Annotated in this window: 49 protein-coding genes and 3 pseudogenes (2 of these 52 only partly in view); 27 read left to right on the forward strand and 25 right to left on the reverse strand. The window is 73.1% G+C overall.

The features are described 5' to 3' along the window. Positions 1-331, forward strand: partial view of a helix-turn-helix domain-containing protein gene (locus tag EMA17_RS44430; RefSeq protein WP_160161788.1) — the end only. It extends 500 nt beyond the left edge of the window; the window shows 331 of its 831 coding nt (coding positions 501-831); the start codon falls outside the window, past its left edge; its stop codon occupies positions 329-331. Further along, positions 315-509: a DUF397 domain-containing protein gene (locus tag EMA17_RS44435; protein WP_126642914.1), complete on the forward strand. Its 195-nt coding sequence runs from the start codon at positions 315-317 to the stop codon at positions 507-509. Before EMA17_RS44430 ends, EMA17_RS44435 begins: the two co-directional genes overlap by 17 nt. 116 nt (positions 510-625) lie before the next feature. On the opposite strand, the gene EMA17_RS44440 is transcribed toward EMA17_RS44435, so the two are convergent. Further along, positions 626-955 (reverse strand): putative quinol monooxygenase, encoded by a 330-nt coding sequence (locus tag EMA17_RS44440; protein ID WP_126642915.1) that lies wholly within the window; start codon positions 953-955, stop codon positions 626-628. 58 nt (positions 956-1,013) lie between these two features. On the opposite strand from EMA17_RS44440, the gene EMA17_RS44445 reads away from it, so the two are divergent. Both EMA17_RS44445 and EMA17_RS44450 read left to right on the forward strand, forming a co-directional pair. Then, positions 1,014-1,373, forward strand: coding sequence for a MerR family transcriptional regulator (locus EMA17_RS44445; protein ID WP_126642916.1), 360 nt, complete (start codon positions 1,014-1,016; stop codon positions 1,371-1,373). A gap of 265 nt (positions 1,374-1,638) precedes the next feature. Beyond that, a complete protein-coding gene (locus tag EMA17_RS44450; protein ID WP_126642917.1) occupies positions 1,639-2,052 on the forward strand; it encodes a hypothetical protein in 414 nt (137 codons plus the stop codon). A gap of 94 nt (positions 2,053-2,146) precedes the next feature. On the opposite strand, the gene soxR is transcribed toward EMA17_RS44450, so the two are convergent. Beyond that, positions 2,147-2,611: a redox-sensitive transcriptional activator SoxR gene (gene soxR, locus EMA17_RS44455; protein ID WP_126642918.1), complete on the reverse strand. Its 465-nt coding sequence runs from the start codon at positions 2,609-2,611 to the stop codon at positions 2,147-2,149. 91 nt (positions 2,612-2,702) lie between these two features. Between soxR and fdxA the strand changes: the two genes are divergently transcribed. Next, on the forward strand, positions 2,703-3,050 hold the full coding sequence (gene fdxA / locus EMA17_RS44460) for a ferredoxin (protein WP_126642919.1): 348 nt from the start codon (positions 2,703-2,705) through the stop codon (positions 3,048-3,050). Positions 3,051-3,098: 48 nt separating this feature from the next. On the opposite strand, the gene EMA17_RS54885 is transcribed toward fdxA, so the two are convergent. From EMA17_RS54885 to EMA17_RS44470, 3 genes and pseudogenes are all read right to left on the reverse strand, one after another. Beyond that, the gene (locus EMA17_RS54885; RefSeq protein ID WP_246127291.1) at positions 3,099-3,404 is read right to left on the reverse strand and encodes a hypothetical protein; all 306 of its coding nucleotides are present in this window, start codon (positions 3,402-3,404) and stop codon (positions 3,099-3,101) included. Between the two features lie 85 nt (positions 3,405-3,489). Then, positions 3,490-3,765, reverse strand: a pseudogene (locus EMA17_RS56225) (lasso peptide biosynthesis B2 protein); the annotation flags it as partial. 158 nt (positions 3,766-3,923) lie between these two features. After that, positions 3,924-4,667 (reverse strand): SDR family NAD(P)-dependent oxidoreductase, encoded by a 744-nt coding sequence (locus EMA17_RS44470; protein WP_126642920.1) that lies wholly within the window; start codon positions 4,665-4,667, stop codon positions 3,924-3,926. Between the two features lie 560 nt (positions 4,668-5,227). Between EMA17_RS44470 and EMA17_RS44475 the strand changes: the two genes are divergently transcribed. Then, positions 5,228-6,112, forward strand: a complete 885-nt coding sequence (locus tag EMA17_RS44475) for a LysR family transcriptional regulator (protein WP_160161790.1) — start codon at positions 5,228-5,230, stop codon at positions 6,110-6,112. Between the two features lie 18 nt (positions 6,113-6,130). Here the strand turns inward: EMA17_RS44475 and EMA17_RS44480 are convergent, their stop codons facing one another. Genes EMA17_RS44480 through EMA17_RS44510 form a run of 7 tightly spaced genes read right to left on the reverse strand, consistent with a single transcriptional unit; the run spans position 6,131 to position 23,773 of the window. Next, entirely contained in the window at positions 6,131-7,006 is an 876-nt protein-coding gene (locus EMA17_RS44480; RefSeq protein WP_126642922.1) for a hypothetical protein, read from the reverse strand. After that, complete coding sequence (locus EMA17_RS44485; protein WP_246127292.1) at positions 7,003-8,907, reverse strand: class I SAM-dependent methyltransferase; 1,905 nt, start codon at positions 8,905-8,907, stop codon at positions 7,003-7,005. Before EMA17_RS44485 ends, EMA17_RS44480 begins: the two co-directional genes overlap by 4 nt. Next, a complete protein-coding gene (locus EMA17_RS44490; RefSeq protein WP_170222357.1) occupies positions 8,901-10,064 on the reverse strand; it encodes a glycosyltransferase in 1,164 nt (387 codons plus the stop codon). The genes EMA17_RS44485 and EMA17_RS44490 overlap by 7 nt, the downstream gene beginning before the upstream one ends. Then, the gene (locus EMA17_RS44495) at positions 10,061-10,906 is read right to left on the reverse strand and encodes an alpha/beta fold hydrolase (RefSeq protein ID WP_126642923.1); all 846 of its coding nucleotides are present in this window, start codon (positions 10,904-10,906) and stop codon (positions 10,061-10,063) included. The genes EMA17_RS44490 and EMA17_RS44495 overlap by 4 nt, the downstream gene beginning before the upstream one ends. Continuing rightward, on the reverse strand, positions 10,903-11,217 hold the full coding sequence (locus EMA17_RS44500) for an acyl carrier protein (RefSeq protein WP_078975139.1): 315 nt from the start codon (positions 11,215-11,217) through the stop codon (positions 10,903-10,905). The genes EMA17_RS44495 and EMA17_RS44500 overlap by 4 nt, the downstream gene beginning before the upstream one ends. Further along, positions 11,214-15,743 carry a type I polyketide synthase gene (locus tag EMA17_RS44505; RefSeq protein WP_126642924.1) on the reverse strand — a complete coding sequence of 1,510 codons (4,530 nt, stop codon included), beginning with the start codon at positions 15,741-15,743 and terminating at the stop codon, positions 11,214-11,216. The genes EMA17_RS44500 and EMA17_RS44505 overlap by 4 nt, the downstream gene beginning before the upstream one ends. Continuing rightward, positions 15,740-23,773, reverse strand: a complete 8,034-nt coding sequence (locus EMA17_RS44510; RefSeq protein WP_246127293.1) for a type I polyketide synthase — start codon at positions 23,771-23,773, stop codon at positions 15,740-15,742. The genes EMA17_RS44505 and EMA17_RS44510 overlap by 4 nt, the downstream gene beginning before the upstream one ends. A 506-nt stretch (positions 23,774-24,279) precedes the next feature. Here EMA17_RS44510 and EMA17_RS44515 point away from each other — a divergent pair. Continuing rightward, positions 24,280-25,167: a LysR family transcriptional regulator gene (locus tag EMA17_RS44515; protein WP_281290616.1), complete on the forward strand. Its 888-nt coding sequence runs from the start codon at positions 24,280-24,282 to the stop codon at positions 25,165-25,167. 18 nt (positions 25,168-25,185) lie between these two features. Here EMA17_RS44515 and EMA17_RS44520 read toward each other — a convergent pair whose 3' ends face one another. Beyond that, positions 25,186-26,973, reverse strand: a complete 1,788-nt coding sequence (locus EMA17_RS44520) for a glycoside hydrolase family 35 protein (protein WP_126642926.1) — start codon at positions 26,971-26,973, stop codon at positions 25,186-25,188. 392 nt (positions 26,974-27,365) lie between these two features. Between EMA17_RS44520 and EMA17_RS44525 the strand changes: the two genes are divergently transcribed. The 4 genes from EMA17_RS44525 to EMA17_RS44540 all read left to right on the forward strand — a co-directional run bounded on the left by EMA17_RS44525 (position 27,366) and on the right by EMA17_RS44540 (position 31,559). Continuing rightward, entirely contained in the window at positions 27,366-28,730 is a 1,365-nt protein-coding gene (locus tag EMA17_RS44525) for an ABC transporter substrate-binding protein (RefSeq protein ID WP_126642927.1), read from the forward strand. A 186-nt stretch (positions 28,731-28,916) separates the two neighbouring features. Then, entirely contained in the window at positions 28,917-29,783 is an 867-nt protein-coding gene (locus EMA17_RS44530; RefSeq protein ID WP_078975127.1) for a carbohydrate ABC transporter permease, read from the forward strand. Further along, positions 29,780-30,694: a carbohydrate ABC transporter permease gene (locus EMA17_RS44535; RefSeq protein ID WP_246127294.1), complete on the forward strand. Its 915-nt coding sequence runs from the start codon at positions 29,780-29,782 to the stop codon at positions 30,692-30,694. Before EMA17_RS44530 ends, EMA17_RS44535 begins: the two co-directional genes overlap by 4 nt. 46 nt (positions 30,695-30,740) lie before the next feature. Beyond that, complete coding sequence (locus tag EMA17_RS44540; protein WP_126642928.1) at positions 30,741-31,559, forward strand: AraC family transcriptional regulator; 819 nt, start codon at positions 30,741-30,743, stop codon at positions 31,557-31,559. Positions 31,560-31,580: 21 nt separating this feature from the next. Here the strand turns inward: EMA17_RS44540 and EMA17_RS44545 are convergent, their stop codons facing one another. Continuing rightward, a complete protein-coding gene (locus EMA17_RS44545; RefSeq protein ID WP_126642929.1) occupies positions 31,581-32,810 on the reverse strand; it encodes a hypothetical protein in 1,230 nt (409 codons plus the stop codon). A gap of 224 nt (positions 32,811-33,034) precedes the next feature. On the opposite strand from EMA17_RS44545, the gene EMA17_RS44550 reads away from it, so the two are divergent. Then, positions 33,035-33,541: a DUF7144 family membrane protein gene (locus EMA17_RS44550; protein ID WP_126642930.1), complete on the forward strand. Its 507-nt coding sequence runs from the start codon at positions 33,035-33,037 to the stop codon at positions 33,539-33,541. A gap of 107 nt (positions 33,542-33,648) precedes the next feature. Here EMA17_RS44550 and EMA17_RS53175 read toward each other — a convergent pair whose 3' ends face one another. Continuing rightward, complete coding sequence (locus EMA17_RS53175; RefSeq protein ID WP_246127301.1) at positions 33,649-35,754, reverse strand: serine/threonine-protein kinase; 2,106 nt, start codon at positions 35,752-35,754, stop codon at positions 33,649-33,651. Between the two features lie 204 nt (positions 35,755-35,958). Here EMA17_RS53175 and EMA17_RS53180 point away from each other — a divergent pair, with 204 nt between their 5' ends. Beyond that, positions 35,959-36,699, forward strand: coding sequence for a rhomboid-like protein (locus EMA17_RS53180; protein ID WP_176605559.1), 741 nt, complete (start codon positions 35,959-35,961; stop codon positions 36,697-36,699). A gap of 29 nt (positions 36,700-36,728) precedes the next feature. On the opposite strand, the gene EMA17_RS44570 is transcribed toward EMA17_RS53180, so the two are convergent. Further along, a complete protein-coding gene (locus EMA17_RS44570) occupies positions 36,729-37,208 on the reverse strand; it encodes a hypothetical protein (protein ID WP_126642932.1) in 480 nt (159 codons plus the stop codon). A 335-nt stretch (positions 37,209-37,543) separates the two neighbouring features. On the opposite strand from EMA17_RS44570, the gene EMA17_RS44575 reads away from it, so the two are divergent. From EMA17_RS44575 to EMA17_RS44585, 3 genes are all read left to right on the forward strand, one after another. Next, on the forward strand, positions 37,544-37,747 hold the full coding sequence (locus tag EMA17_RS44575) for a cold-shock protein (RefSeq protein ID WP_020554660.1): 204 nt from the start codon (positions 37,544-37,546) through the stop codon (positions 37,745-37,747). Positions 37,748-38,126: 379 nt separating this feature from the next. Further along, the gene (locus EMA17_RS44580) at positions 38,127-39,695 is read left to right on the forward strand and encodes a DEAD/DEAH box helicase (protein WP_126642933.1); all 1,569 of its coding nucleotides are present in this window, start codon (positions 38,127-38,129) and stop codon (positions 39,693-39,695) included. 194 nt (positions 39,696-39,889) lie between these two features. Further along, entirely contained in the window at positions 39,890-41,128 is a 1,239-nt protein-coding gene (locus tag EMA17_RS44585; protein WP_246127295.1) for a L,D-transpeptidase, read from the forward strand. A 77-nt stretch (positions 41,129-41,205) separates the two neighbouring features. Here EMA17_RS44585 and EMA17_RS44590 read toward each other — a convergent pair whose 3' ends face one another. Further along, positions 41,206-42,003, reverse strand: a complete 798-nt coding sequence (locus EMA17_RS44590) for a hypothetical protein (protein WP_126642934.1) — start codon at positions 42,001-42,003, stop codon at positions 41,206-41,208. After that, complete coding sequence (locus EMA17_RS44595) at positions 42,000-42,542, reverse strand: RNA polymerase sigma factor (RefSeq protein WP_126642935.1); 543 nt, start codon at positions 42,540-42,542, stop codon at positions 42,000-42,002. The genes EMA17_RS44590 and EMA17_RS44595 overlap by 4 nt, the downstream gene beginning before the upstream one ends. 51 nt (positions 42,543-42,593) lie before the next feature. Here EMA17_RS44595 and EMA17_RS53630 point away from each other — a divergent pair, with 51 nt between their 5' ends. From EMA17_RS53630 to EMA17_RS44615, 4 genes are all read left to right on the forward strand, one after another. Then, positions 42,594-43,973: a serine/threonine-protein kinase gene (locus EMA17_RS53630; RefSeq protein ID WP_371863188.1), complete on the forward strand. Its 1,380-nt coding sequence runs from the start codon at positions 42,594-42,596 to the stop codon at positions 43,971-43,973. A 49-nt stretch (positions 43,974-44,022) separates the two neighbouring features. Next, positions 44,023-44,478: a tellurite resistance TerB family protein gene (locus EMA17_RS44605; RefSeq protein ID WP_126642936.1), complete on the forward strand. Its 456-nt coding sequence runs from the start codon at positions 44,023-44,025 to the stop codon at positions 44,476-44,478. 94 nt (positions 44,479-44,572) lie between these two features. Continuing rightward, positions 44,573-45,163, forward strand: coding sequence for a hypothetical protein (locus EMA17_RS44610; protein ID WP_126642937.1), 591 nt, complete (start codon positions 44,573-44,575; stop codon positions 45,161-45,163). Beyond that, the gene (locus tag EMA17_RS44615) at positions 45,160-46,329 is read left to right on the forward strand and encodes a PrsW family intramembrane metalloprotease (protein ID WP_126642938.1); all 1,170 of its coding nucleotides are present in this window, start codon (positions 45,160-45,162) and stop codon (positions 46,327-46,329) included. Before EMA17_RS44610 ends, EMA17_RS44615 begins: the two co-directional genes overlap by 4 nt. Before the next feature lie 247 nt (positions 46,330-46,576). On the opposite strand, the gene trxA is transcribed toward EMA17_RS44615, so the two are convergent. Next, complete coding sequence (gene trxA, locus EMA17_RS44620; protein ID WP_268812471.1) at positions 46,577-46,945, reverse strand: thioredoxin; 369 nt, start codon at positions 46,943-46,945, stop codon at positions 46,577-46,579. Positions 46,946-47,258: 313 nt separating this feature from the next. Between trxA and EMA17_RS44625 the strand changes: the two genes are divergently transcribed. Continuing rightward, positions 47,259-47,519, forward strand: a complete 261-nt coding sequence (locus tag EMA17_RS44625) for a hypothetical protein (RefSeq protein WP_078975104.1) — start codon at positions 47,259-47,261, stop codon at positions 47,517-47,519. Between the two features lie 93 nt (positions 47,520-47,612). On the opposite strand, the gene EMA17_RS44630 is transcribed toward EMA17_RS44625, so the two are convergent. From EMA17_RS44630 to EMA17_RS44640, 3 genes are all read right to left on the reverse strand, one after another. Next, positions 47,613-48,452, reverse strand: a complete 840-nt coding sequence (locus EMA17_RS44630; protein ID WP_126642939.1) for a DMT family transporter — start codon at positions 48,450-48,452, stop codon at positions 47,613-47,615. Positions 48,453-48,520: 68 nt separating this feature from the next. Further along, positions 48,521-49,333, reverse strand: coding sequence for a serine hydrolase domain-containing protein (locus EMA17_RS44635; RefSeq protein ID WP_126642940.1), 813 nt, complete (start codon positions 49,331-49,333; stop codon positions 48,521-48,523). A gap of 114 nt (positions 49,334-49,447) precedes the next feature. Continuing rightward, complete coding sequence (locus tag EMA17_RS44640; RefSeq protein ID WP_126642941.1) at positions 49,448-49,753, reverse strand: GNAT family N-acetyltransferase; 306 nt, start codon at positions 49,751-49,753, stop codon at positions 49,448-49,450. 221 nt (positions 49,754-49,974) lie between these two features. Here EMA17_RS44640 and EMA17_RS44645 point away from each other — a divergent pair, with 221 nt between their 5' ends. The 3 genes and pseudogenes from EMA17_RS44645 to EMA17_RS54895 all read left to right on the forward strand — a co-directional run. Then, positions 49,975-50,796 carry an SDR family NAD(P)-dependent oxidoreductase gene (locus EMA17_RS44645; protein ID WP_126642942.1) on the forward strand — a complete coding sequence of 274 codons (822 nt, stop codon included), beginning with the start codon at positions 49,975-49,977 and terminating at the stop codon, positions 50,794-50,796. A 251-nt stretch (positions 50,797-51,047) separates the two neighbouring features. Beyond that, a complete protein-coding gene (locus EMA17_RS44650; protein WP_160161792.1) occupies positions 51,048-51,686 on the forward strand; it encodes a restriction endonuclease in 639 nt (212 codons plus the stop codon). Positions 51,687-51,779: 93 nt separating this feature from the next. Then, positions 51,780-51,983: pseudogene (locus EMA17_RS54895) on the forward strand (PIN domain-containing protein); the annotation flags it as partial. A 49-nt stretch (positions 51,984-52,032) separates the two neighbouring features. On the opposite strand, the gene EMA17_RS44660 reads toward EMA17_RS54895, so the two are convergent. Beyond that, complete coding sequence (locus EMA17_RS44660) at positions 52,033-52,248, reverse strand: FmdB family zinc ribbon protein (RefSeq protein ID WP_126642962.1); 216 nt, start codon at positions 52,246-52,248, stop codon at positions 52,033-52,035. 216 nt (positions 52,249-52,464) lie between these two features. Further along, positions 52,465-52,851 (reverse strand): annotated as a pseudogene (locus EMA17_RS56230) (GNAT family N-acetyltransferase); the annotation flags it as partial. 111 nt (positions 52,852-52,962) lie between these two features. Here EMA17_RS56230 and EMA17_RS44670 point away from each other — a divergent pair. After that, entirely contained in the window at positions 52,963-53,676 is a 714-nt protein-coding gene (locus EMA17_RS44670) for an ArsR/SmtB family transcription factor (RefSeq protein ID WP_371863189.1), read from the forward strand. A 15-nt stretch (positions 53,677-53,691) separates the two neighbouring features. On the opposite strand, the gene EMA17_RS44675 is transcribed toward EMA17_RS44670, so the two are convergent. Then, complete coding sequence (locus EMA17_RS44675) at positions 53,692-54,012, reverse strand: antibiotic biosynthesis monooxygenase family protein (protein WP_126642945.1); 321 nt, start codon at positions 54,010-54,012, stop codon at positions 53,692-53,694. A 1,037-nt stretch (positions 54,013-55,049) separates the two neighbouring features. Between EMA17_RS44675 and adh the strand changes: the two genes are divergently transcribed. Beyond that, positions 55,050-56,567 carry an aldehyde dehydrogenase gene (gene adh, locus EMA17_RS44680; protein WP_126642946.1) on the forward strand — a complete coding sequence of 506 codons (1,518 nt, stop codon included), beginning with the start codon at positions 55,050-55,052 and terminating at the stop codon, positions 56,565-56,567. A gap of 34 nt (positions 56,568-56,601) precedes the next feature. After that, positions 56,602-56,947: the 5' portion of a DUF779 domain-containing protein gene (locus tag EMA17_RS44685; RefSeq protein WP_218043256.1), read on the forward strand. Its footprint extends 44 nt past the window's final position; only the first 346 of its 390 coding nucleotides appear in the window; the start codon lies at positions 56,602-56,604; its stop codon lies beyond the right edge, outside the window.

Consider the following 56,947-nt stretch of genomic DNA (forward strand, 5'->3'; position numbering starts at 1 on the left):
TCGACTCGCGAAGATGGACCCGGCCGTCGTCAAGGAACAGTTGGAGCACCTGATCGGCGTCGCGGAGCATTCGCACATCGTGCTTCAGGTGTTGCCCATCACTGCCACTGTGCACGCCGCCATGAACGGAAGCTTCCTACTGATGACGTTGCCCGAAGGCGAAGTTGGGTACATCGAGTCGGTAACCACCGGCCAATTGATCTCGGAAGCAAGTGGAGTCAGTGAAGTCGAACGACGTTACGATCTGGCCAAAGCCGACGCTTTGTCCCCTGGTCGGACAGTGAATCACTTGCGCAAACTCCTGGAGAATCCTGATGAGCACTGCATTTGACTCGGCCGTCGCGCCTTGGCGCAAGTCGAGCTTCAGTGGCAACAGCGGCAACTGCCTTGAAGTTGCCCCCGGTTTCGCGGGCGTGCCGGTTCGGGACTCGAAGGACCCGAGTGCTGGTCACCTCGTTGTTTCCCCGGGCTCCTGGTCGGCGCTGTTGTCGACGCTGCGTGCGGTCTGACCGTGCTCGACACGAAGACCCGCAGGCGCTCGACCGGACTTCCGGTCGAGCGCCTTGCATGTGCGGTCGATGGGCTCGGGGGTCGAATTCCCATGCGGCCGGGGCACTTGCCCGCCTCACGCGGGGATCGGTTCCGCCTCGGCGTACGGGCTGAGCATGGTGTCGAAGTAGACCTCCGGGGCCTCCTCCAGGTAGGTCGACAGGTTCTCCATGAAGGCGCGCAGCGAGGGCATCGTGTTGTGCCGGTCCAGGTCCTCCCGGGAGCGCCAGACCTCGTAGAGGAAGAAGCGGCCGTCCTCGTGCTCGTGGAGGTGGTACTGCAGGTTGCCGGGCTCCTGCCGGGTGGGTTCCACGAAAGAGGTGAGGACGCGCCGGACTTCGTCCGCGTACTCCGGCTTGGGGCGCAGGAAACCGTAGAGGGCCAGGGGGCGAGCCGTGTTCGTCATGACCCCACGCTAAGATCTCACATCGATGTGAGATTCAAGGGGATGTGAGGAGCGGCACATGAAGATCGGTGAACTCGCCGCCATCACGGGCACCCCGGTCCGGATGCTGCGCTACTACGAGGAGCAGGGCCTCCTGGAGCCCGACCGCCTCGACAGCGGCCACCGCCGCTACGGCGACGGCGCCCCCGCCGTGGTCCGCCGCATTCGCGCGCTGCTGGACGCCGGCCTGCCGACCCGCGTCATCCGCGACCTACAGCCGTGCATCCGCCAAGACGGCACGATCGCCGAATGCACGCTGGACACCCTCCAGGAACACCTCGAAGGTCTGGACAACCGGATCTCCGCGCTCTCGGAAACCCGCACCTCCCTTGCCGGCCTCATCTCCGCCACCCGCACCCGCGAACGGATCCTCGCCTAAGGGTTGTCTCGCGACTCGATCGGCGTATTCGCGTTGGTACGGGCGTGGGGGTCGTCTCGGCGGCGGACCGCGAACCGGCGCCGGTGTTCACGGGGTTGACGCCGCCGCAGGCCCGGCGAGCCGGAAGCAGAACGAATCCTTCCGATTCCGCAAGCGGTCGGCCCATCCGCGAGACGACGCTGTCCACAATGCGCTCCGGGGTTGGCGGTGGCGGCGGGCGCGACCCGAGACTTGGCGGAAAACCCCCAGGTGGAAGGAGACTCCCTTGCGGACCATCACCAAGCGCATTGCCCAGGCCGGTGCGGCCGTCGCCATGGCACTCACCACGGCCGTCACCATGACCGGCCAGGCCAATGCCACCGAAACCCTGTACGCCGAAGCGTGGACCGGCACCGGCACCAGCGGCAAGCTGGTCGCCCAGGGTTTCTACAGCCCCATCACCAACAACGGCTACATCTCGGACAGATACGCCGACGGTTACGGCGTCTACATCCAGTTCCAGGAGGACATCTACGGCGTCTGGGCCAACACCCGTACGTACGTCAACAACAAGGGCGCCGGGCAGAAGGTGTCCTTCACCTACACGCCCTACTACAGGGACGGCGACGTCTTGCGGATGCGGGTGTGCCGGAACAGCGCCACCGGGCCGTGCTCGTCCTGGAAGTACGGCGTCGCCTGATCCATCGTCCGCCCCGGCGGGCCCGGACCGCGACAACGGTCCGGGCCCGTCGGGGCGACCGGCGGCGTGCCGGGCGTCGGGGGCGCGGGTCCGCTCACACGCGCCGGGGCCCGACGCCCTCCCCGCCGAGCGTGTCGTCCGGGTTCAGCAGGGCGCATGCCCTCATCGACAGACATCCGCAGCCGATGCACCCGGTGAGTTCGGCTTCGAGGCGTTCGATGGTCTGCCGACGCTCCTCCAGTCGCCGCTTCCAGCCGCGCGAGGCGCGCTGCCACTCCCGGTGGCTGGGCGGACGGTCGAGGGGTACATCGGCGAACGCTTCCCGGAGGTCCTGCAACGGGATGCCGATCCGCTTCGCCACCGAGATCAACGCGACTCGCCGAAGCATGTGGCGCGGGTAGCGGCGCTGGTTGCGATCGTCGCGTTCGGACGCGATCAGGCCGAGTTCCTCGTAGAACCGCAGAGCGGAGACGGCCGCCCCGGTCCGGGCGCTCACCTCTCCGATGGTCAGCCAGTCGTCCGGGCGGGCCCGAACCTCACCGGAACGGTAACTCGTCATGGGCGGCCTCCTGTTGACCTCGACATTACTTGAGGTCATACGGTCGGCCGCGTCGGAGCGGTACGAACGACCCGGAAAGGACGGCAGTTCGATGACGTATGTGATCGCTTTGCCCTGTGTGGACGTCACCGACAAGGCATGCATCGACGAATGCCCCCTCGATTGCATCTACGAGGGCGAGCGCATGCTCTACATCCAACCGAACGAGTGCACCGACTGCGGCGCCTGCGAGCCGGTATGCCCCGTCGAAGCGATCTACTTCGAGGACGACACGCCGCAGGAGTGGCGGCACTTCAACGACGTGAACGCCGAGTTCTTCGCCACCCTCGGCGACCCCGGCGGCAGCACGAAGGTCGGCCCTACCGGCCGGGACCACCCATTCGTGGCCGAACTCCCGCTCCAGGACACCGTCACCGCCCTCCCGGGCCACTCGGCTTGACCCGGTCGGCCATTCAGGCCGGTTCCGACGACGTCGAGATGGCGTCCATCAGGACTTCGTCCACTCGACTGCCGGCCCACAGCGCACTGCGGCGGCGGGGGCCGCGAGTCCTCGGCCGCGGCCTTCCTCGCCCAGGCCGATGAAGAACTCGGCCGCGGCAATGGGGTGTTCGATGGACGAGGTCGCGGTGCCGATCGGAAGGCGGAGTGCTTCACGTTCCTCCGGCTCGAAGCGACCGTTGCCGCGCATGACCATCGGGTCGTTCGTCCAGCGCAGGTATGTGTCCAACAGATCGTGGCGCCTGGGCCCGATGGCCAGGGATTCGGTGGCGCGCTCGAACTCGGGGTGGGTCAAGCCGATGGGATCGCCTCCCGGGGATACGCAGAACAGGGGTGTAGGCGGTGGTCTCCACCGGCTCCTCGACGTGATGCCCGGTCTCGGTCTGCTCCATCCACGCGTGGAGTCGGACCGGGTCGGGCGCGATCCCTTGACACCATGTGGCGCCGTGTCCGTGGAACGCAAGGAGCAGGAGCGCGGCGGTGGTCTGTTCGAGGCAGGCCGCACGGGTGGGGCACCATCGGGCGACGCGGTGGACGAGGTGGGTGTCCGCCGGGAACCGGGTGACGCGGGGCCGCCGTTCACGCCGGACGCGAATTGCGGGCAGAGCATTTCGACACCCCCGAACGGCGCGGCCGACTGCACACCCACATGGCACGCGCCTGGTGGCTCCGGGGCAAGCCGGACCAAACCATCGAAGCCTTGAACGCGGCGCTACGCGAGGAGCCCGCTGAGGTTCGAAACAGGCCTTCCATGCGAAAGCCGACGAGTGAGCTCGTGCGGCGCCAGCCCCGTGCGGTCGGCATCCGGTGGGAGTCAGCCGAGGCCGCCGTTGGTGTGGAGGGTTTGGGCGGTCAGCCAGCGGGCTTCGGGGCCGGCCAGGAAGGCGATCACGTCGGCGATGTCGGTGGGGAGGCCGAGGCGGCGTAGGGGGGTTTGGGCGGGGACGGCGGCCAGGACCTCCGGGGGATTCGACGCGTTGAGGAGGTCGGTGTCGGTGGCGCCCGGGGCGACCGTGTTGACGGTGATGCCTCGTGGGCCGAGTTCGTGGGCGGCGACCTTGGTGAGTTGTTCCAGGGCGCCCTTGCTCGCCGCGTAGGCCGCGATGCCGGGGGCCGGGCGGATGGTGTTGAGGGTGGAGACGTTGATGATTCGGCCGCCGTCTCGCATGTGGCGGGCCGCGTAGCGGATGGTCAGGAACGGGGCTTTGGTGTTGACGGACAGCACACGGTCGAAATCCCGTTCGGTCAGCTCGGCGATCGGGATCGAGGCGGTGCCCGTCGCGGCGTTGTTGACCAGGATGTCGAGGCCGCCCAGGTGCTCGTCGGCCGTCGCCATGAAGCTCTCGGCCGCGCCCGGCTCGCCCAGATCGACCCGTACCGCCCGGGCCCGGCCGCCCGCCGCCTCGACCGCCGCGACCACCGCCTCGGCGGCGGTCTCCTCGCGGGCGTAGCCGAACACCACATCCGCGCCGTCCCGGGCCAGCCGCTCCACCACCGCTCGCCCGATCCCGCGCGAGCCTCCCGTGACCACCGCCGCCCTGCCCTTCAGTGCCGACATGGCATACCTCCGATCGGTTCGATCGCCCGTTTCGGTCGGAGCCTGCGCCGCCCGAGGGGCGCGGAAACTCGGCCGCGCAGGACGGCCGGGGACGGCACGTGCGGAATCAGCAGGCTCGGGCGGCCCGTTCCGTCGGCGCGCGGTCCGGATGTCGCCGCGCAGATCACCCGGGAGGCCGTACACCCGTTCGCCAAAGCCGACGTCGCGTTTCGCTGGACCATGAACCTGTTCTGATCCACAGTCGTAGCGAACGGATTGCAACGAGCCGATTACCCAATCCATTCACCGCGCACCGGTCGAACCGTGCCGGTCGCAGCGCAACGCGGCACCGCCGGGCGGGCCGGCGCGGTGTTCGAGGCAGTCCCCTCGGGCGCCGGGCCGGCTCGCGCGGTCGCTTCGTGATCGATGTCGCGCCCCGTTCCAGTCGCCCCCCGGAACCACGTCTCACCCTGGAGGAACACCATGGTCGACAGGCACCGTGCGGCACTCCGAGCGCCATCTCGCACCCGGGCACACGAGCGGGTCGAAATCCTGCTCCCGGGCGGAGGCATCGATACCCCGTGACCCTCCAACAGTTGCGCTACCTCATCGCCGTCGCCGAGCACGGCAGTCTGACCGGCGCCGCGCAGGAACTGTTCATCGTGCAGCCCGCGCTCTCCCGGTCGTTGCAGAGCCTCGAACGCGAGTTGAACGTGGTCCTGTTCGCCCGGGTCGGCCGAGGTCTCGTGCCCACGGCGGCCGGGATCCAGGTGATCAACCTCGCGCGCAAGGTGCTGCGCGGAGTGCAGGCGATCAAGGACCTCGTGCACGTCGAGGAGCCGACGCACAGCGGCACGGTGCACCTCGCCGCCACCGCCACGCTCGCGATCGAGTGCACGAGCTGTCTGCTGCCCGGACTGGCCAAGCGGTACCCGGAGTTGCACATCGTGGTGGACCGACAGGACAGTCGGGAGGCGCTGTTCGCGTCGCTGCGCTCGGGGGCGACCGACATCGCGATGGTGGACCTGCCCGCGCCCGGCGGCTTCGAGGTGTTGCCGCTGCGCTCCTACGAGGTGGTGCTGGTCTCGCCGAAACACACCCGGCTGCCGGACCCGGTCTCCTGGACGGACCTGGAGGAGTTGCCGATGATCCTGCCCTCCCGGCGCAGCGCGCGGCGGGCCGACTTCGAGATGTTGTTCGCCACCGCCGGGGTGCGGCCGACGGTGGCGATGGAGACCGACGACCGGGGGGCCTGGATCCCGTGCGTGGTGGCCGGGCACGGCTCGGTGCTCTGGTACGCCGACCTGGCCCAGCCGTTCGCGTCGAGTGTGGCCGTGCGATCGATGAGCCCGAGGCTGATCCGCACGGTCGGCATGGTGCGCGGGCGCGGTCCGATCAGCCGCGAGGTGCGCACGCTGCTCGACTACTCCCGGCGTCAGGGGGTGCAGGAGATCGAGTACGTGTGAGCCCCCGCCCGGATCGGCCTACGCGACCCGGGTGCAGGGGGATCCGAGTGCGGCGCTGAGGACGCGCGGGGCCGGTTCGCCGGCGCGGGTGCGGGTGTGCACCAGCGCCCGGCGGACGGCCGCGAGCGCGGCGCCCGGCACCACCGCGATCGTGGACCCGCCCGCGCCCGGCAGCGGGCGGGCCTCGATCGCGCCGGCGGCCAGGGCGTCGCGGACGGGCCCGGCGATCGACCCGTCGCCCATCCCGCCCGCCCGCCGCGGCACCGCCAGGACGAAGCGCAGGCCGAGCCCGTCCGGGTCGAACGGCACGTGGCTCGGCGCGCCGGTGTCGGACCCGAACACCATCACGTGGCCGGGCCTGGCGAACAACGCCACCGCGCCCAGCGGCGAATCGGTGAGCCGGATCCGGGACCGGTGGGCGTCGCCCGGCTCCGGGTCGTGGAACGCCGCCTCGATCAGCGCCGCCGTACAGGCCAGCGGGACGGCCGCGGACAGCCCGGCGCACTCCGGCAGGTCGGTGTGTACCAGCAGATCGAGCCCGCCCGCGCCGGTGGTGCCCGCGAGCACCGGGCGGGCCCACTCCGGGACCGGGCCGACGTCGCCCCTCGGGTCCACCTCGACGCCCTCGTCCGGCCGGTCGATCGAGCCGAGCCGCAACCTCCCGTCGGTGCGCGGCGCGGCGGCGACCACCACCCGCCAGGACAGCGCCGCGGCGGCGCCCGGTCCGGCTCGCGAGCCGGACCGGCGCAGCACGTACGGCGCGGACCAGACCCCGGCCGGCGGTCGGCCGAAGGCCCGCGTGAACGCGAACGGCACCAGGCGCAACACCGGCGCCGCACCGCGGGCGGCGGGCAGCGCCGCCGCCGGCGGCGAGACGTCGTGCGGGCGGGTCATCCCGGATCCTTTCGGGCGAGGAGACGGTACGCGTTGCTCATGCCGTGCTCGCCCGCCACGCGGGCGAGCAGCGCGCCGACGGCGTCCAGCAGCACGGACACCACGAAGCACGGCACGGACAACGTGACCAGCACGGCCCGGCGGGCCCGGCGCGGCGGGGTCGGACCACCCGGGACCCACGGCATGGCCGGGTCGGGTCCGAGCGCGGTGAGGGCCTGGGAGACCGCGCCGGTGAAGTCGTTGCCCTGGTGCGCCCGGCCGTGTTCGCGGGCGAGCACGGTGAACCCCCTGGCGTGGAGCGCGGCTTCGAGGTTGCGCCAGGGCATCAGGTGCTGGTGCTGGGGCTGGAACAGCGGCAGCCACAGGCCGCGCAGCAGCCGGCCGTACCGGCATTGCGGATCGGGCAGTTCGATCAGCAGCCGTCCGCCCGGCACCAGGACCTTGGCGGCGGCGTCGAGTTCGGCGAGCGGATCCCGGGTGTGCTCCAGGTAGTGGTGCATGCCGACCGCGTCGTAGCGGCCGGCCAAGTCGTCGGCCAGTTCCGGGAATTGACCGCGATACCCGGTCCGGATCCAGCCGCGCCGTTCGGCCTCGGCGACCCCGTCGCCCATGTCGAGGCCGTCGAAGACGGTGTCCGGGAGCACGGTGCGGCCGACCACGCACATGTGCCCGTGGCCGGTGCCCACGTCCAGCCAGGCGCGCGGGGCGGAGTCCGCCGGCATGTGTCGGCGCAGCAGTTCGGCCCGGGCGCGGTAGGTCCGCGACATGGTGCCGAACAGCGCCTCGGCGCCCGCGCCGCCGAGGCCGTCGTAGAAGTCGCGGTAGTAGTAGTCCAGTCCGGCGAGCGACAGGCGCGGGTTCTGGAAGACGTGTGCGCAGTCCCGGCAGCGGTCGAGGGTGAAGCGGCCGGGCTTGCCCTGGAGGTGGTCACGGACGCGGCGGTGTAGCGCGAGCCGGTCCGAGCCGCACCACGGGCAGGTGTCCCGCCGGTCCTCGAAGAAGGCGGCGAGGCCGGCGGCGACGCTGCGTTCGTACGCCGGTCGCAGCGCCGCCGGATCCGGCGCCGACCGGTCGGTGGCGGCGGTCGGGCGGGGCCCGGCGACCGCGCGGAGCCAGCGCGGCACGGCCAGGAACGGACGCAGCGCGCCGGCCCGGCCCAGATCGCGCGGGCGCACCGGCGAGCGGCCGGCGACCACGGCGAAGGGCTGCGACCACATGGCCAGGAAGACGACCGCACCCCAGAACGGGTTGGTCACGCACGCGCCGGCGTACGCGGCGGCCTCACCCAGGTTGCCGATCAGGGTCGGCCACACCGGCACCCCGTTCGCCCGCAGCCGACGTTTGCGCAGCGCGGGGTCGGGGCGCGTCGCGGACAGCCCGGGCGCGACCGCGTGGCCGGTGCCGAGCGCGGCGAACGGCTTGAGCCGGGCGGTGAGTTCGATCAGGGCCGGGGCGTCGGGGCCGGCCAGGTCGGCGGCCGGGACGGCGGCCCGGCGCAGCACGTCCTCGTGCACGAGCAGCGCGTGCCCCGCGCCCCGGCCGCGGGCGAGCGGGTCGCGGTGGATCCGGTCCGGGTCCAACCGGCCGAGCAGGGTGAGCAGTTCGTCGCCGGGCAGATCGCCGGGAACCAGATCGAGCAGCAGCAGCCCGTGCCGCTCGGCGTGGGCGACCGCCGCGCGGACGGTGGCCTCGTCCGGGTGGACACCGGTCGCGGATACGCAGGTCCAGGGGTCGGTCCGCCGCTCCCGCGTCGACGCGATGGGCGAGGCGGGCGACGTGGACGACACGGGCAGTGTGGGCAGTGCGCGCAGCCGCCGGCGCATCGTGCGCGTGCCGCCCGCCAGGCCGAGCCCGATCAGCAGGGCGAGCCACGGAAACGGTCCGTCCAGGGGATTCAGCACAGCTCCTCCAGACGTTCGGCGGCGGCGTCGGCGCCGCCGGCCGCGGCGAACGAGGCACGGATCCGGGCCGCGCCCGCGCGCAGTTCGGGGCGATCCAGCACGTCGGTGACCGCCGCGCGCAATTCGGGTACGTGCGCGCGCCCGAAACGCACCCGGACCCCGGCGCCGGCCACCACCACCTGGCGCGCCACGATCGGCTGGTCGTCCCGGATCGGGGCCAGCACCAGCGGCAGGCCGAACGCCAGCGCCTCGCACACGGTGTTGTGGCCGCCGTGCGTGACCACCGCGTCCAGGTGCGGGAGCAGGGCCGGTTGCGGGACGAACTCGCGGACCAGGACATGTTCGGCGGGTGGCCCGGCCAGTCGCTCCGGCGCGGCCAGGATCAGCTGCACCCGGTCGGCGAGCGGGCGGGTGGCGGCCACCACGGCCGGATAGAACCGGTCGCCGGCATCGCGGTTGAGGGTGCCGAGCGAGACCAGGACGTGCCGGCGATCCGGATCGAGCCGGTCCCACGGGAAGTCCACCGTCGCCGGTCGGCGGCCGAACGCGGGGCCCACATAGCGGTGGTGCGCCGGGATCGCATCGGTCGGGCCGACCAGTTCCGGCGTGGAGAAGACCAGCACCAGCCGGGGCGAGAAGCGTGGATCGCAGTCGCCGGGTACGCCCGCCGCCACCGCCGTCTCGGCGATCCGGGTCCGCACCCACGCGTCGATCTTCGGGAAACCCACCAGCGGCCGGGTGAACTCGGCCGAGGTGGTCGCCGAAGTCGCCCACGGGATACCGGCTTTGACGGCGGCGAAGGCGCCGGCGAAGGTCTGCTGGTCGGCCACGACCACGTCCGGTCGGTAGCCGGCCACGGCCGCCGCGACGCCGGGCAGCATGGTGTGCGCGAGCGGGACCAGGGTCTCCTCGACCAGGAAGCGCAACGCGCCCACCCCGCGCAGCCGCTGCCACCTCGCGTGCAATCGGGCATAGCCGCCGGGGGCGCCGGGGGAGTCGGCGGTGGCGAACAACCGGGCGCCCAGCGGCAACAGGTCCAGGATCTCCGGCGGTCCGCACCACACCGCCTCGTGCCCGCGCTCGGTGAGTGCCGCCGCGACCGCGACGGTGGGGTTGACGTGGCCGGCGAACGGCGGCACCACGAACATGAATCTCATCGGCCGGCCCCGGGCCGCACCGCGACCGGCTCGTGCCGGGGCAACCAGTCGAGCAGCGCGGCCAACACCGGCGCGGTGGCCTCGCGCAACACGGTGTGCGCGACGCCGGGCAGCACGGTGAGCGTGCACTGCGGGAGTACTTCGGCCAATCGCCGTGCGGACGGCGCCAGTTCGGACAACTCGCCGTACAGCGCGAGCACCGGGCAGGTCACCTCGGCGAGTTCGGCCTCGGTCGGGGCGCACGGCAGGGTGACGTCCTCGATCAGGGTGGTGCCGTTCAGGAGCGCGTCGGCGCCGGCCCGCAGCCGGGCCGCCTTGCGTGCGGGCCCCGCGGGCAGCCGCTCCGGACCCGGATGCGCCGCCAGGCCGAGCGCGGCCAGGTTGAGCGTGTTGGCCATCTCCTCGACCCAGCCGCCCGCGTACGGTTCGGTGTCGGCCGCGACGTCCAGGCACTGGCCCTCGATCAGCACCAGGCTCGCCACCAGGTCCGGCCTCGACCGGGCGACACGCAGCGCGATCAGGCCGCCGAAGCTGTTGCCGACCAGGTGCACCGGAGTGGCTACGCCGCACGCGTCGAGCAGCGCGACCAGATCGGCGACCGAGCTGCCCGGGTCGTATCCGTCGCGGGGCCGCTCGGTGCGCCCGTGTCCGCGCTGGTCGTAGAGCACGACCTCGGCGCCCGCGCGGGCGACCGGCGCGGCGAGCGTGTAGTAGAAGCTGGAGAGGTTGTCCAGCACCAGCCCGTGCAGGAAGACCACGGGCGTGCGCAGTATGGGCCGGTCGGCGGGCGGGGACAACCGCTGGACGTGAAAGCGCAGGCCGTTCGCGTGCACCTCGCTCATCGACCGGCACCGCCGACGGCCTCGGCGCGGGTACAGGCCGCGATGTGCTCGACCAGGCGACCGACGGTCATCGCCATGATCTCCTCGATCTCCAGGTCGGCGAGGAAGGCGATGAAGTCGACCCGGTCGCCGTAGCGCTCCTGGAGCCGGCCGGCCAGCGCGACGAACTCGATGCTCTCCAGGGCCAGATCGTCGTCGAAGCCGCTGTCCGGGGTGATCTCGGCGGCGATCAGCAGTTCCTCGCCGACGATCTCGGCGAGCATCCCGGCCACCTCGGCCAGGATCCGGTCCGCGTGCGGGTCCGCGCTCATCGGGTGCTCCCATGTGAGGTGGTGGGGATTCCTGGTTGCCGGGCGCCCGTCCACGCGACCACGTAGTGGTCGATCCGGGTGCCGTCGGCATCGGTGATGTCCCGGGTGTGGACGAGGAGTTCGGCGCCGTCGGCCTCGGCGGGGCGGACGCACAGCTCGGCGTCGTGCGGACCGAGGGGCCGGGCCGAGGTCACCACGTGCGGTGGGTGGGCGGTGCCGACCGCTCGGCCGGCCGCCTCCCGGGCACAGCGAAAGCGCAGTGCCCACAGCCCGCGCGGTTCCGGGTCGGATCCCACGAGCGAGGCCGGCGGGTCCTCGCTCGATGCGACGGGTGCCGGGGGCGGGCCTTCCGGGTCGAGACGGGCGACGGCGATGCCGAGTGGCGCCGGGCCCGCGACGGCCACCCCCAGGCGGTGGTCGTGGGCGACGGACACGTGCAGCGGGGCCGGTGCGGGGGCGTCGGGCCCGGTGACCACGTGCGCGAGCGCGCGGCCGGGGTCGGCGGTGTCGATCCGGACCTGGGCGGGGTACAGCGGGCCGTGCCCGTGCGCCCACAGATGTTGCCGGACCGCGTCCTTCGCCGCGACCCGCCGGAGCAGCCACCCCCGGCGCTCCCGGGGCGCCCGGGCGGCGAACTCGACCCGCTCGGCGGTGTCCAGGTAGCGGCGGGTCACCAGATCCTGCGCGGCGGGGTCGGGCCAGCGGGTGCGCAGCAGGCACCAGCCCTCCGGCTGCGGCTCGGCGATGCCGGTGGTGTGGGGGGTGAACTTCATCGGCCACACCCGCTCGTCGGCGGCGAACCGGCGATAGACCCAGTCGCGCACCCGGATCCGCACCCTGCCGGTGCCCGGGTCGACCAACTCGACGTCGCCGCGCACCGTGGTGGGCCCGATCTCCCGGATCCGGGCGGTGGCCAGCAGCCGGGCGCCCGGCTCGGGTTCCGGGCCGTACCCGTCGATCGCCGCCACCGACATCGGGAACACCAGGCGGTCCGTGGGCAACCGCAACTGCATCCAGTGGCCCAGGAGTTGCCCGGCCGCGTCGAGGAGCGCACCGGGCGCGGGCAGCGCGCGCAGGATGCCCCGGATGCCGTCGTCGGCGACGGTGGACACCTGGTCGACGCCGGCGAATCCGGGGCCGTGGAACATCCAGCGGTCCGCGTACAGATCCGGCGCACGCACCGGCGCGGGGCCCTCGCCGGTCAGCGGTGTGCGGTCGGGGATCGGCGCGGGACGGGCGGCGGCCTCGTCCGCGAGCAGCACCTCGGCGGACATGTACCGGCCGAACGCGATCCGGATCCGGTCCGGGGCCACGGTGGTGCGGACCAGTTCGGTGTCGGTCGGCGGGGCCACCGGCAACCAGCGCAGGGAGCGGACGTCCCGATACCCGACGACCACCCGACCCGGCCCGGCCGCGCCCAGCGCCTCGGCACCGGCCAGCCGGATCAGCGTGGTCATCGGCAGCACCGGGAACCGATCCGCCGGATCCGGCCACCACTCGGGCTGCTCGTAGACGCAGTGGTCGCGGACGTAGGGGTGGTCGACCAACGAGAAGCGGTACGCCCGACGCGTGTCGGTGCCGCCGCCGGACGGGGGCGCGGGCGACCCGGGCGACTCGGCTTCGCCGGCCATACCCGCCGCCGCGGCGACCGCGGCCACCGTGCGCTCGGCCTCGGCGAGCGTCGCGTGGAAGGCCGCGAGCACCGGATGCGCGGAGGCGGCGGAGGGTGGGCGGGATGTGGCGGTCAACCGCAACGGACCGGCCGCCGCGCCCAACGCGACCACCGGGGAGCCGAGATCGAGTCGCACGATCGGCCCGGCGGGCGCGCGGGTGGCGGCGGGGTCGGTGGTGGACTCGGACCCTCGCTCGGCCGCGTGCGGGCCCGTTCGCGGCGGCTCCCGCGGATCGATCGCCGCGCCCTCCACCCACAACGCCGCCACCGCTCGGCGAAAGCCCGCCAGGCCCGGGCGCGGCGTGGAGTGGGCGGCCACGGCCAGCGCGTCACGGCCGCGCAGGGTGTCGTGTACGAAGCCGACCAGGCTGCCCGCGCCGGGCTGGACGAACACCCGTACACCGCCCGCGTACAGCTCCTCGATCAGCTCCCGGAACCGCACCGGTTCGAGGAGATGACGCGCGGTCAGTTCGCGCACCGAGGCGGCGTCCACCGGATACGGCGCGATGGAGGTCGCCGACCACACCGGCAGGCGCGGGGCACACAGCGGCAGTCGCTCGAACGCGTCCGCCACCTGCCCGAGATAGGGCGCCCACATCGGGGTGTGGAAGCCGGAACGGAACGGCAGTTCGCCGCCCAACACGCCCTCGCGACGCAGCCGCCCCAGCACCTCGGTGACGGCCTCGGCCGGACCGCACAGCACGCTCTGGTTGGGGCAGTTGTCGTGCGAGACCACCACCGGCTCGGTGCCCACGTGCCGTGCGGCGACCGCGACCCCGCAGCCCACCGCCGCGTAGACCAGGTCCGGGACGTCCAGCGAGTCGGGCCGCAGCGAGGCGAGGAAGCCGTCCACCGCGGTGCGCGGATACATTCCGGCGACCACCATCGCGGTCCACTCGCCCATGCTGTGCCCGGCCAGCAGATCCGGAATCAGGCCCGCCCGCTCCAGCTCGGCGGCCAGGAACCGGCCCGCCGTCAGCGCGTCCACGGCCCGGCCGACCAGGTCCTCGGCGCCGGTCCACTCGGGCCGGGACCGGCCGTACGCGTCGGCCAGGTTGTCCAGGCGCGGCGATATCTCCGGCTCCAGACCGGGGAACAGGAACGCGACCCGCCCCGGATCGGCCGCGTGCGGCCCGAGCAGCGGGCGCGGGGTGAACCAGATCTCGGCCCGGCCGCGCCACGGCACCCCGCGCTCCACCGCCCGCGCGGCCAGCGCGAGCCGCTTCGGCGTCGGATCGGCGACCGCGAGCCGGCAGGGGCCGGCGGATCCGTTCGACCCGGTCCGGTCCGGCCGCCCCGCCGCCCGATCGGCGAGCAGGCGGAGCAATTCGGGCACCGAAGCGGCGGCCAGGGTGAGCACAGCGGACCGCTCGTCCGCGCCCGCCGCCCGCCCGCCCCCGGCCGGCAGCGCCACCGCCCGCCCCGCCGGCGGCTGTTCCAGCACCGCGTGCGCGTTCACCCCGCCGAAACCGAACGCGTCGACCGCCGCCAGCCGCCCGCCCGTCGGGTTGACCGGCCACACCTCGGCGCGGCCCTGCGGACGCATCCGGGTGCCGGCGAAGCCCGGATGCGGGTCGTCGACGTGCAGCGTCGGCGGCAACGTGCGGTGGTGCAGCGCAAGCGCGGCCTTGAGCAGACCGGCCATCCCCGACGCCTGCATCGTGTGACCGATGTTGGACTTGATCGTGCCGAGCGCGACATCGGCGGGCCGGTCGCCGGCACGCGGCCCGAACACCTTGCCCAACGTGGCCAGTTCGGCCTCGTCACCGACCGGCGTGCCGGTCCCGTGCGCCTCGACCAGACCGAGCAGACCGGGTTCGGTCGGATCCAACCCGGCGGCCCGCCACGCCTGTTCCAACGCCCGGACCTGTCCGCCCACCAGCGGACTCAGCAGACTCGCGGCCCGGCCGTCACTCGACACGCCCACACCGCGGACCACCGCGTACACCCGATCGCCGTCGCGTTCGGCGTCGGCGAAGCGCTTGAGCAACACCGCGCCGGTGCCCTCGGCGATCAGCGTGCCGTCCGCCGCCCGGTCGAACGGCCGGATGCGCTCGCTCGCGCTGAGCGCCCGCAACTGGGTGAACACGCTCCACAGCGTGGCGATGTGGCAGTGGTGCGCGGCACCCGCGACCACCGCGTCGCAACGCCCGGACCGCAACTCGGCGGCGGCCTGATCCAGGGCGAGCAGCGAGGTCGCGCAGGCCGCGTCCAGCGTGTAGGCGGGCCCGCCCAGGTCGAGCCGGTTGGCGATCCGGGACGCGGTGAAACTGGGCACCAGGCCGATCGACGCCTCGGGTTGCTCGGGGCCGAGCGACGCCTGGAACGCCTCCCGGATCGCGGCCAGCCGGGCCCGATCCAGTTCCGGCGCCAACTCGGCGAGCAGGCTGGTCAGTTGATGGGCCGTGCGCACCCGCTGGTCGAGCCGGGCGGTGGCCACACCCATGTAGCCGCCACGACCGAAGACCACACCGACCCGGGAGCGGTCCGGCAGTCGGGCCTCGCCACCCGCGTCGGCGATCGCCTCGGCGGCGGCGCGCAGTGCCAGCAACTGGTCCGGTTCGGCACCGGCGACGACGGTGGGCATGATGCCGAAGCGCACCGGATCGAACGTGGCCAGGTCGTCCACGAAACCGCCGCGCCGACAGTAGAACCGGTCGCTCCGGGCGGGTTCGCCGGCCGTGCCCGGCGCGTAGTGCAGCGCCGGATCCCACCGATGCGGCGGCACGTCGGTGATCGCGTCCACCCCCGACTCGATCAGCCGCCACAACCCGTCCGGCCCGGCCGCGCCCGGGAAGATCGCACCGATCCCGACGATCGCGGCATCGTCCGGACGTGGGCCGCGCGCGCTCATCCGGCCACCGACCCGTCGGCCGGCAGGCAGACGTACACGGCCTGCGGCTCCCGACCGGCGGCCAATTCGTCGAGCAGCGCCCGCACACCGTGCTCCGGATCGATCAACGGCACACCGCGGCGGGCGTATTCGCGGGCCAGCTCCGCCGTCACCATGCCGCCGCCGGTCGCCGCCCACGGACCCCAGTCGACGGTCACCACCCGCCGTGCCACCGGCGCGAGGGTGTCGTCGGACCCGGCCGACCAGTGCCACGCGAGGGTGGCCAGGGCGTCGTTGGCCGCCGCGTAGTCACTCTGGCCCCGATTGCCGTACACCCCGGCCACACTGCCGAACATGGCCAGGAACGCCGGCGGCGCCAGGGTCGGCCGCAGTGTGCGCAGCGCCGCGACCAGGGCCCGGGCCCCGGCCACCTTCGTGGCGAACACCCGCCGACACGACTCCGCGCTCTTGTCCGCCAGCAGCCGATCGGCCAGCACGCCCGCGCCGTGCACGATGCCGTCCAGCCGACCGTGCCGCTCGGCGATGCCGGTCAGGACCCGGCGGACCGCGTCGGCGTCGGTGACGTCGACCGCGTGCAGCCGTACCGAGGCGGCGTGCTCGGCCGCCTCGGCCAGCGTGCCCCGCACCTCGCGGCGGTGCAGGATCCGGGCCGACTCGGCCTCGATCCGGGCCGGTTCGCGCATCCCGCCCGCGATCAACGCGGCCCGCAGGGCGGACGCGTCCGGCGCGGCGGCGAGCGCGGCGGACTCCGGCTCGTCGCCCGGGCCGGTGCGACCGAGGAGCTCGATGTGGCACCCGGTGGCCCGGGCCAGGCCGACCGCCGCCCGGGCGGTGATGCCCCGCGCGCCGCCGGTGAGCAGCACCACCGAGGTCGGGCCGAGCTGCTCGCGCAGCAGGGCGTCCCGGTCGGCGGGCGACAGGTCCGGGAGCGGCGCCGGCCGAGGACGCAGGGTCGTCCGGTGCTCGCCGGCCAGGCCGACCGACACCGGTGCGCCCGGCTCGGGCCGACCGGGGGTGCGACCCAGCTCGACCAGGAGCCGGTGGGCCGGCCCGGCGGGCTCGGTCTTGACGTCCAGGTCCAGGACCCGCACCACTCGATCGGGATACTCCAGCGCGGCGGCCCGGGCGAACCCGGCCAACCCCGCCCCCGGCACCGGATCCGGCCCGGGGGCCTCCGGACCCCGGCCGAACCGACCGCCGCCGGCGGTGACCAGGAACACCTGCCGTACGCCGGCCACCAGCGCGTCGCGCAACAGCGGGAAGGCGTCCGGGAACACGGGGTCGGGACCGTCGGCGAGCGCGCCCAGATGTACGAGCGTGTCCACCTCCGCCCAGCCGGGATCCGCACCCGCCTCGACCCGATCCCGAGCCCGCGCCTCCACCGTCGCCCCGTGCGCCGCGAGTACGTCGGCCAACGCCCAGGCGATCCCGCCCCCGTCCTCGACCAGCACCACCCGCCGGCCACGCAACGACTCGCCGGGGAGCGGGGCTTCCGCGTCCCCGGGTGCCGTGGTGGGCGACTCCTCGACCGGTACACACTCGACGACATGCCGGGTGGGCCGGCCGGCGAGGGGAGCGGCGGGCCCGTCCACCACCGGGACACGCGGCTCGATCGGCCGTTGCGGCACCGCCCGTTCGTTCCCGGCGGATCCCGCCTCCGTCGCCAGCACCCCGGCCACGATCGCGTCGATCGTCTTGACCCCGGCCAGTCGCTCGATCACCTCCGGGTCGACCGGCTCGGCGTCGACCCCACCCGCGCCCGCGCCGCCGGCGAGGCGCAGGCGCAGCGCCAGTTCGCCGATGATCTCGGTGCGTTTGATCGAGTCGACGGACAGGTCCGCCTCCAGATCCAGGGCCGGATCGAGCATGTCCTTCGGGTAGCCGGTCCGGGTGCCCACGATGTCGAGGACCACGTCCAGCACCTGCGCGCGGGTGAGCGGCCCGGCCGGAACATCCGGAACATCCGGAACATCCGGCACGTCCGGTCGCACCCGAACCGGAGCCGGCTCCACCCGCACGGGAGTCGGCTCCGGCCCGAGCACGATCGGCGGCGGCTCGGGAACCCCGCCCGGTACGCCCAGGTAGCCGAGCAGCACCTCGCGCTGAGCGGCGACCGCGGCCCGGGCGCCGGCCAGGTATTCGAGCAGCACCGCGTCCCGCGCCGAGCGCTCCGGCACACCCGGTTCGGCCACCGGCCCGCTGGGCGGCGGGGCCATCGGGGTCGCCGGGCGCAGCCCACCCGGCACCGGTCGCCCGTCGGCGGTCCGCACCAGATGGCCGTCCACCGTCCAGGCCGGTCGCGGGCCGGGCTCGACGTCCTCCGGGCGCACCCGCCCGGCCAGGCCGCCCGCGACCCGCACCGGCACGCCGGCGACGGCGAGTTCGGCGAGCGCGGTGAGCAGTCGGCGCAGGCCGTCCTCGCCGGGGACGTCGCAGGCCACCGCGGTGTGCGGCCGGTCGCCGAGGATCGCCCCGACCATGCCGGTCAGCGCCCGACCCGGCCCGGCCTCGACGAAGATCCGCACCCCCGCCGCGTACATCGCCTCGATCTGCTCGGCGAACCGCACCGGCTCGGCCACCTGACGGGCCATCAACGCACGGATGTCGGCGGGCGTGTCCGGGTAGCGCGCCGCGGTGCCGTTGGACCACACCGGGATCCTGGGCGGACGTACGTCCAGGTCCGCGACGGCGACCGTGAGGGTGTCGGCCGCCGCCGCGACCACGGGGCTGTGGAACGCGCACGCCACCGGCAGCCGCCGGGCCGACAACCCCGCCTCGGCCAGCGCGGCGATCGCCGAGGTCAGGGCCGCCTCCGGGCCGGACACCACGGTCTGGGTCGGGGTATTGCGGTTGGCGAGCACCACACCGTCGATCCCGGCCAGCACCTCGGCCACCCGGTCCGCGCCGGCCGTGACCGCGGCCATCGCGCCGGGTTCCGCGCCGGCGGCGGCCAGCACCGCCGCCGCGCGCACCTCGCCGAGCCGGCCCAGGTCCCCGGTGGCCAGTACGCCCGCCGACCACAACGCGGCCACCTCGCCGTAGCTGTGCCCCGCGACCTGGTCCGGCCACACCCCGAAGCGGTCGAGCAGCCGGGTCAGCGCGACCGCCGCCACCCCGAGCGCGGGCTGTGCGCGGCGGGTGTCGGTGAGTCGCGCCGCCTGCGCGGCTCGCCCCTCCGCGTCGAACGCCGCCGCCGGAAACATGGCCCGCACACACTCCGGATCGATGTCCCGCAACCCGTCGCACAGTTCGGGAAACCGGGCGAACAGATCGGCGAGCATCCCGGGCCGCTGACTCCCCTGACCGGGATAGAGAAAGGCCACCCGCCCGCCCACCCCGCCCCCGGCCACCCCCTCGGCCGCCCCGCCCTCGGCCACCCCATCGGCCGCCCGGGCATCCGCCCCACGGCCGCCCCCGGCACGGGATCGGACACGGTCTCCGGGACCCGACGGGGCACCGGCCCCGACACCGGCTTCGGCACAGGGTGGGGTACCCGCCCCGGGACCGCCTCCGGCTCCCGCTCCGGCCCCGGCACCGGTTTCGGCACGGGGTGGGGCATCCGCCCCGGGACCGCCTCCGGCCTCGGCCCCGGTTTCGGCACGGGGTGGGGCATCCGCTCCGGGACCGCCTCCGGCCTCGGCCCCGGTTTCGGCACGGGGTGGGGCATCCGCCCCTGGGCCGCCTCCGGCCCCGGCCCCGGTTTCGGCACCGGGTGCGGTACCCGCCCCGGGACCGCCTCCGGCTCCGGCCCCGGCCCCGGTTTCGGCACGGGGTGAGGCATCGGCCCCGGGACCGCCTCCGGCACCTGCTCCGACACCGGCCCCGGCACCGGGTGCGGTACCCGCCCCGGGACCGCCTCCGGCTCCCGCCCCGGCACCGGCCCCGGCACCGGATGGGGTACCCGCCCCGGGACCGCCTCCGACTCCCGCCCTGGCACCGGTTTCGGCACGGGGTGGGGTACCCGCCCCGGGACCGCCTCCGGCTCCCGCTCCCGCTCCGGCCCCGGCTCCGGCCCCGGTTTCGGCACGGGGTGAGGCATCGGCCCCGGGACCGCCTCCGGCACCTGCTCCGATACCGGTTTCGGCACCGGGTGCGGCACCCGCCCCGGGACCGCATCCGGCTCCCGCTCCGGCATCGGCCCCGGCCCCGGCACCGGTTTCGGCACGGGGTGGGGCATCCGCCCCGGGACCGCCTTCGGCTCCCGCTCCGGCATCGGTTTCGGCACCGGGTGGGGTGCCCGCCCCGGGACCGCCTCCGGCACCTGCGCCGGCACCCGATCCGGCACCCGGCCATACGCGCGCGCCCCGATCCGGCTCGGTCTCCGCCTCGGCAGCCACTTCGGTGGTCGCGTCGGCGAGCGCCTCGGTCCCCGCCCCGGTGCCCGCCTCGGTCCCCGCCTCCTTTCGGTGGAAGATCTCGCCCGCGTCGTCGATCGCCCCGGCACGGGCCAGGGTCAGCTTTAGCCGCAGATCCGCGTGATCGGTCGCGACGAAGGCGATCCACACCGGGATGTCGGCAGCCGGTCCGGCATCGGGCCCGGGCTCGACCGCTTCGTCGGCGAGCGCCGCCAGGCCCCGCAGCGGCAGCTCCTCGTCCGCGTCCAGCCGCGCCGCGAGGCGATCGAGCGCCGCGTGTGCCGCCGCCCGGTCCGCGCCGCGAAAGCAGAACAGCTCGACCGGCCACGCCGCGTCCGCACCACCCGGCCCACCCGCGCCGACCGGCTCCGAACCGGCCAGCACCGCGTGGAAGTTGGTGCCGCCGAAGCCGAACGCGCTCACGCCCGCGATGCGTTCGCCCACCGGCGCGGTCCACGGGCGGGCCCGGTTGTCGAACACGAACGGGCCCGCGTCCGGGGGTCGGCGCAGGTGCAGGGTCGGCGGGTGCACCCCGAAGTGCACCGCGAGCGCCGCCTTGGCCAACCCGGCCAGGCCCGCCGCACACTTCGTGTGGCCGATCTGCGACTTCACCGAGCCCACCGCGCAGGCGCCGGGGGCGGCGCCGTGTGCGGTGAACACCTCGGTGAGGGTGTCCAGTTCGGCCCGGTCGCCGACCACCGTCCCGGTGCCGTGCGCCTCGACCAGTCCGACCCGCGCCGGCGAGACCCCGGCCGCCCGGTAGGCGCGCTCCAGGGCACGCCGCTGGCCCTCGGGGCGTGGCGCGGTCAACCCGAGCGAACGGCCGTCGCTGGACCCGCCGACGCCCTTGACCACCGCGTAGATCCGGTCGCCGTCCCGCTCCGCGTCCGCGAGCCGCTTGAGCAGCACGCACACCGCGCCCTCGCCCAGCGCGATCCCGTCCGCGTCCGCGTCGAACGTCGCGCACCGCCCGGTCGGGGACAGGGCGCGCACCGAGGAGAACATCAGGTAGTCGTTGATCCCGTTGTGGGTGTCCACCCCGCCGCACAACACCAGATCGCTGGACCCGGTGTTCAGTTCCTTGCAGGCCAGGTCGAGCGCGGCCAAGGACGCGGCGCACGCGGCGTCCACGGTGAAGTTGACCCCGCCCAGATCGAGCCGGTTGGCGATCCGGCCGGCGATCACGTTGGCCAGTACACCGGGAAAGGAGTCCTCGGTGGGGACGGGCAGTTGCCGGTCCAGATCGGCCGGCAACGCGCCGAAGTACCCCGGGAACAACGCCCGGAAGCCGTAGGCGCCGGCCAGGTCGGTGCCCGCCTCGGCGCCGAAGATCACCGAGGTCCGCTCCCGGGCGAAGGCCCGCCCGGGCCCGTAGCCGGCATCGGCCAGCGCCCCCGACGCCACGTGCAGCGCGAGCAGTTGGGCCGGTTCGATCGCGGCGAGCGAGGCGGGCGGGATGCCGTAGCCGGTCGCGTCGAAGCCGATCGCGGGCACGAACCCGCCCCACTTGGACGGGGTCCGCCCGACCGGGACCGCCCCCGGCGCCGCACCGCGGACCGAGCCGCGCGCGGTCGCGCCCGGTTCGGTGCTCGGCGCGAAGTACCGCTCCGTGTCCCAGCGTTCGCGCGGTACCTCGGTCACCGCGTCCACGCCGGCCAGGATGTTGCGCCAGTAGCTCGCCAGGTCCGGCGCGCCGGGAAGCACGCAGGCCATGCCCACGATCGCCACGTCCTGCGGTCGGGGCGGGGCCGGTCGGTCCACCCCGCCCACCTCGCGCACCCGGCGGGCCAGCCACGCGGCCGACCCGGCGGTGACCTCCCGGTGCAGCGCGGCCACGTCGGTCGGCGCGGACCGCAACACCGCGGCCTGGCCCAGCATGAACATGCCCTCCCGGCGCTGCGCGTCCGCGTCCACCGCGACCAGCTTGTCCGCCTCCCGGCGCAGCCCCTTGCCGGCGATCCGCAACCGGCCCAGGTTCAGCCGCTCCAACTCGGCCCACACCTCGCGGGCCGGCACCCCGCGCGACTCCAGATCGCGCCGACGGGCCTCGAACGCGGCCACGAACGGCGTGCTGGCACAGCGGGTGGCATGCCCGGGCGCGGTCTGGACCAGCGCGGTCTCCGCGCACTCGACCGCCGCGGCCTGGAACCCGGGCACGATCGCCCCGCCCGCCACCGCCTCGCGGGTGAACAGGTACGCGGTGCCCATCAGCACGCCGACCGAGGCCCCGCGCTCGACCAGCGGCGCCGTCGCGGCGGCCACCATCGCCGCCGAGCGCGCGTCGTGGATCCCGCCCGCGAACAGCAGGTCCAACCCGGCCGCGCCGCCGTGCCGTTCGGCGAACGCGAGCAGCGTGTCCACCTGCGCCTCCCATAGCGGGAAACTGGCGCGCGGCCCGACGTGCCCGCCGCACTCGGTGCCCTCGAAGACGAATCGCCGGGCGCCCTCGCGCAGGAACTGGCTCAGCAGCCCGGGGGAGGGCGCGTGCAGGTAGGTGCGGATCCCGGCGGCCTCCAACGGCGCGGCCCGATCCGGCCGACCACCCGCGATCAGCGCGTACGGCGGGCGGGCGGCGAGCACCGCGGCCACCTGCTCCTCGCGCAACTCCGGCGGCGCGAAGCCGAGCAGGCCCGCCCCCCACGGCAGTTCGCCGAGCAGCGCGGCGGTCTCCGCGAGCAGCGCGCGTACCTCGGGCCCACGCGACAGGGACAGCGCCAGGAAGGGCAATCCGCCCGCCCGGGCCACCTCGTGGGCGAAGGCGGCCCGGTCGCTGACCCGCGTCATCGGCCCCTGCACCGGCCGCAGCCGCGCACCGTGCCGGGCGGCCGAGGCCACGTGGTCCACGATCGCCTCGCGCACCGCGCACACCACCCGACCGGCGGTGCCGTGCCGATCCGCGAGCCGGGCGGCCGACCCGCCGTCCTGACCGATCGGCAACAACTCGCGGCGCAGTCCGCCCGCGCCCAACGCGAGGCCGAGATCGCCGGCCGCCGCCGCGGCCAGGCGGTCGATCGGCAGATCCGGCCGGCGATAGACCCGATGCCCCCGGATCACGACCGTCTCGCTGCCGTCCATCGCCCGTACCGCCGCCGCCACATCGGCCGGCAGCGTGCTCTCCGCCACCAGGGCCAACTGGGTGTCGAGCAGCACCCCGGCGGCGCCGCCCGCGACCGCCGCGGCGGCGGTGTGCGGCCCGATCCCGCCGGCCGCCCAGACCGGCACCGTCACCCGGGCGTCCGCGAGCAACTGCTGCAGCAGGACGAACGTGGTCAACTCGCCGCATCGGCCGCCGCTCTCGGCGCCCCGCGCGATCACCCCCGCCGCGCCGCCGGCCACCGCCGCGTGCGCCTGTTCGGCGCTCGTGACCTCGACCAGGACCCGCCGTCCGGGGCCGACGTCGGCGATCGACCACGGTGCGTCGGGCGCGAGCAGCACCACGTCCACCCGATCGGGCAACTCCCGCGGCCCGAGCGGACAACCCACCGGCACCCGCACGCCGAAGCTCGCGAGCACGGACGCGCGGGCCGACTCCGTCAGCGCCGGCCCGCGCTCCCGGCCGAGGTCGAGCACCGCGAGCGCGCCGGCCCGGTGTGCGGCGATCACGAGTCGGGCGTCGGGGCGCCCCAGGGGGCTCACCGCGAGAACCTGATCGCGACGCGGGGACGTCGACGTCATGGGCAAGTGCCTCCATCCGGGAAACCTGCGAGGAGCCGGTCCGTGCGGGCGGCAGGGGCGCGAACGTGCGGGCGGGCATGGCGAATCGCCCCGGCGACGCCCGGGTCGGGGCGTCCGCGGCGGTGGAAACACGCATGTCGTGGCGGAAGGACCGGGCAACCGTGGAAAGCGGTGCGGAGTCGAAAAGGCGGCCGCGGTCGAACCACCGCGCCGTATCGTCGGTTTCGGACATCGAGGAGTCAACGACGAACCGGCCGTCGGCCCTCCGCTCGCGAACACCCGCACCAGCGCCCGTCGAACCCCGCCACACCCGGGCGACACCCGGCGCCCCGGCCCGCCGGACCGTCCACGATCCCGGTTCCGCGACGGCGACGACTCTTGCCCGTACGGCATGCACCCATGCCCTACCGATCGGGTGCGGGCATCCCGACGGCCCCGCGACGTACGCGAATTGCCCGTTTCGAACCCCTGCCGGTACGGGCGGCGTGACCGTTATGGTGCGGCGCGTGACCCTCCAGCAGCTGCGCTACCTCGTCGCCGTCGCGAACTTCGGCACCATGACCGCGGCCGCGGAAGCCCTCTACGTCGCCCAGTCCGCGCTGTCCCGAGCCCTGAAGGCGCTCGAACACGAGCTGGGCGCCGAGCTGTTCGTGCGCGAGGGGCGGACGGTGGGACTGACCGCCGAGGGCTCCAGGGTGGTCCGGCTCGCCCGCACGGTGCTCGACACGGTCACCGCGATCGAGGACATCGGCCGACCGGTCGGCACGGTGTCCGAGCCGACCCTGACCGTGGCCACCACGTCCACCCTCGCGATCGGCCATGTCGCCCGCCTGGTCGCGGCGTTCGCCGCCGAGCATCCCGAGGCACCGATCGAGGTGACCCGGCACGACGGGCGCGAGGCGGTGCTCGCGGCGGTCCGCGCGGGTACCGCAGCGATCGGGGTGGCCGACACCCCCGGACCCGGCGACCTGCGCAGCCACCGGCTCGCCGAGACCGAGGTGGTGCTGGTGTCGCCGCCGGACACCCGGCTGCCCGAACCGGTGCCGTGGAGCGCGCTGCACGGCCTGCCGATGGTGCTGCCCGGGCGCGGCAGCGAGCGGCGCTCGCAGTTCGAGGCGATGTTCGCCGAGATGGGCGTGCGTCCGCTCGCCCGCAGCGAGCACAACGACCGGGTCAACTGGGTCGCGGGAGTCCTCAACGGCGAGGGCTCGCTGCTCTGGTACCGCGACGTGGCCGAGGACGTCTTCGGCGACTCGGCCTCGATCCGCTCGCTCGACCCGCCGCTGTGGCGCGGCATCATGCTGGTCTGCCGCGAGGACTGTCGGGAGCGCTCGGCCCGGCTGTTCGTCGACCTGGCCCGCCGCGGCGGGGTCGGCGAACCGCACGCGGACTGAGTCGCCCCCGGGCCCGCCCTACAGCACGGGCGCCGCCGCGGGCTCGCCCAGGTCGGGGGTGTCCGTGAAGGTCACATGCCCCCCACCGGGACCGTGCAACTCCAGCACGGTCACCGTGTTCTCCCCCTCCCGCAACACCGGCGCCGGCACATAGAGCGTGCGCTGCGGCCCCGCCGACCAGTAGCGGCCGAGCAGGAAGCCGTTGATCCACACCAGGCCCTTGGTCCAGCCGTCCAGCCGGACGAACGTGTCGCCGACGGTCGCGACCTCGAACGTGCCGGTGCGCACCACCGGCACACCCGCCGGAATCGGCCCCGAGGTGTCCGGCAGTACCGGCCCCTCGGGCGTGTCCAGCGGCAGCGGATACATCTGCCAGCCGAACAGGCGCTGCCGCTCCCACCGCACGCCCTCGGTGATGCCCTTGCGGTCGTGCAGGCCCGGCCCGTAGTTGACCCGGCCGCAGTTCTCCACCAGCAGGTCGAGTCGCGCGCCGCCGGCGGGCACGGACAACTCGCACGAGGCGGTGCCGCCCTCGCTGCGATCGAGCACCGCGACCGGCACCCCGTCGAGGAACACCTGGGCCCGGTCGGCCAGTCCGTCCACGCACAGCGGCGCACTCTCGCGCGGGCCGCTGACCCAGGTGCGGTACAGGGTGAAGCCGTACGCCTGGTCCAACTCCTCCATGGTCATCGTGTGCGGCGAGTACACCGGAGCGGACAGGTCCTCGACGTGCGCGAGCAGCGGCGCGGCCGAGGGCAGGGCGACCTCGCCGAGCTTCACGCGTGGCGGCAGCGCCGGCGGCGGCTCGTCGGGCAGTGGTGCGTAGCGGCCGATCACCTCGCGGAACGCCCAATACTTCTCGGTGAGTTCGCCCGCCTCGCCGATCGGCGCGTCGTAGTCGTAGCTGGTGATCGTCGGCTGATAGGCGCCGTCGACCTCGTTGGCGCCGTTCATCAGCCCGAAGTTGGTGCCGCCGTGCGCCATGTACAGGTTCACCGACCCGCCGGCCGCGAGCATGTCGTCGAGCACACCCGCCGCGTCCGCCGCGTCCCGCACGTGGTGCGGATCGCGCCAGTGGTCGAACCAGCCGTTCCAGAACTCCATGCACACCGGCGGCCCGTCCGGCGACCAGCGGCGCAGCGTCGCGAACGCCTCCTCGGCGCGCGAGCCGAAGTTCGCCGTCGGCAACACCCCGGCCACCGTGCCGCCCTGGAGCATCGGCTCGGTCGGCCCGTCGGAGGTGAACAGCAGTCCGCTCGCGCCGCGCCGGCGCATCCCGTCGACCAGGTGCCGCAGATAGGCCACGTCGTTGCCGTAGCTGCCGTACTCGTTCTCCACCTGCAGGGCGATCACCGGCCCGCCGTGCTCCGCGAGCAGCGGTTCGACCAGCGGCATCACCGCGTCCAGCCAGCGGTCCACCGCGGCCAGGTACGGCGGGTGGGAGCAGCGCAGCCGCATCCCCGGGTCCTTGAGCAGCCAGGCGGGCAGGCCGCCGAACTCCCACTCGGCGCAGATGTACGGGCCGGGACGCACGATCGCCTTCAGACCCTGGCGCTCGGCCGCGCGCAGGAACGCGACCAGGTCCTTGCCGCCGGTGAAGTCGAAGTTCCCCGGGGTCGGCTCGTGCAGGTTCCAGGCGACGTAGGTCTCGACCGTGTTCAGGCCCAGCCCGCGCAGCCGGGCCAGTCGGTCGTCCCACTGCGCGGGGTGGACGCGGAAGTAGTGCAGGGCACCGGCGAGCATGCGAAACGGCCTGCCGTCGAGGGTGAAGCCGTCTCGACTCGGGACGAGGCTGGGGGTGGTCAAGACGCTCCTCGGTGCAGATCCGGTGCGGTGGGTCCGGATCATCGTGCACGAGGCACGCAGCCCGGACATGCACTCTTCTCGACGGTGTCGTGGACTTTTCCGGACCCGTCGACCCGTGCCTTCAGCGCTCCGACCTGGGTGGATACTCTCTGGTTCACCCACCTTGCCATTCGGTGACCGCACACTTGGACTTTTCTTGCGGATCACCTCGACAAAAGCACGATCCGCGCGGCAACCCGTTGACGCCTTCTCGGGCAGGGCACATGATCGGCGGCCAGACAGCCTCCACCGGCTCTCCCCACCACTCCACCGCCCATCCGCTGCATCCCTGCCTCCGACTCACGTGCCGGGCTTTGTCGAGCCCGCCCATTCCCCGAAGGGACGGCCACCCCATGTGGGCCAGCACCCGCCCGCGCAGAGGCCGCCAGACGGCCCGCCGCGCAGCCGTCGCGGTCACCCTCGCGGCGCTCACCGCGCTCACCGCCTGCGGTTCGGACTCCGGCGACAACAAGGACGGCGCCGACAAGGCGGCGCAGGGCGACAAGGCGTCCGGCGGCACCGCACAGCTCGACTTCTGGGGCTGGAACCCGGCCTATGAGAAGGCCGTGAGCGCGTTCAACGCCTCCCACCCCGACATCCGGGTCGCCTACAACAAGGTCGAGCCCGGCTCCAAGGGCGGCTACGCCAAGATGCTCGCCGCGGTGAAGGCGAACAACGCGCCGTGCCTGGCCCAGATGGGCTACGAGACGCTGCCCAGCTTCCTGGTCGAGGGCGCGCTCCAGGACGTGGACAAGGAGGCCGCGGCGATCAAGGCCAAGTACTCCGCGGGCGCCTGGTCGCAGATGAGCGTCGCGGGCAAGACCTACGGCATCCCGGTGGACACCGGCCCGGTCGCGATGTTCTACCGCACCGACGTGTTCGCCAAGCACAACCTGACCCCGCCCAAGACCTGGGACGAGTTCGCCCGGCAGGCCGACACGGTGCACACGGCCGACCCGTCGGTGGCCTACTCGGCGTTCGGCGGCAACGACCCGTGGTGGTACGCGGGCATGGCCTGGCAGAACGGCGGCAGCTGGTTCAAGCCCGAGGGCGAGACCTGGAAGGTCTCGATGACCGAACCGGGCACGCGGAAGGTCACCCAATACTGGCAGCAACTGCTCGACAAGAAGGCCGTCTCCTCGGACCCGACCTTCACCCCCGACTGGTACAAGCGCTTCGGCGACGGCAGCGTCGCCAGCTATGTCGGCCCGGTCTGGTTCACCGCGCTCCTGGAGGAGAACGCCAAGGACGCGGCGGGCAAGTGGGCCGTCGCGCCGATGCCCCAGTGGGACGCCGGCGGCAAGGCCACCGGCAACATCGGCGGCTCCGGCACCGCCGTGCTCAAGGGCTGCAAGAACACCAAGGCCGCGGTCGCCTTCGCCGACTGGATGAGCAGCGACCCCGCGAGCCTGACCACGCTGGTCGAGGACGCGGGCATCTACCCGGCCGCGACCGCCGGGGCGAGCCTGGACGCGATGCAGCAGCCCTCCGCCTACTTCGGCAACGCGAAGATCTACGACATCTTCAAGGACTCCGCCGCGCAGGCCCCGACCGGCTGGCAGTGGGGTCCCACGATGACCCAGGTCTCCGCCGACCTGACCGACCGGGTTGGCAAGGCGGGCGCCGGCAACGGCAGGCTCGCCGACGCGCTGACCGGCGTGCAGGGCACCACGATCAAGGCCATCCAGGACAAGGGCCTGAAGGCCGCCGCGGGCTGACCCGGCGACACCACCCCGACGCCGGGGCCGTCCGCACCGTGCCCCGCCGCCGCGCGTCACCTCGCGCGGCGGCGGGCCGCCGTCGGCCCCGCCCACCCGCATCCACATCCACCCGTCCCATCCACCGGGAGCCCGCCCTTGAGCGCACCGATCCCGCGGCGCAAGCGCCGGCGGTCCGCGCCCCTGATGTTCCTCGCCCCGTTCGGCGTGCTGTTCGCCGCGATGTACGCCGTCCCCGTCGGCTACGCGATCGTGGAGAGCCTGCACAAGATGCAGCGCTCCGGCCTGGGCCTGACCCCGCCCAAGCGGGTGTACGCGGGGTTCGAGAACTACACCAAGGCGCTGCACGACGACGCGCTGTGGCACGGCGTGGGCCGGGTGCTGCTGTTCGGCGCGATCCAGGTGCCGGTGATGCTCGGCCTCGCCCTGGTGCTCGCGCTGCTCCTCGACGCCAAGTCGGCGCGGCTGAAGGGCTTCTTCCGCACCGCCTACTTCCTGCCCTACGCCATCCCCGGCGTGGTCGCCACCATCCTGTGGGCGTTCCTGTACATGCCGCGCTCCAGCCCCGTGGTGAGCATGCTGGACGCGGTCGGCCTGCCGTCCGACTTCCTCGGCGAGGACGCGGTCCTGTGGTCGATCGCCAACGTGGTCACCTGGACCTGGACCGGCTACAACATGCTGGTCATCTACTCCGCGCTCCAGGCCATCCCGCAGGAGCTGTACGAGGCCGCCGAACTGGACGGGTGCGGCCCGTGGCGCACCGCGTGGCGGATCAAGGTGCCGCTGGTGGCCCCGGCGATCGCGCTGACCACCGTGTTCTCCGTGATCGGCACGCTCCAGCTCTACACCGAACCGCGCGTGTTGCGCCCGCTGACCTCGTCGCTGGACGCCGACTACACGCCGATCATGTCCGCCTACCACAAGGCCGTCGAGAACAACGACTACGGGCAGGGCGCCGCGGTCTCGGTGCTGCTCGCGCTGGGCACGTGCGTGTTGTCCTTCGCCGTGCTCAAGATCTCCGCCCGGCTCACGAACGGCAGGTCCTCGCTGTGACGACACTGACCGACAAGGCCGCGAGCCCGGTCCGCGCACACGTCGCGCCCCCCGCGCCGAAGCCGGCCGAGGGCCGTACCGCGCCGATGCGTTCGCAGGTGCTGACCACCTCGTTCCTGTTCCTGGTGGCGACCTACTTCCTGATGCCGGTGTGGTGGCTGCTGGTCTCCTCGACCAAGTCCTCCAGCGACCTGTTCCGCGGCAACGGCTTCTGGTTCGCCGACTGGAACCTGGGCGCCAATCTGCGGCAACTGTTCAGCGAGGACGGCGGCATCTTCCTGCGCTGGGTGTTCAACTCGGTGCTGTACGCGGTCGGCGGTGGCGTGGTGGCCACCTTCCTGGCCGCGATGGCCGGCTACGCGCTGGCCAAGTACCGCTTCCGCGGCCGAGGCACGATCTTCTCGGTGATCCTGGGCGCGGTGCTGATCCCCACCCCGATGCTGGCGCTGCCGATCTACCTGATGCTGTCCAAGGTGCATCTGGTCGACACCGTTTGGGCGGTGCTGCTGCCCGCCGCGGTCAGCCCGTTCGGCGTCTTCCTGGCCAAGACCTACGCCGAGGCGTCGGTGCCGGACGAACTGATCGAGGCCGCCCGGCTCGACGGCGCGAGCGAGTTCCGGATCTTCTACACGATCGGGCTGCGGATCATGTCGCCCGCGCTCGTGACCATCTTCCTGTTCCAACTGGTCGCCGTCTGGAACAACTTCTTCCTGCCGCTGATCACGCTCAACAACCAGCACCTGTGGCCGGTCACCCTCGGCCTGAACGCGTGGAACAGCGACCTCACCCAGCCGCACGCCAACCTCGTCGTGGTCGGCGCGCTGGTGTCGGTGATCCCGCTGGTCGCCGCGTTCTGGTCGCTCCAGCGGTTCTGGCGCACCGACCTGGTCGCGGGCGGGGTCAAGGCGTGAGGAACCGCTTCGCGACGGGGTCCGGCCGCCGTACGATCGGCGCACCATGATCTTCGCGCGCTACCTCACGCCCGCCCGGGAGCACCAGCGGCTCGGCCTGGTGTGCCTGGGCGTCGGTTGGCAGCAGGTCACCGGGATGCAGTTCGAGGGCCGGGTACTGGGCTGCTACCAACTCACCCTGATCACCGGGGGATCGGGCTGGTTCCGCTCGGGCAACCGGCACGCGCCGCGGATCCCCGTCCAGGCGCCCGCGGCGTTCCTCCTCTTCCCCGGCGAGTACCACGCCTACAGCCCGGACCCGACGGGCTGGCGCGAGCACTGGGTGCTGTTCGAGGGGCCGACCGCGGCGGCGTACGAGGACCTGGGATTCCTGGACCGGGCCGAGCCGGTGATGTCGCTCGGCGGGGTACGACCGCTGCGCCAGGGCTTCGACCGGCTGCTGACCGCGGTGGAGCCGGGCGCGCCGAACCGCGAGGTGGTCACCTCGGCGATCGTGCACCAGTTGATCATCGACCTGAAGACGATCCGGGTCGACGAGGACGGCTCGCGGGTGGTCCGCTACTTCGACGAGCACGCCACCGAGCCGCTGACCGTCGGCGAGCACGCCCGGCGGCTGGGCCTGGACGAGGCGGGCCTGCGCAGCGAGATGCAGCGGGCGACCGGCACCACGCCGAAGGAGTACATCGTGCGCACCCGGCTGTCCCGGGCCAAACGCCTGCTGCTCGCCACCGACCAGTCCATCCACGAGGTCGCCCGCAACGTCGGCTACGACGACCCGGCCTACTTCGCCCGGCTGTTCTCCCGACGCGTGCAGCAGTCCCCGTCCGAGTTCCGGCGCACCGGGCAGACGCCGGGTCAGCCCTGAGCCGCACCGGCCCGCGGCGACTCACCGCGCGGTCTCGACCTCCCGGCGCGTCCCGGCCGCGGCGACCGCCTCCAGGACCGCCAGCACCACGACGACCACCACCACGATCAACAGCACCGACCACACCGTCGGGTCGTTCCACACGCACAGCCAGATCCCGCCCAGCAGGCCGGTCACCGCGTACACCGGACCCCGGTGCGCGGCCACGAGGGCGCCCACCGACCCGGTACCGAAGCCGTGCCGGGCCAGCGCCGCGCCCGCCCGGTCCGGTCCGACCGCGAGGGCCCGCCGGGTCGCGGTCGCCGGCCGGGCCGGTCCGGCCAGGAAGGCCGCGATCGCGAGCGCCACGGCGGCCACGCCCAGGGTGCGGGTGGTCCGGCGCAGGAAGCCCACCAGCGCGTCGTAGACCGCCGCCGCCGCGTCCCGGGAGACCTCCGGCGGCAGGTCGTCCAGGTAGGTCCGGCGGGCCACCGCGAGCACGATGCCCAGCGCGAGCAGGGTCAGCGCGGTACCCACGCCCGCCCACAGGAGCACGGGCCTGCGGCGCGGCGCGAGGCACACGCCCAGGACGAACATCACCACGACCACGATCGGCAGCCAGACACCCGCGGTGTCCAGGGAGCGGAACGCGTCCTGCCCGGTGCGCAACCCCTCGCGGTGCACCAGCACATAGCGACGGTCGGTGTCGGGGATGTTCGAGGCGAACGCGAACCCCCGACCCACCAGGCTCTGCCGCACCCGATCGATCATCGGCCCCAGATCGAGCACCACCTCGCCGTTGTCGGCGCTCACCGTGCCGCTGTCCTTGCCCTCGAGTACGTCCAGCGCGGACGCGTGCGCGATCCGGAGCGCGTCCCGCCAGATCACGGCGAACGCGTCGCTCGCCACGAACGCCTGCGCGGCCTGGTCGGCCACGGCGGTCAGCAGGCTCTGCAACGAGCCGGAGACCGGCCCGGAGCCGTTGTTCGGCCCCAGGCCGAGCGCCTCGCGCAGCGAGTCGGTCAGCCCGCCCACGTCCACCGCCTGCACGGCCGCCGCGGCCAGCCGGGCGGAGACCGCGTCCTGTACCGCGGCGTTCCCGGACAGCGGGGCCAGCGCGGCGACGAAGCGGTCGGTGTCGGCCACCTCGTTCCGCGCCCACGCGGCGGTGACCGCCACCGGGGTGAGCAGACAGGCGAGGACCACCAGGAGGCAGGCCAGGGTGAAGCGCACCGGATGCCCCGTCCGGACCTGCTCGGATGCCTCGGACATCGCCGGTGTCCTCTCCTCGTTCACGGCCGCGTTCGTCCCGTGCGGGTTCCATGAAATGCGGAGATCTACTCGGACTGGACAAAAGGTGCAAAACGTGTCTTGGCATGTCAAAGTGCGAGAAGGGCGACTCATCAGGTCGCGGTCTCCGCGGCGACAGGAGTCGGGCGGCGAACGGAAACCAAGGCACATCCGCCCGGCCGTCCGGCCGGGGTTGGGAGTAGGCCATGAACAGCACAATGCGCAGGACGAGTGCTTGGACGGGCTGGGTGGCATTCGCCGCCTGCACGTTGCTCGTTCTGGGTGTCCTCAACCTCTTCCAGGGGTTCACGGCCCTGTTCTCGGACGGGTACTTCGTCACCCGCTCCGGTGATCTGCTGGTCTGGAACTACAACACCTGGGGCGTCATCCTGCTGATCTTCGGCGGGCTGCAAATCCTCATCGGCGGTGGGCTGCTCACCGGCGCGACCTGGGCCAGAGTGGCCGGTGCGGTGCTGGTGATGCTGAACATCATCGGTGAGATCGGCTTCCTGGCCGCGCACCCGGTGTGGTCCACGATCGTGATCGCGCTGGACCTGGTGGTCCTGTTCGCGCTGACGGTGCGCTGGAACGCGTCGCAGGGCTACCCGGACCGTGACGAGAGCACGGCCGAGTGGCGGGCCCGGGACGAGGAGGCGTATCGAAGCGGCACCGGCGCGCACCGGCGCACCGACAGTGGCGAGACCATGCCGTAACGGCACGTCACCACCCTCTCGTCACCCGTTCGCCACGCGCGACGATCCCTGCGGGGTCGTCGCGCGTGGCGCTCGCGCGTTCGGGGTGGGGGCGGTTCAGGGGCGGTCTACGAACGCAGCCACATCGCTTCCCCACCCCGGCCGAGGGTGTCGAGGAAGCGGGCCAGTTGGCCCGCCGCCGCCGGGTGGCCCTCGGCCAGGGCGCGGCGGTACATCTCCTCCGCCTCGCGGACTCGGCCCCGGCGCTCGAACAGGCCGGCGTAGCCGATGGAGGCGTCGCGGTGCCCCTCGGTGAGCGCGCGCCGGTACAGCTTGTCGGCCTCCTTCGTCCGGCCCTTCGCGGCCAGCAGGCCGGCGAGGTTGACCGTCGCGTCGGGGTGACCCTGGGCGTAGGTGTACCGGAACCACTGCTCGGCCTCGTCCAGCCGACCGGTGTTGGCGAGGAGCAGGCCGAGATTGTGTCCCGCGTCGTCGTGGCCCCGCGCGGCGCCGTGCCGGAACAGGTGTTCGGCCTCCGGGGCGCGGCCGAGACGGAGCAACAGCCCGCCGAGGTTGTTCGCGGCGTCCGGATGCCCCTGGACGAGGGCGCGGCGGTACAGCTCCTCGGCCTCGGCGTGCCGGTCGTGCGCGGCGAGCAGGTCGGCGAGGTCGTTGGCGGCGTCCGGGTGGTTGCGGGCCAGGGCCTCCCGGTACAGCGCCTCGGCCTCGGCCGCCCGGCCGGTGTCGGCCAGGTGGTAGGCGAGCTGCACGGCGGCGTCCGGGTCGCCGGCCGCGACCGCCCGCCGCAACCCGGCCTCGTCGTCGTCGGCGGGGGCGGAAGGGGCCGGGACGGCGAACCCCGAGCCGGCGGGCGAACCCGGCGGGAAGCTCGGCGGCGCCGGGGGGAGCGGCGGCGGGGTGGGCCGGCGCGACGGGTCGGCGGCGCGAGCGGAACCCGCCTCTGCCGAAGCGGGCGGCGCCTCGGCCGTGGTGGACGCCACAACGGCCGGATCCGGCAGGCCGTCGGCCGCGGTCGGCGCCGCCGGTGCCGCCGTCGGGGCCGGCGCCACGTCGGCCGGATCCGGCAGGGGGTCGGCCGCGGTCGGCGCTGCCTCGGTCGGAGCGGCCGGTGCCTCGGTGGCGGTGGGCGCTGCCTCGGTCGGTGTGGCGGGTGTCTTGGTCAGCGTCAGTGGGGTCGCGGCCGGCGCCGCCGGTGCCTCCGTCGGGGTGGGCGGCACTTCGGTGGAGGCCGGCGCCACGTCGGCCCGGGCGGCCGGTGCCTCGGTTGCGGTCGGCGGTGCCTCGGTTGGCGTGGCGGGTGTCCTGGTCGGGGCGGGCGGCACCTCGGCGGAGGCCGGCGGGGTGGGCGGCGCCTCGGCGGAGGTGGGGGGTACGTCCGTCGAGGCGGGCGCCCGCTCGGCTCGCGGCGGCGCCGGGTCGGTCAGGCGGCGGGCCACCTCGGCCGCGCTCGGCGGGCGCTGCGCCGGGTCCTTGGCGAGCAGGTCCAGGACCAGGCGGCTCACGTGCGGCGGGACGTCGGGGCGGCGCCGATCCGGGGCCTCCGGAACCCGTTCGAGCTGGGCGTACACCGTGGCCGCGATGTCCCCGGTGCCGAACGGCGGCGTCCCGGTGAGCAGTTCGTGCAGCACGCAGCCCAGTGCGTACAGGTCCGCGGCCGGTTCGGCCGGGCGACCGCGCAGCCGCTCGGGCGCGGTGTAGGCGAGTGTGCCGATCAGGGCGGTGCCGGTCGCGGCGACCGCCCCGAGCCGGTCGGCCAGGCCCAGGTCGAGGACGCGGATCCCGCCGTCGGCGGTCAGGAACAGGTCGGCCGGCTTGAGGTCGCCGTGCACCAGGCCGGCCCGGTGCGCGTGGTCGAGCGCGGCGCAGATCCGCGCCGTCCAGTCCAACACCTCGGACACGGCGGGCAGTTCGGGCAGCCCCTCGCGCAGCACCGTACGCAGGTCGCGGCCGGTGAGCAGTTCGGTGACCAGGAACGGCGTGCCGTCGCCGGTCAGGCCGACGTCGGACACCGCGACCAGGTCGGGATGATCGAGCGGCGCGGCGGCCCGCGTGCGCTCCACGAACCGGGTCGCGACCGCCTCGTCGGGCGGGCCGTGCAGCAGCTTGACCGCGACCTCGCGGTCCTCGACCGAGTCCCGCGCGGCCCACACCCGCCCGAGCCCACCGCGACCACGCTGTTCCACCAATTCGTACCGGTCCGCCACCCGAGCCATCGCAGTCACGCCATCTCCCTCGTCCCGGCACCGTCGAGGGCGATCCTGCCGCACCCGGCGGGGGGTGTGTCGAGTCGCCGTCATCCGCTCGAACCCCGTGCGTCGGCCGCCTCGATCCCGGGGTCGGGACACGGGGGCCCCGGCCGGTGATGCAGCATGGTGGTTCCCGCCGCGTCCCCGCGCCGGCCCAAGGAGAAACGCACCGTGACCCGGAACCTCGCGAGCCGGCTGCGCGGCCTCGCCCGATATCCGCGGCGCAGCCCCGCGACATTCGTCGTGCTGATCCTGCTCGCGATCAACGGGATCGTGGTCGGCGGGCTGATGTCCGAACCGGCCGCGGACCGGCTCCTGGAGGACATCAGCACCAATCTCGACAACCTGGACCACCATCCGTTTCGCGCGATGGCGGGCAGCCTGCTGGTGGCGGACGTGCACGGCACCGTGTTCGGCAACGTGACCACGATCGGGTTCGGCATCGGGGTGTGCATGGCGGTGCTGGAGCGCCGGATCGGCACCGTGCGCGCGGTCGGCGTCACGCTCCTGGGACACGTGGGCGCGACGCTGCTCACCGCGGTCGTGCTGATCGCGGCGATCCACGCGGGCACGTATCCCGAGGAGACCCGGTACACGCTCGACTACGGGGTGAGCTACGCCTCGATGGCGGCCATAGCGGCGGTCACCCCGCTGCTGCCCGGGCCGCTGCGGCCGCTGTGGGCGCTCGGCTGTCTGCTGTACCCGTTCTCGTCCGTGCAGTGGTACGGCGATCTGCCGGACTTCACCACGATCGGGCACGTCTCGGCCGCGTTGATCGGCCTCGGCGCCGGATTCCTGTTCACGGGCCGATGGCGGCCGGGCTCGGGCCGGCCGTTGTCGAGGACCACACTCGCGCCGACGGCCCCGGACCCGCTCCCGGAGATCGCCGGGAACGGGCGGGCCGAGCCGTAGGACGAGGTGCCCGTCCGGGAGGGATTCGGTCAGCGCTCGATCGGCGGCACGCGCCACTCGATCTGGACGCGGTCCTCCAGCGGCAACTCCTCCGGGCCGAGCGCGACATGGTCGATGACGTAGCGGAAGAGCAGGACGACGGCGTCGGATTCCATCTCCGGCAGGGTCTGCCGGGTGGCCCCGAGGACGTCGAGCAGGAGTACCGGGTCGGACTCCAACTCCTCGATCTCCTCGGCCAGTTCGGCGTCGATCTCGTCCGCCGCGACGAGCGCCGCGATGGAGTGGGCGAGGAAGGCCGGCTCGGATTCGAGGCGCAGCAGCACCTGCTCGGTGACGAACGCGTCGAGCAGGTCGGCGTCGATGTCGATGCCGCCGCCGGCGCAGCCACAACCGTCGCCGCAGCCGCCGGGCGCGCTGATGTCCTCGAGGGTGAGGGGGGTACCGGTGGGGGAGAGGGGGATCGGCTGGACCGAGTCGTCGGACGCGGGGATGCCGGAGGAGGAGGACACGCGAACTCCTTCGGAGGCTGGGGGACTGGCGGGGGAGCGTCCATGGTCGCACCCGACGCCGACCCGGTGGGCCGGTGTGCGCGGCGGAGGGGCCGGGGCCGGCGGTCGCCGGCCGGGCGGTCCGGACAAGATCGAGACGATCCCCCCGGCCCGGTGGTCCGGCGTGCTAACGTTAATTGCTGCTGTGGTTCCCATGGAATTTTCTGTGCGCCTGCTGGTTGTAGCCAACAGGTGCACTTTTGTTTTTCCGGTGTCCAACTCCGGGCGGGGTAATCAGCAACGATTCGGGTCTCGCAGGGTGCGGGATCCCGGTACTGCCCCGAAGGGGAAGATACGTGGCTACTGGCACCGTGAAGTGGTTCAACGGCGAAAAGGGCTTCGGCTTCATCGAGCAGGACGGTGGCGGCCCCGACGTCTTCGCCCACTACTCGAACATCAACGCTCAGGGCTTCCGTGAGCTCCAGGAAGGCCAGAAGGTCTCCTTCGACGTCACGCAGGGCCAGAAGGGCCCGCAGGCGGAGAACATCAACATCGTCTGATTTCGCTCATGGGCGTGGCTTCGGTCACGCAGCGAGGGCCCGCGCCGCACGGTGCGGGCCCTTCCCGTGGCCGTCGGCCGTCCCGGTCGGCGACTCCCGAAGCCGGGGGAGCCACGGCGCACCACCCGGGCGGATGCCCGACATCCGCCGTTCAGGACCCTGCCCGACGCGACCTCGTCGCGCGGCCTCGCACGGTCCGGCACATCGGCCGCCGCTCTTCGGCAGGCGCCCGACCGTTGCGCAACATCTCGACGCGAGTGACCCGAGTCACCACGTCTGTTCTTCAGTTCAGGTACTCCGGCTCGTTCTTGCGACTCCTTGCACGGCTCCCGTCGTGCGGAGACGTCCTCGATACGCGCCGCATCGAGGAAGGTTCTCCATGAATCGCACCCCCCGTTCCGGTTCCAACGATCGTTACGGCCGCAGCGGCGGCGGCTCCGGCTCCGGCCGGGGCGGCTACGGCGGCGGTGGCGGTCGAGGCCGCGGCGGCGCCCCGTCGGGCAACCGGCGCAAGCCGATGACCGCGGCGCCCGTGGCCGAGTTCGCGCTGCCGGTCAGCACCACCCCGTCGCTGCCGGCGGTCGCCGCGTTCGCCGAGCTGGACATGCCCAAGCAGTTGCTCGCCGCGCTCACCCGCAACGGCGTCACCGAGCCGTTCCCGATCCAGGCGGCCACCCTGCCCAACGCGCTGGTCGGCCGGGACGTGCTCGGCCGCGGCCGGACCGGCTCGGGCAAGACGCTCGCGTTCGGTCTCGCGATGCTGGCCCGGATCGCCGGTCGCCGTGCCGAGAGCAAGGCGCCGCTCGCGCTGGTCCTGGTGCCCACCCGCGAGCTGGCCCAGCAGGTCACCGACGCGCTGATGCCGTACGCCACCTCGGTGCAGCTGCGGATGACCACGGTCGTCGGCGGCATGTCGCTGGGTCGCCAGGCCAGTTCGCTCCGCAACGGCGCCGAGGTCGTGGTGGCCACCCCGGGTCGGCTCAAGGACCTGATCGACCGCGGCGACGCGCGGCTGGACGCGGTCGGCATCACGGTGCTCGACGAGGCCGACCAGATGGCCGACATGGGCTTCATGCCGCAGGTCACCGCGCTGCTCGACCAGGTACAGCCGGACGGGCAGCGGATGTTGTTCTCGGCCACCCTCGACCGCAACGTCGACCGGCTGGTCAAGCGCTTCCTCTCCGACCCGGTCGTGCACTCGGTCGACCCGTCGCAGGGCGCGGTCACCACGATGGAGCACCACGTGCTGCACGTGAGCGAGGCCGACAAGCACACCGCCGCGACGCACATCGCCGCCCGCGAGGGCCGGGTGATCATGTTCATGGACACCAAGCACGCGGTGGACCGGCTCACCCGGCAGATGTTGCAGAGCGGCGTGCGCGCAGCGGCGCTGCACGGCGGCAAGTCGCAGCCGCAGCGCACCCGCACCCTGGAGCAGTTCAAGAGCGGGCACGTCACCGCGCTGATCGCGACCAACGTCGCGGCGCGCGGGATCCACGTGGACGGTCTGGACCTGGTGGTCAACATCGACCCGCCGACCGACCACAAGGACTACCTGCACCGGGGCGGCCGTACCGCGCGCGCCGGCGAGTCGGGCAGCGTCGTGACGCTGGTCACTCCGAACCAGCGCCGCGAGATGGCCCGTCTGATGATGATCGCCGGCATCGAGGCCGAGACCATCCAGGTGCGCTCGGGCGACGAGGAACTGACCCGCGTCACCGGCGCGCAGGTGCCCTCCGGCGTTCCGGTCGTGATCTCCTCGCCGGCCTCCGAGTCGCCGCGCCGCGGTGGTGCCGGCGGCGGTCGTGGTCGCGGTCGTCGGCCCGGCCAGGGCGGCGGCAGCGGTACCGGTCGGCGTCCGTCGGCCGCCGCGTCCGGCGCGACCTCGGGCCGCTCCGGCGGCTCCACCGGCGCCCCGGCCCAGCGCCGGCGCACCGCCGTCGCCTAGGACCTGTCCGGCGGGTGTACCAACTCCGAAGCCGCGTCCGGGATTTGTCCCGGGCGCGGCTTCGTGCCGTGCCGTGCCGGGCGGTTGCGTCCGGATCATGTCGAAACCGTCACACCGCGTGGGGGAACGGGGAATTGATCCGCATTGTTAGTGTTGAACGATCCCCCGGTCGTCCACCCTTCGTGAGGTCGCACGTGCGTAAGCCCCTGATATCCGGCTCCCGCAAGGGAATTCGTGTGGTCGCGCTGCCGCTAGTCGCGGCCGCGGTGGTGCTCACGGGGTGCGGCTCCGGAGGGGCCGACAAGGCGGCGAAGTCGGACGCGGCACAGGCGAAGCCGGGTGACGCGGACAATGAGGCGAAGGACACACCGGCGCGGGTGACGGTGGATCCGGTCGACGGCACGCAGGGCGTGGCACCGGGCAAGCCGGTCACCGTGACGGCCGACTCCGGGACGCTGACCTCGGTGCGGGTCGTGGACGCGCAGAACCGGGCGATCGAGGGCACGATCGGGGCCGACGGCCGCACCTGGACCTCGACCACGCGCACCGTGCCGGGCGCGGCCTACACGGTGACCGCGATCACGAAGGGCAAGAAGGGCGCCGAGAACTCGGCCACCACGAAGTTCGGCACGCTCAAGGCCGACACGGTGAACAAGGTCACCCTGCGGCCGGCCAACGGCGGCACCTTCGGTGTCGGACAGCCGGTGTCGGTGATGTTCGACTACGCGGTCAAGGACAAGGCCGAGGTCGAGCGCAACCTCAAGGTGACCACGACGCCGAACGTCGAGGGTTCGTGGGGCTGGACCAAGGACATCTCCGGCAAGGACCGGGTCGACTGGCGGCCGCGCGAGTTCTGGCCCGGCGGTACCAAGGTCACCCTGAACGCGAACCTGGGCGGCGTGGCCAGCGGCCCCGGCACCTACTTCGCGCGCGACTACGAGAGCACCTTCACCGTCGGCACGAACCGGGTCGTCGAGGTGGACGTCCCGAAGAAGCGGCTGACCATCATGGAGGACGGCGTCGCGGTCAAGACGATCAAGGTGTCGGCCGGCTCCTCCGAGTTCCCCACGCGCGGCGGCACGCACGTGATCCTGAACAAGAACGCCAAGGAGACGCTCGACTCCACCACGGTCGGTCTGGGTGACAGCTACAACCTCCCGGACGTGCCGTGGGTGGTGCACTTCACCTCCTCCGGCACCTTCTTCCACTCGGCCGCGTGGAACACCGCCAACATCGGCGTCGCCAACACCAGCCACGGCTGCGTCGGGATGACCGTCCCGGACGCCGAGTGGTTCTTCAACCGGGTCGAGGTCGGCGACCCGGTCGTGGTCAAGGGCTCGACCAACACCGAGACCACCGAGCCCGGCAACGGCTTCGGCAACTGGCAGATGAGCTACGACCAGTGGAAGGCCAAGAGCGCGCTCGCGAGCTGACCCGCGCCCGCACCGCCCCGAGAACCGGCCCGGCCGGTCCCCGGGGCGTTCCCCTTCGGATCCGCGGGGCCGCGTCGCTACCTCGGCGGGGTGGGCGCGGTCAGGATCGCCTTGTCCATCAGGGCCGGTCCGACCTCGGCGGTCAGCGGGTAGGCGGGGTCGGCCGCGGTCATCTCGGTGGCGACCCAGCCGAGCACGTGACCGCGCCTGGTAAGCACCACCGAGCCCCGCCGGCCGTCGCCCGACCAGGACCACACCTCGGTGTCGGGCCCGCCGCCCGGCACCCGGCTCATGCAGGCCGCCGCGACGGCCTGCCACGAGGTGTAGATCCGCCGGGCTTCGGCGTCGATCGCCTGCGGCGTCAGGCCCGTGGCCCAGGTGCTGGTGACGAAGGTCTTCACCCGACTGCCGGCCGCCGTGACGCGCCGGTCCTGTACACCTCCCAGGGCCGCCTCCGGCGGGGTCGCCGCGCATGGTCCGAACAATCGCACCGGGAACGCGGTGTCCGGTCGGTTCACCATGTCACCCTCGACGGTCCACTCCACGCCCCGAACCGTGGGCAGGTAGGTCGGGTCCCCCAGGCCGATCCGTTCGGCGTCCGCGGGTGGCGGCGTGAGTGCGGCGCGGTCCCCGGGGCTGCTCGCGGCCGGTCCGCCGCGCACCGCGGCGCCGTCGTCCGGCCGGGTCGCCCAGAGCGCGCCCGCGACCACACACGCGGTCAGCGCGCCCGCCCCCGCGACGCGAAGTCGGGTGCGGCGGCGGGCTCCGCGCGTGCGGACCCGCTCCGGCGCGGCCAGGGTCGCCGCCGATTCGGCCCGGCCCGCCAACTCGCGCAGGCGATCGATCACAACGTCGTCGTGCCGCGGGTCGTTCATGTCCTCGCCGTCTCTTTCCTCGTCGAATCCACCCGAGCCGACTCGCCCAGGTGGTGTTGCAGGTCCTCGCGGGCACGGGTCAGCCGGGTACGCAACGCGCCCTCGCTGATCCCCAGTTCGGCCGCCGCCTCGGCGCCGGTGAGATCGCACAGGTGGAACAGGACGATCGCCTCGCGCCGACCGGCGGACAACTTGCGCAGCGCCGCGACCAGCGCCACGTGGTCCGGGGAGATCGCCGGCGTGGGGGCCGGCTCGCCGTGTCGGAAGTGCGCCCGCATCCGGTTGCGCGCCCGCCGCCAGTTCCCGACCGCGATCCGCCGCGCGACGACGCGGACCCAACCGGTGGGGTCGCCGGCGGCGGTGAGCGCGGCCCAGCGACCCCAGGCCCGGGAGTACGCCTCCTGCACCGCGTCCTCGGCGTCGGCGAGGTTGCCGGTCAGCGCGTAGATCACCCCGGTCATCCGCTGCGAGCCGGCCAGGTAGAAGGCGTCGAACTCGGCCCTGCGTGCGGCATCCGTCGCACCGCTGGTCGTCGTCATGTCGTGGGCCGCCTCCGTTCTCGTCGCGTCCGGTGTTCGCCGGTTCGACACATGCACGCCGGGGCGGAGGCGGGTGTTACAGGCGCGCCGGGAGTTGTTCGGTGCCGATTCGCCGCGGGCTCCGATAGTGCGCCGGACGGGGGTGTGGTGTGCGGGGGTCGGCGCAGGACGATCCGGTCACGATCGGGGGTACCGCCTGCTGCGGCACCTCGGCTCGGGCGGGATGGGCCGGGTGTACCTCGGGCGGACCGGGCGGGGAGCCTGGTCGCGGTGAAGGTGGTGCGTCCGGAACCGGCCGACGACCCGGCGTTCCGGGTGCGGTTCCGGCGCGAGGTCGAGGCGGGCCGACGGGTGGCCGGACCGTGGACCGCGGCCGTGCCGGACGCGGACACCGAGGCGCCTCGGCCGCGGCCGGCCACCCGGTTCATCGCCGGGCCCTCGCTGCGGGAGGCCGTGCGGCCGGCCGGGCCGCTGCCCGAGGAGGCGGTGCGGGCACCGGGCGCGGGGCCGGCCGCGGCGCTGGTGAGCGTGCACGACGCCGGGCTCGTGCACCGCGACCTCAAGCCCTCCGACGTACTGCTCACCCTCGACGGTCCCCGCGTGATCGACTTCGGCATCGCCCGGACCGCGGACGCCACCGCGCCGACCACGACGGGCGTATCCGTCGACTCGCCCGCGTTCATGTCGCCGGAGCAGGCCAACGGCCTCGACGTCGGGCCCGCCGGGGACGTGTTCTCGCTCGGCTCGGTGCCGGTGCACGCGGCGAACGGGATCGGACCGTTCGGCGAGGGCAACGACCGGGCGCACATGTACCGGGTCATCGGGCACGAGCCGAACCTGTCCCGGGTGCCGTACTCGATGCACCCGGTGATCGAGACGTGCCTGCGGAAGGATCCGGCCGCGCGGCCGACGGCGGGTCGGATCGTCACCGCGCTCGCGCCCGAGAGCGATCCGCGGCGGTTGTTCGTGCCGGGCCGGCTGCCGGGCCCGGTGGTGGAGTCGACCGCCCGGCGGGCCGTGGAACCGCCGGAGATCGAGACCGAACCGGTGGCGGACGACGCGGTGCCGACCCGGGTGGTCGGCGCCGAACCGACCCCGGTGGCCGGTACGGAGGAGGACCGGCTCGCGCCGGAGCCGACGGAGGTGGCCCTGAAGGAGTTCAACCGGAACCGGATCGTGCCGGGCGGCGGTATCCGTCCGGACGGTTCCGGCTTCTGCGTCCGCAACGACACACTGGTGTCGATCGTGGTCGACGGCACCCTCGAATTCGACGCGACCGACAACTTCGACCGCGGGTTCGTTCACGACGCCGCGCGGGGTGTGAGCGGGCCGGGTCGCCGACCGGTGTGGCGCCGCCTCGTTCGGTGCCCCGCCCCAGCAGAATGGATTCTGCGGGTGCCCGGGCAACGGGTATCTTCTACGAGTCTGTAGATTGAAGGCTCGAAATCTACGCGTATCTACGCGAGGCAGGGGGATCCCCATGGCGCTGTGGGACAAGTTCAAGCAGTCCGCCCAGACGATGCAGGGGCAGCTGGAAGCGAAGAAGAACGAGCTGAAGAGCGGCGGATTCCGGGACGCGAGCATGGCGATCTGTGCCCTGGTCGCCGCGGCCGACGGCTCCATCGACCCGGCCGAGCGGCAGCGGGTGAGTGCGCTGATCACGACCAACGACGTGCTGCGCAACTTCGCCGCGAGCGACCTGGAACAGCGCTTCGAGGCATATCTGGCCAAACTCACCGCCGACTTCGAGCTGGGCAAGGTGTCCGTGCTCCAGGACATCGCCAAGGTGAAGAAGAAGCCGACCGAGGCGCGCGCGGTGATCCAGATCGGCATCGTGATCGGCGGCGCCGACGGTCACTTCGACAAGACCGAGCAGGCGGTCGTGCGCGACGCGTGCTTCGCGCTCGACCTGGCCCCCGTCGAGTTCGGTCTCTGACCCGACGCTCCGGCCAACCCTTTCGAGGGATCGATTCCGCCCGACGGCCGATGTTCGTCGGGCGGAATCGTGCCGTTCGCCGGACGTTGGAGACATGACCGACGCCCGCATCCTCCCCGGGCCGCGGCGGGCTCGCTGGTGGGGTCCGCTCGCGGTCGCCGCCGTGTTGGTGCTGCTCACCGGCGGGTGGCCGCTGATCGACTCGTGGATCTCGGGGGACAGGCGGGTCCTGGCGGGCACGGTGTTCCGGGTCGGGCCGGACGACGACCACCGCGCGTGGTTCCGGGTCGGCGCCGGCTGGATCCTCGACCGGGGGGCCACCACACCCTCGCGGGTGTTCGTGCTGCGGCACGGCGACGTGGACCTGTCGGTCGCGTACATCTCGCTGCCCCGGGCCGAGGACGCCGACGCGTTGTGGACCGGGCTGCGCGACACGCTCCGGGTCGGCGACCGGAATGCCCGGCTCGGCGTCCCGGGACCGCTGGTCGCCCATGCCGGGGCACAGGGCATGGTCGGCACCCTGGTCCGCGACGGCGACACCGGGCGGGCGGTGATCTATCCCGGCCCCGAGGACGCGTTCGCCATCCGGCTGATCGCGCTCGCGCCGCAGGCGACCGCCGATCCGCAGTGGGCCCAGGTGGCGGACGTACTGCGCTCGTTGACGTTCACCGAGGAGGCCGCGTGAGGGGTGGCGTGGTCCGGTCGGCCGGCGAGCCCTCGGCTCCGGCCGCCGTGGGGGTGGCACTCCTGGGGTGCCTGTTCGGACTCGGCGTCATCGTGCACGAATACCGGGACACGGTACGGGTCTTCCCGGCCGCGACGGCCCTCGCTGGCTTTCTGCTCCTGCTCACCCTCGGTGTCGGCTACCTGCTGCCGCGCCGGATCCGACCGGTCGTCGCACCCCCGCACGACGGCTCGATCGCCTGCGTCGCGTGGGGGATGACCGCCGCGACCGGGTGCGCGATCCTGGCCAACACCGGTCTGAGCGGCATCTGGGCGAAGACCCGGGGCGTCGACTTCGCGGACACGTGGGGCGCGGCGATGACCGCGCCGCTCAACGAGGAGACGCTCAAGCTCTGCGGCCTGCTGATACTCGCGCTGATCGGGTCCGGGGTGATCCGCGCGCCGATCGACGGGTGGGTGTACGGGGCGCTGGTCGGCCTCGGCTTCCAGGTGGTGGAGAACCTCCTGTACGCGCTGAACTCCATCCTGCTCGACGGCGCGACCAACCCGGGCGCCTCGGTGGACGCGTCCTTCGCGGCGCGGGTGGGGATCACCGGGTGGGGTTCGCACTGGGCGATGAGCGCGGTCGCGGGTACCGGTGTCGGCTACCTGGTCGCGCGCGACGGTCGGCCGCTCGCCCGGCGGGTGTCGGTCGCGCTCGGCTGCTGGTTGCTGGCGATGGGGATGCACTGGTTCTTCAACGCGCCCCTGCCGCTCGGGTGGCGCGGGACGCTCGCCCGGGTCGGGGTCGACTTCGTGGTCGCGATGCTGGTGTACCGGTCGGCGCGGCGGCACTATCTGGCCAGGTTTCGCGAGGTGGCCGCGGAGGAGGCCGCGACCGGGGCGATCCGGCCCGTGGAGGCCGAGTTGTTGCCGCGTCGGCACAGCCGTCGGCAGGTGCGCGACGGTCCGCGGTCGCGGCCGGTCCGGGTGCTGATCGGGGAGATCGAGGAGGCCCAACTGGCGCTGGTGGCGGGGCGGATCCCGCGCGCGGACCCGAGCGAGCCGGCCCGCTCCGAGCGGCTGCGGGAGGAGATCGCCACGTTGCGGGCGCACCTGCGGGCGCGGCCGGTGCCGGGCCCGCCGACGGCGCCGGCGGGTGGGGCGCCGGCGCCGGGTGGGGCGTGAACGCGCGGAAGCCCGTCGGACGCGATCCGACGGGCTTCCGTGTCGCCTGCTCCAGGTAACCGGGGTTACCGAACCGAGAGGGGCCCATCCACTTCTCGTGGATCCTGATTGCGCGGTGCGCGGCCCTGTATCGACCGCTTCTCCGCGTCCATCCGTGCGGGCCCCTCTCGTTCCCTCAAGTAGACCTCTGCCGTGCCGAAGGTGCAAACGGCGCAGTTCGTGATGAACCGCTCGATGTCGCGGTCGGTCAGCCCGCGGCGATCTTGCGCTTGACCTCGTCCATGTCCAACCCCTGTGCCTGCTTGATCAGATCGACCAGCGCGGCCTCGGGCAGGGCGCCCGGCTGCGAGAAGACCACGACGCCGTCGCGGACGAGCATCACGGTCGGGATCGACTGGATCGAGAACGCCTGCGCGAGATCGGTCTCCGCCTCGGTGTCCACCTTCGCGAAGACGACGTCGGGCGTGGCCTCCGAGACCTTCTCGAACGTCGGCGCGAACGACCGGCAGGGTCCGCACCAGGCCGCCCAGAAGTCCAGCACGGTCAGGCCGTCGCCGGATACGACCTCTTCGAAGTTCTCCTTGGTCAGTGCGACCGTGGCCATGCGTCCTCCCAAACGTTCGTGCCCCGTGTTGTGTGTACGTGCCTGTCAACAGGCGCGGGGTCGCGGGCATTCCTGGGCTCGCCCCCGGGGACCCGCGGCACTGGCGGGCGCGCGGCATCCGTCGGGCGTGTTCCGCCGGTACCTACCCCGGGCGACCGGTCGCACACGCCCGGGACGGCGGGGCGCACGTCCGCCGGCCGGCGGACGGTACGACTCCGGGTCCTCGCACCGCATACGCCCCGTGACCCCAGCAGTCACACCGGCACCATAGGCTTGTTCGAACCGGCGCAGACCGCCGGTTCACGTGCAGCCGAGGAGTCCCGCCATGCGCTACACCCGCCGCAGCGTCGTCAATCTCGCCCCGGCCGAACCCGGGTGGGACGTCGAGGTGACCAGGTCCGGTGAAGAGCCCGTCCTGTGCCCCGTCATCGGCTGGGCCATCGTCGTGCAAGACACCAGCGCCGAGGGGCTTACCGAGACCGCGATCGAGCCCGCGTTCGTCTACGACGGCGCGGTGTACACCCCCGCCGAACTGGCGCACTCGATCGGTGAGTTGGACTACCAGATCATCGAACCGGAGGAGTGAGCGGACCGGTCGGGGCGTCCCGGTGGGCGACGTTCGGATCGGGTGGTCTCGGGCGGTCGGCCCCCGTCGCGACGGCGACGGGGGCCGACCGCGTCATCGGGGCGGGTCGGGGTCCCCCTCGGCGAAGCGGGACAGGGCGATCGCGCCCGCGACGGCGAACACGAAACCGGTCAGCGCGAGCGGGCCGTAGGGGCCCGGGCGGCTGTGGTCGCCGAGGAAGGCGATGCCGACGCCGGCCGGGAGTACGGTCTCGCCGACCACGAGCGCGGCGGCGACCGAGGTGACCGCGCCGCCCTGCAACGCGATCGTGTACAGCAGGAAGGTCAGCGCGGCGCCGATCACCAGCGCGTACAGCGTCGGGGAGCCCAGCAGGTCCGGGAAGGACAGGTCGGTCAGGACCCGGGTGGCCAACGCGATCAGGCCGAAGCCGAGTCCGGAGAGCAGGCCGAGCAGGCGCGAGCGCCACGGTTCGGCGAGCCGGGCGGCGGCCCACCCGGCCGCGCCGAGCAGCGCGACGCAGGCGAGCAGCGACCAGTGGAAGGCGGCGGGGGTCCGGGCCGGGCCCTCGTGCCCCGCGGAGACGCCGAGCAGCGCCAGGCCCGCGCAGACGGCGGCGACCGCGCCCCACTCCGGGCCGCGCAGCCGGGCGCCCAGGACCGGTACGGCCAGCACCGCGGTGACCGCGAGGTTGGCCGACTGGGCGGCCTCGACGGCGAAGATCGGCAACTCGCGCAGCGCGACGAACTGGCAGGCGTACCCGGCCAGATCGAGTCCGGTGCCGAGTACGAACGGCCACTGGCGCAGGGCCCGGGTCAGTACCCGGGGATCGAGTCCGGCCGCGCCCGCGGTCCGCCGCGCGCCCAGGGCCTGGAATACGGTTCCGACGCCGTAGCAGAGGGCGGCGGCGAGCGCCGCGAGCACGGAGATCACCACGGATCGACGGTATGCGCCGCGCCGGCCCGCGCGGCGCAGGACGAGCCGGGCGAAGGGGTGCGCTTCGGTCAGCGCAGTTCGGCGACCACCGCGTCGTTCAGGATCGGCCAGACCTCGGCGGCCCAGGGGCCGAACTCGCGGTCGGTCAGGCAGACGCAGGCCGCGTCCAGCTCCGGGTCCACCCACAGGAAGGTGCCGCACGCGCCGAAGTGGCCATATGTGGCGGGCGAGTTGGTGGTTCCGGTCCAGTGCGGCGACTTGGTGCCGCGGATCTCGAAGCCGAGGCCCCAGTCGTTGGGCCGCCGGGTGCCGTAGCCCGGCAGTACGCCGTCCAGGCCGGGGAAGACCACGGTGGTGGCCGCACGCACGGTCTCCGGCGCGAGCAGGCGCGGGGCGAGCAGTTCGGCCGCGAACCGGGTCAGGTCGCGCACGGTGGACACGCCGCCGGCGGCCGGGGAGTCGCCGATCGTGGTCTCGGTCATGCCCAGGGGGGCGAAGACCGCCTGCCGCACGTACTCCCCGAAGGGGATGTCGCACGCCTTCTCGATGGTGGCGCCGAGCAGGTTGAAGCCGGTGTTCGAGTAGATGCGCTTGCGGCCGGGGCCGGCGAGCACCCGGTCCTCGTCGAAGGCCAGGCCCGACGTGTGCGCCTGGAGGTGGCGGATCGTGGATCCGGGCGGCCCGGCCGGGTCGTCCGGCTCGATCGCCCCCTCCTCGATCGCGGCGAGCGCGGCGTACGCGGTGAGCAACTTGGTCACCGAGGCGAGCCGGAACGGCTCGTCCACCGGACCGTGCTCGCTCTTGACCACCCCGTCGCGGGTGACCACGGCCGCGGCGGCCTTCCCGACGGGCCAGGTGTCGATCATGCGCAGGCTGTTCACGGGAGTCGAGCCTACGGCGAGGCCGTGCGTACGCCCAACCGAGGGAGGGGATCACGCGACGGGGTGGGCGGTTCGGGTGGGTACGGGATCGGGGGCGGCCGTCGGGTCGTGGCGTCAGTCGGTGACCTTGCTCGGCGGGGCGTCGTAGACGAGGTCGAAGTAGTCCGGGTGCTTGCCGATCCACGCCTTGACGAACGGACACAGCGGCAGCACCTTGTGCTCGCCGGCGCGGACCAGGTCGAGCGCGCCGCGGACGAGGGTGCCGCCCACGCCCTTGCCCTCGAAGCCCGGGTCCACCTCGGTGTGGGTGAACACGATCAGGGTGTCGGTGGTCATGTACTCGGCGAAGCCCGCCAGGGCGCCGTCGACCCGGGCCTCGAAGCGGTGCAGCGCGGGGACGTCCTCGACCTTGATGTCCATGTGATCCCTTCGTCGCGGTGCGTGCCGACGGGGTCGGGCGCACCGGTTTCGTTCGTGGGCTCCATCCTGCCCCCTTTCCAGCTCCGGACCCGATCGGCGCGGCCGGAGTCGTGGGTGTGGCGAAGATCGTCCGGGTCGGTTTCGGCGTTGACCTCGTGGCCGACCTGGGGGAGCATGCGCAGATCTGACGCATCGTCATATTCGCCGAGGAGGCACCTCCCATGCTCGACCCCGAACCCCTCGCCGGCCAGGTCGCGATCGTCACCGGAGGCGGCGCGGGCATCGGCGGCGGGGTCTCCCGGCTGCTGGCCCGCGCGGGCGCGCTGGTGCTGCTGAACGACATCGACGCGGACTGGGCCGAGCAGGCGCGCACGGACATCGAGACGGCCGGCGGGCGGGTGGAGCTGGTCCTCGGCGACATCCGGGAGCCGGCGACGGTGGAGCGGCTGCGCGATGCGGCGCTCGCGGCGGGCGGCGCGGACGTCCTGGTGAACAACGTCGGCGACTACCGGCCCTCGACCACGTTCCTGCGCAGTACGGAGGAGGAGTGGCGGGCGCTGCACGCGATCAACTTCGAACACGTGCTGCGGGTCACGCACGCGATCCTGCCGTCGATGGTCGAGCGGGGCCGGGGGAGCATCGTGAACGTGTCGACGGTCGAGGCGCTGCGCGGCATCCCGGGGTGTCCGGTCTACTCCGCGTACAACGCCGCGATCATCGCGTTCACCAAGTCGCTCGCGGTCGACGTGGCGCGCAAGGGGGTTCGGGTCAACGCGATCGCGCCGGACATGGCGAACACACCACAGACGACATACGAGGCCAAATTGCGCGATCGCGACCCGGCGTTGATCGGTTCGTGGGTCCCGTTGGCGCGATTCGGCGAACCCGATGACTACGCGAAGGTTGTGCTCTTCCTGGCCAGTGCCGCATCGTCGTATGTGACGGGTCACCTGATCCCGGTGGACGGCGGCACCACGGCCGCCAGCGGGTGGTACGGCAGGGCCGACGGTCGTGGTTGGACCAACCTGCCGGACGGCGCGTGACGGGAACCTTCGTAGGGTGTTCCGTCGTCGTTCGGTCGCGGTCCGATTGTGGTCCGGCTCTCGTCCGGTTGTGGCCGGAGTCGGGAACCGGGTGACGGTTCCCGATCGTCGGGATGGCAACAGGACAACGACGGCGCGGCCGAAGGCCGGTCGGGCCGTTCGGATCAGGGCAGTTCGGCTCGAAACGAGTTCGGGACAACGTGAACGACACGGGTACGACCGGCCGATGCGTCACCGGGGGGACGACGGACATGGCACGTACGACGGTGAGGGCCTACCTCAATCTGGCCATCCTGGTCGCCGGGCTCGAACTCCTCGCTATCGGTGTCTGGTTCGTCCTCGAAGGTGTTCGGGTGAACCAGTCCGACGGGATGATGGTGGTCTACATCTGCGCCGCGGCGGGGCTGGCCTCGGTGATCTGGCTGGCCGGATACCGGCCCAGGGCCGACGAGCCGGTCGAATATCGCGACGACCGCGCGCTGCGCGACGCGCAGGCGCGCCTGGACCGGATGGACCCGGCCCGGCTCGCGGAGCACGTGGCCGAACTGTGCGAGCGGGACGGCCTGGCCGAGGTGGAGACGGTGCGGGTGGTCGAGGACGCGTACGCGGTGGACATCCACGCCAGGCGCGGCGACGGGACACCGGCGGTGCTGCGCTGTCGCAGCGCGGACGGCCCGGGCCCGGTGGCGGGCGGCGTGGTCCAGGACTTCGTCTCCGCCCTCGACGCCGCCGAGGAGCGACCCGGCCCACTCCTGCTGGCCACCACGGCCGGCTGCTTCTCCGCCAAGGCCGAAGCCCTGGCCGCCGGCGCCGGCATCATCCTTCTCGACCGCTCGGCCCTGGCCCACTGGGAATGCGACAAGGAAACCCCGAAGGCCTTGGCCGCGTAGCCCTTCGATCCTCGCGCCGGAGCGGGCTCCAGCCGCCCGCCCGAGCCGCGAACACCCGGGTGGCCGGGCGGCTTGACGCAGGACCGCCGGTAGACCTTTTCCCGCGCGCCGGAGGTTCGACGGCACGCGCTCGACGCCGGGTTCCACCGAGCTCTCTCGCTCCCGGACCTGCTTGTCGCCGCCATCGCGGAACGGCACCGCCTGACCGTGCTCCACTACGACGGCGACTTCGACATGATCGCCGACCTCGCAGGTCGACCCGCGCAGTGGGTCGTGCCGCCGGGTAGTGCCGACCGTCGAGCACCAGGACCCGCCGGCCGCGGTCCCGGGCGTTGCTCGGATCGGGTCAGGCGCAGCAGCCTCCGCCGCAGCAGCCGCCTCCTCCGCCGCCCCCGGCGGGGCGGGGGGCGGACGCGGCGCCGGTCACCGCGACCGTGGACAGCAGCTTCGTGGTGTCGGCGTGACCCGCCGGGCACGTGGCCGGGTCGTTGGCGGCGGCCATCGGGCGGTTGACCTCGAAGGTCACGTCGCAGGCGCGGCAGCGGTAGTCGTAGCGTGGCATGGGGCCAAGGCTAGTGCCGCGTCGGGCGATGTTCGCCGCACTCCCCACGTTTCCTGCTCTTCCCGCGTTTCGCGCGTTTCGCGCGTTTCGCTCGATTTCCGTGTTTCCCGACCGGATCCCGTCCTCGTTCCGTGCGGTGAGCGCCTTGGTCATGAAGACGCGCCCGGCGCCGGGCGGGTCGCAGGGCACCTCTGCCAGGCGTTCCCACCCCTGTTTCCGATAGAAGTCGGGGGCCTGGAAGGAGATCGTGTAGAGCACACCCGCGCGGCAGCCGCGCGCGTGCGCCTCGTCCTCGGCCCGTCGAAGGATCTCCGCTCCCAAGCCGCCGCCGCGCAGTTCGGGCGGCAGGAAGAACAGGTCGACGAAGAACAGCCCGAGCGAGGTGCGCCCGGTCGGTCCGCCGATCACCCGCCCCGTCTCCGAAGCACGGACGAGGACGGCGAGCGGCCTGCGGTCGTCGACTCCGGTCCTGTCGATGTCGAACCGGTCCAGCGCGGTGGAGATCACCGCCGTGTCGGCGGCTGTCGGGGCATCGGTGACCACGAGGTCGAGGCGGGGGTCGGGACGTGCCGGTTCGGCGGCGGTGGGGTCCGACGCGGTCACGAAACCTCCGGGGTTCGAGCGGAGGCGGCGCGCGCCTCCGGTGCATCCGGTGACGCTGGGGCGTGGACGCTTCGACGGGCGTCGAACCGAGTACGACGGACGATGAGGGACGTGGACATCGAGCGCTCGGACGGGGACGTGGGCGTGGACCTGGCGGCCGTGGCCAGGCTGTTGGCCGACGGGACACGGGCCGCCTTCTGTCTGGCGCTGCTCGACGGCCGGGCCCGGACGGCGGGCGAGCTCGCACGGCACGCCGGCATCGCGCGCTCCACCGCGACCTCACATCTGAACCTGCTCGTCGGCGGCGGACTCCTCGTCGAGGAGCGACACGGACGCCACCGCTACCTGCGGGTGGCGGACCGTCGGGTGATCGAACTGATCGAGAGCCTGGCCGAGTTGGCCCCGCGGCGGCCGGCCCGGCCGCGATCGTTGTCCGGTTCGGGCCGGCGGCGGGCGCTCGCGGGCGCCCGGTTGTGCTACGACCATCCGGCCGGATCCGTCGCCTTGGCGATCACCGACGCGATGATCGGCCGGGGGCTTCTGGCCTGGGAGCCCGAGCCGGGTCCGACCGACGCCGGTAGCGCCTGGCTCGCCGAGCTCGGGATCACCGTGCCGAGCGGCTCGCGCCGACCGCCGGTGCGGGCGTGTCTGGACTGGACCGAGCGCCGCCCCCACCTGGGCGGAGCCATGGGCGCCGCGCTGTGCGCCCACGCACTCACCGTCGGCTGGATCACCCGAATCGGCACGACCCGCGCGCTCGCCGTGACCCCCGCCGGCCGCCGGGCGCTCCACGACCACTTGGGCGTGCGGGCGGCCGACCTTTGACCGACCCCGGCCGGGTCAGGCCTTCGGCCCGGTGCTCTGGATCACCTCGAAGGACCACAGAGCCGAGTCGGTGGACGCCGGCTTGGGCCGCTCGGCACCGTCACCACCACCATGCGCGGCCCGCATGGTCCCGGCCATCCACGCCTGGAAGTCCTCCTCACTGCGCCAGCGGGTGTACACGAGGTACTTGTCGGTCCCCTCGACCGGCCGCAACAACTCGAACCACTCGAACCCGTCCTGCGAGTCCACCATCCCGGCACGCGACGCGAATCGCTGCTCCAGGGTCTCGCGCATCTCGACGGGCACAGTCAACGCATTGATCTTCACCACAGACATTCCCCCAGTCTGCCCGACCCCCGGGGCTGCCCCGACCGGCCGGGTGTCGCCCGGCGTTGGGGGGTCCGCCATCGCAGCCCGGGCCGACGCCCGAGCCCGGTCGGCGACGCGGCGCGCGACGGTGGTGGCGCGCCCGCGGGCCGAGGGCCGGGGGTCGCCGGTGGCGGGGAGCGGGGAGCGGGGAGCGGGGAGCTCCCGACGGCGGGACGGCCCCCGGCGCGGGATGGGCAGCGCTCGGGGGCCGTCGTTCGGGGGTGGTGCGGTCGGGGGCGCCAGGGGCCTTCGCAGGTGTGGGCGGAGATGGCCGCCCGGGCGTTGGGCCAGGGGTCGGTTCGGTGGAGTGGCGGTTCATGTCCGCCGGGTTGTTCAGGGTGGTCGCGGCCGAGTATGGAGGCCGGTCACGGTCGCCGTGGTCGGGCTCGGGATCCGGCCGAGTCGGCCGTACTCGCACACGGCGTTGCGCAGTGGCCCGGCATCGGCCGGCACGTTCGGGTGGCGGTGGCCGGCGAACGGCTTCGACCCGGCGCGGTGGGCCGGGTCTGCCGCGGCCCGCGTAGTCACGTGCCCGACCCGGGAGTCCGTGTTCGGGGAGGGGCCGGCCGAGGCCGTCGGCGCGATTGCGATCGGCAACACACCGACGACCGGCGCCAAGAGGGGAACGCTTGTGGCAGACCACGTTCTACGGCGTGCGTGAGTGTTCATGTACGGCCTTCGGGCGCAGGCGGGCCACGGTCGGCGGCCCACGTCGAGAACACGATGAATACAATTGCACATGTCACAGGTGACATCCAGATGAAACATCCGTCAATCACGACCAACTCTTGGTTTGGTGACCGGAGTTGTCGGTGCAGGCGACGAAGGCTCGTGCGCGTCACCGCCCGACGTCGCCGACAACGCGGCTTTTCTTCCCGGATCCGGTGACCATCGGCGGCCGAGCGACTACCGTCGGCCGCAGGCGGCCCGGCCGGTTTTCCGAGGCGGTGGTGTCGCCGACGGTCCGTCATGCCCAGTGCACGGCAACGGAAGCGGAGGCTCGCGTGGTCTACAGTCAGCCCGGCCAACCGGACAGCATCGTCACGTTCGAACCGCGATACGACAACTACATCGGCGGCAAGTGGGTGCCGCCCGTGCAGGGTCGGTACATGGACGACATCACCCCCGTGACCGGTCGGCCGTTCTGCGAGGTGGCCCGCTCCACCGCCGAGGACGTCGAACTGGCCCTGGACGCCGCACACGCCGCGGCCGAGGCATGGGGCCGGACCAGCGTCACCGAACGCTCGCTGATCCTGCTCGGGATCGCCGACCGCATCGAGCAGAACCTCGAACGGCTCGCGGTCACCGAGACGTGGGAGAACGGCAAGCCGGTCCGCGAGACGCTGGCCGCGGATCTCCCGCTGGCCGTCGACCACTTCCGCTACTTCGCGGGGGTGATCCGGGCCCAGGAGGGGTCCATCTCGCAGATCGACGAGGACACCGTCGCGTACCACTTCCACGAACCGCTCGGCGTGGTCGCGCAGATCATCCCGTGGAACTTCCCGATCCTGATGGCCACGTGGAAGCTCGCCCCCGCGTTGGCGGCCGGGAACTGCGTGGTGCTCAAGCCGGCCGAGCAGACGCCGGTGAGCGTCCTGGTCCTGATCGAACTGATCGCCGACCTGCTGCCGCCCGGCGTGGTCAACGTGGTCAACGGCTTCGGCTTCGAGGCGGGCAAGCCGCTGGCGAGCAGCAGTCGGGTGGCCAAGGTCGCCTTCACCGGCGAGACCACCACCGGCCGACTCATCCTGCAGTACGCCTCGCAGAACATCATCCCCGTGACGGTCGAACTCGGCGGGAAGAGCCCGAACATCTTCTTCGCCGACGTGGCCGACGAGGACGACGACTTCTTCGACAAGGCCGTCGAGGGCTTCGTGATGTTCGCGCTGAACCAGGGCGAGGTCTGTACGTGTCCGTCCCGGGCGCTGATCCACGAGTCGATCTACGACCGGTTTATGGAACGGGCGTTGGCGCGCACCCGGGCGATCGTCCAGGGCAACCCGCTCGATCCGGCGACGATGGTCGGCGCCCAGGCGTCCAACGATCAGTTGGAGAAGATCCTGTCCTACCTGGACATCGGTCGGCAGGAGGGCGCCGAGGTTCTGATCGGCGGTGCGCGGACGACGGTCGAGGGCTTCGAGGACGGGTACTACGTCGAGCCGACGATCTTCAAGGGCACCAACGACATGCGGATCTTCCAGGAGGAGATCTTCGGTCCGGTGGTGTCGGTGACCACGTTCCGGGACGACGCCGAGGCGTTGCGGATCGCCAACGACACGCTGTACGGCCTCGGCGCGGGCGTATGGACACGGGACGCGACGCGGGCCTATCGGTTCGGCCGGGAGATCAAGGCCGGGCGGGTGTGGACCAACTGCTATCACGCCTATCCGGCGCATGCGGCCTTCGGCGGGTACAAGGCCTCCGGCCTGGGGCGGGAGACGCACCGGATGATGCTGGGGCACTACCAGAACACCAAGAATCTGCTGGTGAGTTACTCGGCGAAGAAGCTCGGGTTCTTCTGAGCCGGGGGATGGCCGTGCGGGAGGGAGCGCGCTGATGATGTCGGTCGAGCGGGTCGCGATCACCGGTGCCGCGGCCGAACTGGTGGGGGAACTGGCGGCCGAGCACGGGCCGTTGTTGTTTCATCAGTCGGGCGGGTGTTGTGACGGGTCGTCGCCGATGTGTTATCCGCGTGGGGAGTTCCTGGTGGGCGACGCGGATGTGCTGCTCGGGTGGGTTGCGGGTCAGCCGTTCTACATGTCGGCTGCGCAGTTCGAGTACTGGCGGCACACTCACCTGACCGTGGACGTGGTTCCCGGGCGGGGTGGGGGGTTTTCGGTCGAGGCGCCGACGGGGCGGCGGTTCTTGATTCGCTCCCGGGTGTTCAGCGATGAGGAGGCGC

The organism is Embleya hyalina (genome assembly GCF_003967355.1).
GTDB classification, from domain to species: domain Bacteria; phylum Actinomycetota; class Actinomycetes; order Streptomycetales; family Streptomycetaceae; genus Embleya; species Embleya hyalina.

Bases quoted from the DNA above. Each gene is read 5' to 3' on its own strand.
- EMA17_RS44590 (WP_126642934.1), bottom strand. From the start codon at position 42,003: ATGAACGACCCGCGGCACGACGACGTTGTGATCGATCGCCTGCGCGAG.
- EMA17_RS44480 (WP_126642922.1), bottom strand. From the start codon at position 7,006: ATGACCCGCCCGCACGACGTCTCGCCGCCGGCGGCGGCGCTGCCCGCC.
- EMA17_RS44610 (WP_126642937.1), top strand. From the start codon at position 44,573: ATGACCGACGCCCGCATCCTCCCCGGGCCGCGGCGGGCTCGCTGGTGG.
- EMA17_RS44550 (WP_126642930.1), top strand. From the start codon at position 33,035: ATGAACAGCACAATGCGCAGGACGAGTGCTTGGACGGGCTGGGTGGCA.
- EMA17_RS53175 (WP_246127301.1), bottom strand. From the start codon at position 35,754: ATGGCTCGGGTGGCGGACCGGTACGAATTGGTGGAACAGCGTGGTCGC.
- EMA17_RS44650 (WP_160161792.1), top strand. From the start codon at position 51,048: ATGGCACGTACGACGGTGAGGGCCTACCTCAATCTGGCCATCCTGGTC.
- EMA17_RS44545 (WP_126642929.1), bottom strand. From the start codon at position 32,810: ATGTCCGAGGCATCCGAGCAGGTCCGGACGGGGCATCCGGTGCGCTTC.
- EMA17_RS44530 (WP_078975127.1), top strand. From the start codon at position 28,917: ATGTTCCTCGCCCCGTTCGGCGTGCTGTTCGCCGCGATGTACGCCGTC.
- EMA17_RS53630 (WP_371863188.1), top strand. From the start codon at position 42,594: ATGCACGCCGGGGCGGAGGCGGGTGTTACAGGCGCGCCGGGAGTTGTT.
- EMA17_RS44495 (WP_126642923.1), bottom strand. From the start codon at position 10,906: ATGAGCGAGGTGCACGCGAACGGCCTGCGCTTTCACGTCCAGCGGTTG.
- EMA17_RS44595 (WP_126642935.1), bottom strand. From the start codon at position 42,542: ATGACGACGACCAGCGGTGCGACGGATGCCGCACGCAGGGCCGAGTTC.
- EMA17_RS44660 (WP_126642962.1), bottom strand. From the start codon at position 52,248: ATGCCACGCTACGACTACCGCTGCCGCGCCTGCGACGTGACCTTCGAG.
- EMA17_RS44445 (WP_126642916.1), top strand. From the start codon at position 1,014: ATGAAGATCGGTGAACTCGCCGCCATCACGGGCACCCCGGTCCGGATG.
- EMA17_RS44625 (WP_078975104.1), top strand. From the start codon at position 47,259: ATGCGCTACACCCGCCGCAGCGTCGTCAATCTCGCCCCGGCCGAACCC.
- EMA17_RS44540 (WP_126642928.1), top strand. From the start codon at position 30,741: ATGATCTTCGCGCGCTACCTCACGCCCGCCCGGGAGCACCAGCGGCTC.
- EMA17_RS44510 (WP_246127293.1), bottom strand. From the start codon at position 23,773: ATGACGTCGACGTCCCCGCGTCGCGATCAGGTTCTCGCGGTGAGCCCC.
- EMA17_RS44525 (WP_126642927.1), top strand. From the start codon at position 27,366: ATGTGGGCCAGCACCCGCCCGCGCAGAGGCCGCCAGACGGCCCGCCGC.
- EMA17_RS44505 (WP_126642924.1), bottom strand. From the start codon at position 15,743: ATGAGCGCGCGCGGCCCACGTCCGGACGATGCCGCGATCGTCGGGATC.
- EMA17_RS44645 (WP_126642942.1), top strand. From the start codon at position 49,975: ATGCTCGACCCCGAACCCCTCGCCGGCCAGGTCGCGATCGTCACCGGA.
- soxR (WP_126642918.1), bottom strand. From the start codon at position 2,611: ATGACGAGTTACCGTTCCGGTGAGGTTCGGGCCCGCCCGGACGACTGG.
- EMA17_RS44440 (WP_126642915.1), bottom strand. From the start codon at position 955: ATGACGAACACGGCTCGCCCCCTGGCCCTCTACGGTTTCCTGCGCCCC.
- EMA17_RS44435 (WP_126642914.1), top strand. From the start codon at position 315: ATGAGCACTGCATTTGACTCGGCCGTCGCGCCTTGGCGCAAGTCGAGC.
- fdxA (WP_126642919.1), top strand. From the start codon at position 2,703: ATGACGTATGTGATCGCTTTGCCCTGTGTGGACGTCACCGACAAGGCA.
- EMA17_RS44605 (WP_126642936.1), top strand. From the start codon at position 44,023: ATGGCGCTGTGGGACAAGTTCAAGCAGTCCGCCCAGACGATGCAGGGG.
- EMA17_RS44675 (WP_126642945.1), bottom strand. From the start codon at position 54,012: ATGTCTGTGGTGAAGATCAATGCGTTGACTGTGCCCGTCGAGATGCGC.
- EMA17_RS44490 (WP_170222357.1), bottom strand. From the start codon at position 10,064: ATGAGATTCATGTTCGTGGTGCCGCCGTTCGCCGGCCACGTCAACCCC.
- EMA17_RS44470 (WP_126642920.1), bottom strand. From the start codon at position 4,667: ATGTCGGCACTGAAGGGCAGGGCGGCGGTGGTCACGGGAGGCTCGCGC.
- EMA17_RS44500 (WP_078975139.1), bottom strand. From the start codon at position 11,217: ATGAGCGCGGACCCGCACGCGGACCGGATCCTGGCCGAGGTGGCCGGG.
- EMA17_RS44640 (WP_126642941.1), bottom strand. From the start codon at position 49,753: ATGGACATCAAGGTCGAGGACGTCCCCGCGCTGCACCGCTTCGAGGCC.
- EMA17_RS44580 (WP_126642933.1), top strand. From the start codon at position 38,127: ATGAATCGCACCCCCCGTTCCGGTTCCAACGATCGTTACGGCCGCAGC.